Origin of the sequence: Paenibacillus sp. FSL R5-0378 (assembly GCF_038009285.1) — a bacterium.
GTDB lineage: Bacteria > Bacillota > Bacilli > Paenibacillales > Paenibacillaceae > Paenibacillus_AQ > Paenibacillus_AQ favisporus.
In genome coordinates this window covers 6871277-6928947 of the sequence record NZ_JBBPAY010000001.1, presented here as the reverse complement: position 1 = coordinate 6928947, position 57671 = coordinate 6871277, and the positions used below count along the sequence as shown (strand labels likewise).

Below are 57671 nucleotides of genomic sequence, written 5' to 3'. Positions count from 1 at the left end.
GTCACGGGGTCATAGAAGAAGTGTTAAAAGAAATTCACAGCAGCTATCATACCCGCATTACCGTTAACGAACTGGCAGCGCGTCATTTTCTGTCCGAAAGCAACCTTCGGAAGAAATTTACGGAATCGGTCGGCGTCTCGCCCAAGCAATATATCATCAGCCTTCGTTTGATGGAGGCTAAACGGCTGTTACAGCAAACGAGCAAGGCGATCGATTTGATTGCCTCTGAGGTTGGGTTTACTTCATCCAGCCGGTTTTATGAGTTCTTTATCCAATCGACTGGAGTCACTCCGCTGGAATGGCGCAAACAGAATCCATGAATGGAATGATGATGAGGACCGTTCGCCAGGACGGTTCTCTTTTTCGTCGGTCGAAAACGATTCGGTAATTCCTTTTTATGCGCAAAGAGTAAATCGCTTTCAACATTGTTTACGATAGGATCGCACGGGATAATTAGATTGATGACTGCTTTGTTCAGGAAAAAAGGAGTGAGAAGATGTCCACCAAAACGAAGACGTTTTGCAATCCCATCGTAGCCAACGCTGCCGATCCCTGGGTGCTTAAGCACACGGATGGCAGCTACTACTTTATGGCAACAAGGTCAGGCCGCTTGGAGCTTACCCAATCTTCCAGCTTGACCGGATTGGTCTGGGGGCGCAAGAAGACCATCTGGACGCCCGAACCGGGAGGTCCCTACAGCTGCAATTTGTGGGCGCCGGAAATACATTATTTGGATCACAAATGGTACATCTACTATACAGCGAACGATGGGGGAGGCGATGAATCACGCCGGATATGCGTACTGGAGAACGAAAATGCTGATCCGCTGGAAGGCGATTGGAGCTGGAAAGGGGCGCTGGAGACGCCTGTCCCGGGGTTGGACGGCACCGTGATGTCCTTGCGGAACGAGCTCTATTTTCTGTATGCCGGCTACGGAAACTTCCCCGATTATGGATCTGCGATATACATTGCCCCAATGGCCAATCCTTGGACATTAATAGGGGAACATCATTTGCTCACTGCCCCGACACTCTCGTGGGAAAAGCAAGGCGGAATGGCCATTAATGAAGGTCCCGTCACGCTGCATCGCAACGGCCGGATTTTTCTGGTGTATTCGGCAAGCACCACGTGGTCTGAGGATTATGCCTTAGGTATGCTCACGATGAATGAGGATGCCGATCCGCTGGATCCGTCTTCATGGCAAAAATCGATGCAGCCTGTATTTCGCAAAAGTGTAGAAAACGGAGTATATGCAACAGGCCATAACAGTTTTACGAAGTCTCCGGATGATCAGGAGGACTGGATCGTCTATCATGCCCTTCCTTCGCCCGGATCCGATACGAGCCTCCGCTCGACGCGCATACAGAAGTTCGGCTGGAATCCGGACGGTACGCCCGATTTCGGCGTTCCCTGGAGCGATACGCATTATCTCCCTGTGCCGTCTGGAGAGGAATGATCGAAGGAAGGCCAAGTATATGAAAAAGGTATCAAAAAAGGCTCAGACTAAGCGGCATGTTCTTGCAAACAGAACCGTTTGGCCTGAGCCTTTGGCTTAGTAGCGGATTCGGACTTGAATGTCCTGCCCGTAATTGCCGAAGTGCCTGCCGAACAAGCTGACGCCGCCGGCGTTCCGCGCATCCTCCGGCGACAGAATACGGAATCGGATTTCTTCTCTGGGCAGGACCGGAATATCCTGTATCGATACATCCGACATCCGCACGCCGTCCATATATGTGCCGGAAGATGTCACCAGCAGCGTTTTCAGCAGGCCGTGCTGGGAGCTGCCGGGATCCCACCACGAAGGGTTCAGCTTTCCGCGTACGCTGCCGAAGTCGCCCGGAGAGGTCCAGACGCACACGGGAACGTCATTGAGCAGAAATGTAATATCCGACGGCCAATCTTCGGCGTAGCCGGGTGCTTCCGAGCCGATCTCCAGGGAGATGCGAAGCTCGCTGATGCTGTTTTTGCCGGAGACGTAGTTCGGAATCCGGTATTCGACATAGCCGGCGGCGAACCAAATATGCTGGGCTTTGACATGCTCCGGTTCGGCGAAATACCGCGGGTCGTCGCGCATGCCGATCAGCTTGGTTTCGGAAGCCAGTCCGCAGGTGGGCTTGACTTGGCAGCTGGAGTACTGGCCGACGGGAATGTCGACGTCATAGCCGTCTTGATCCGGCTCGGACGGCAGGACGCCGTCCGTTTTGAACACCAGCGATGCCTTCTCCAGACGAAGAGAGCACTGCTTCTGCATACCGCGCTTGCCCGCAGTCATCTCCGTACGGAGAATGCCCGCTTCTTCCAGCTGTTGAACATGCTTGGTGACGATGGCGGAGGAGAGATTCAGCCTTTGCGCCATCTCCCTAATATTGAGGTTTTCTTTGCTGAGCATTTCGACCATACGAATGCGCGTATCCGACGCCAGCGCAACGAATAACGGCAGATTTTCCTGGCTTACCTTGATTTCCATAGATGCCTCCGAATCGGTCTGATAGGTGTTGTCTATCTATTGTATAACCAAAAGGTTAACTAAACAAGAAAATTATTGACTAAATATCACGGGTATTTTACTATCTATGTGAGTATTTCAGGATTAATTATTAACTAATTAGTTAACTAAAAATCAACCCGAAAAGGAGCTATTCTATGGAATCAAACCTCAGCATCCCCCGTCCCGAATACCCGCGTCCGCAATGGGTGCGGGACCGCTGGCTGAATTTGAACGGCCCTTGGCAGTTCGAAATCGATCACGGCAAGAGCGGGAAGGAGCGCGGCTACCACCAGCCGGAGCATGCGCTCGAAGGAACGATCAATGTTCCGTTTTGTCCGGAAAGCAAGCTGTCCGGCGTGGAATATAAAGACTTCATGGCCGCCGTGTGGTATAAGCGGGAATTCACCTTGCCGGAGGATTGGAACAGCGGCAGAATTCTGCTGCATTTCGGCGCGGTCGACTACGAAACCGAGGTGTGGGTGAACGGAACCTCCGTCGGCACGCATCGCGGCGGGTACTCTTCGTTCAGCTTCGATATTACCCCGCAGGTCAAGGAAGGCGCCAATGTGGTGACTGTCTATGCGGAGGATGACGTTCGCTCGGGAAGCCAGCCGCGCGGCAAGCAGAGTGGGCGCTTCCACTCGCATGGCTGCGACTACACGCGCACGACGGGCATTTGGCAGACCGTATGGCTGGAGCAGGTCCCTGAGACGTATCTCGCGGACATGAAAGTGGTGGCAGATCCGGCGAATGCATGCGTGCACCTGGAAGTGAAGGTCAGCGGAAATACCGCCGGAGCGCAGCTGAAGGCGTCCGCCTTCTATGAAGGAAAGGAGGTTGGTGAGACCACGGCTGTAGTTCAAGGGCCATGCGTCAAGGTGACCGTGCCTGTATCGGAAGTCCATTTGTGGGAGGCGGGCCACGGCCGGCTGTATGACCTGAAGCTGTCGCTCGAACGGCCGGACCTGCCGGAGGCCGATGCCGATGCGGTTGATTCGTATTTCGGCCTGCGGACGGTGCGGCTGGACGGCCTGGCGTTCCGGATCAACGAAAAGTCGGTGTTCCAGCGGCTCGTGCTGGATCAAGGCTTTTACCCGGACGGCATCTATACCGCACCTACGGACGAGGATCTGCGGAACGATATTGAGATTTCGCTGGGACTCGGATTCAACGGCGCCAGATTACATGAGAAAATGTTCGAACCGCGTTTCTTGTATTGGGCCGACCGGCTGGGGTACCTCGTCTGGGGAGAGCATGCCAACTGGGGGCTGGACATTACTACTCCCGCAAGCTTGTCGCGGTTTTTGCCCGAATGGCTGGAAGGTGTGGAGCGGGATTACAATCATCCGGCGATCATCGGCTGGTGCCCGTTCAATGAGACGTGGGACCGGGACGGCGCCAAGCAGGATAACGAAGTGCTGCGCATCGTGTACGAGACGACGAAACGGCTGGATCCGACCCGCCCGGTGATCGATACCAGCGGCAACTTCCACGTCGTGACGGATATTTTCGACCTGCACGATTACGATCAAAATCCGGAGACGTTCCGGGCCAGATACGAGCCGATGAAAACGGGCGGTGAGGTGTATAACACGTTTCCGAACCGGCAGACGTACGGCGGGCAGCCTTATTTTATCAGCGAATACGGCGGCATCTGGTGGAACCCCGACCAGAAGGACGACAAGGCTTGGGGCTACGGCGACCGGCCGACATCCGAGGAGGCGTTTCTCCAGCGGTACGAAGGGCTGACGAGCGCTCTGCTGGAGCACCCGATGATGTTCGGATTTTGTTATACCCAGCTGTATGACGTGGAACAGGAAGTAAACGGGCTGTACACCTACGACAGACGTCAGAAGTTTGATCCGGAAGTAATTCGCCGCATCAATTCCCGCAAAGCGGCCATTGAAGATTAAGGGTTAGGTGAAGGTGACGGTACGAGTTGATATTCCCGAAGAGGAGGATGCCTGTACATGAAGGCTATAGTGCGTAATCCGCTGCTGCTTGCGTTATGCATGCTGCTGCTCATCCCCATGGGGCAGGTCACGGACGCGGCTTCCAGCCGGAACAATTTTTATAACGTCGTCATGCAGGATGGAGCGGACCCCTGGGTTTACAAACATACGGACGGTTATTACTATTTCACGAAAACGACGGGCGGCAACGTAACGATCTGGAAATCGGCCGAGCTGACGACGATCGACGCGGCCCCGACCCGAGTCGTCGAAACCGGCTGCTGCAATATTTGGGCTCCCGAGCTTCATTATATTGACGGGGCCTGGTACATCTATTACGCCAAGGATGACGGCGACAACGCGAATCACCGCATGTACGTGATGGAAAATACGTCAGCGGACCCGACGCAGGGAACCTGGCAGGACAAGGGGCAGATCACCGACCCTACGAATAAATGGGCTATCGACGGTACCGTGCTGCAGACTGGCGGACAGCTCTATTTTATTTGGTCGGGCTGGGAGGGGGATGTCAACGTAAGTCAGAATCTGTACATCGCCCATATGAGCAATCCATGGACGATCGACTCAAGCCGCGTTGAAATTTCCAGGCCGACCTATCCGTGGGAGACCAACCACTCGCCTTATGTCAACGAGGGTCCGCAGGTTGTTGTGAGGGACGGCGTCATCAGCCTGGTGTACTCGGCGAGCGGAAGCTGGACGAATGATTACTGTCTTGGGCTCATCACAGCCAGCGTTTCCAGCGATTTGCTGAATCCGGCCTCTTGGACGAAACGCAGCCAGCCGATCTTCGCGTCCGGAAACGGGCTTTACGGTCCGGGACATCATTCGTTTACCCAATCGCCCGACGGAACCGAGGACTGGATTGTGTACCATACGGCCAAATTCGACGGTGCCGGTTGGAACCGGGAGATCCGCATGCAGAAATTTACGTGGAATGCCGACCATACGCCCAATCTGGGCGTACCGGCCGATCCCAATGTCCCGATTCCGCTGCCTTCCGGTGAAACGCCGCATATCCGCGTCGAAGCGGAACAAGGGACGTTCGGCGGAGCAGCGTACGCTTCGCAAAGTCCGAACGGGTCGGGCGGCATGAAGGCCGGACATATCGATACGCCGGACAGCTACGTGGAATATGCCGTGAAGGTGCCGAAAGCCGGCGAATATATATTGCTGGCGCGAACCGCGAACGGAACAGCCGGTGGGGACTGGTCCCACCTTCAGCTGGCCGTCAATTCGGGCATGCCGAGCCCCTTTTACATCACGAATAAAGGCTGGGAGAACTGGGGATTGTCCACGGCGCGTATTCAGCTCCATGCAGGCACCAACACGATCCGCTTCACCAAGGGCGCAGGCTACGGGGAGATCGACTTTTTTGACATCAAGCGTGCCAAATAGAATTTTGAATCTGGACGTAATTATAGGCTGAATTTAATCCGAACGTTAGCGTTGTAAATTTCGTTGGCCGGCTCATTCCTGAGCCGGCCTTTGGTTTTTGGGGCAGCGGCGCGCGGTCTGTCTTCTAGGAATGTACGTCGATGCACGTTTTTCTTGCTTTCGACCGTCGAATCCGGTTTATCTTATGTTTATTTGTCCGGCAGAAATATGCCGCTTTCCGGAACTTTACATGCCTTTCCTGGCCTATAATGGTTTTTGCGTGATCGCGATCAACAAAACAACGATACATACCGGAGGTGCCAGAACAATGTATGCTGTCAGAAGAATCGGTTTTAAATGCACATCGCTCATTCTTCTCTTTCTGCTGACATGGACTTCGCTGTGGGCTTACCCAACGTCAGCTGCGTCAACGATGAACTATTCAAACCCGATCAATACGGCGGGAGCAGATCCGTACGTGATGCTGCATTCGGATGGGTACTATTACTTTACACGCACGTTAGGCAACAGGCTGGATATTTGGAAATCCAGATCACTGACTGCGATCGATCTGGGAGAACGAAAGACGGTATGGACGCCCCCTTCCGGCTTGAAGGATATTTGGGCGCCTGAGATCCACAATATCGACGGCAAATGGTATATCTACTATACGGCGAATACCGGCTGCGGCGATGACTGCCGGGGCGTATACGTCCTGGAGAACGATTCTCCGGATCCTTTACAGGGCAGCTGGACGGACAAAGGCAAGCTGAATACACAGTATGCGGGACTAGACGGCACCGTATTCGACCATAATGGCCGACTGTACTTTTTGTATGCGGCATATGGGGATTGGTCGGGCAGCCACGGCAGCGCGATCGCCATCGCACCGATGTCGAATCCGTGGACGCTGGACGGAGACAGCAGTATCCTGACCAAGCCCGAATACGACTGGGAAATGAAAGGCATGCCTGTTAATGAAGGCGCTGTCATCTTGAAAAACCAGGGGAAAATATACCTTGTCTTTTCTGCAAGCGCTTGTTGGGAGGATGACTACTCGCTTGGTATCCTGAGCGCGGATGCTGCAAGCGACTTGCTGAATCCCGCGTCATGGACGAAGAGTGATCAGCCGGTTTTCGCCAAGTCTGCGGCCAATGGCGTCTACGCTCCGGGACATAACTCCTTTGTCCCATCCAAGGACGGGACGCAGGATTTGATCGTGTACCACGGCAACAGCGGACCCGGCCAAGGCTGCGGTGCCCGGCCGACCAGGGTGCAGCCTTTTACCTGGAATAACGACGGTTCCCCGAATTTCGGAGTTCCAACCAACGGTCCGCTTGCGGTTCCGTCCGGCGATTATCGGATTGAGGCGGAGCATGGAACACCAGCCAAGGCATTAATCAAGGAGGAGGAAGGCGCGTCCGGCGGCAAAGTCGTGCGGCTCAATAACACGAACAGTTCCTTATCGATCAAGGATGTCATTGTGCCCGAAGAAGGGAGCTATACCTTAAACATTAGGTATTCGAATACCGCAGGTCCCGATGCCACGGAACAGGTGTCGGTGAACGGTAGCCCAGCCGTGACGGTGGCATTGCCTCACACGGGAAGCAAGCAGTATGCAACGGCTTCGATCCAGGTCGAGTTGAAGAAAGGCTACGACAACGTCATCGAATTTGCGAAAAGCAAACATGCCATTGACATCGACTACATTGAACTTGCCGGCAGCAATACATTCTCGATTAAGCCTGGGGCCGAGTACAAACTGATTAACCCGAATGGCGGCAAAGCTCTCAGTGTGGCTGACTCAAATGCAGCGGGAGAGACGTGGACCCAAATGAAGGATGATTCCGACGGAGGGGCGGCGCAGCGCTGGAAGGTTACCCTAAACGAGGACGGAACCTATTCATTCGTGAATCCAGAGTCCGGCAAAGCCTTGACCGTGATCGATCCTGCGGCCGCTTGGGGGAGAGCGGGCTTAGCCGAGTATCAAGGCTTGGATACGCAAAAGTGGAAACTCGTGGATACCGGCAACGGTTACTGCAAATGGTTTAATGTACAGACGGGAAAAGCGCTTGACGTTAACGGAGCAAGCATTAACAGCGGTACGGATGTAGGAACGTGGCAGGACATTCCCGGCGGAACCGCACAGTTTTGGCTGCTGTATCGTTTGGATTGAAGATATAGGAGGTTCCAATATAAGACGGCTTCTGTTACAGGAAGCCGTCTTTTTTGTGCTGACGCCTCTTACGTTCCAGCCTCTTTTTTCAGGCGCTCCAAGATTGCAATAGCGGGATGCGGCTGTTTCCGTTACTATGAATATGGACGACTTCAAGTGAAGCGAGGCTCAGGAGAATTTGGTTAAGAAAATCATCATATTCATTACATATTTAGCCCTCATGCTGGGGGCAAGATGGTTCTGGTGGGATACGTTTGGTACGGATGAGCAGCCCAAGGTTGTGCAGGGCACTCTTGATCTGCGCGGGCACCCTATGGAAGACAAGCATTCCCTCTTGTTGGACGGGGATTGGGAGTTTTATCCGGATCGGTTGATCTCGGACAGCCGCCAGGCGGACGAAGCTGATCAGGACAGGCGTATGATCCATGTTCCCGGAGATTGGAACCCGGCTTGGCAGGACAAAGGCGGTTCGTCGTTCGGGTACGGGACCTACAGACTCCGGATTCTTGTCGATGAGCAGCCGGACGAGCGTTATAAATTATGGATAAAAGAAATTAAAGCTTCATCCGTTGTGATCGTCAACGGGAACATCGTCGGCGAAGCCGGCAAACCGGCGGCGAGTGCTAAAGAGTATATTCCGGTCATCCAGTCTTTCGCCAAAAACGCTGCTCCGAACGAGCAGAACGTGATTGATATTTTCGTGCAATCGGCGAATTATCATGATCCCACGAGCGGGGGCATCATCGAGTCCATGCGGTTCGGAACGCAGGCTGCGATTGATTTTGAGTGGTGGTATTCGATTGTATTTCAGGTGGTCGTGTTTACGATCCTGCTTCTTCATGCGCTGTACGCCGGTATTATGTTCCTGATCAACCCGCGGGAGAAGCTGCTGCTTGCCTTTGTGTTCCTGCTCATTTTCGCGGGATTGACGGTGGTTTCGGACCACGAGTATGTGCTGATGAGCTGGTTTCCCCTGAATTATACCTGGATGCTGAAGATACGGCTGTTGTCTTATTTAGGCGTTCCGTTCTGCATGCTGCTGATGGGCAGGGGTTTTACCAGTCAAGTCTGGCGTGGGCCGGTATTCCTTACGTATTTGAGCGCCTCTGCGCTGTACTGGATCTTTATACTTGCAGCCCCCGCCAATCTGGTTCATATCACAAGGACCCACCATGTCTTCGGTTGGTTATACCTGATTCCGAGCTTCTGGTTCTTTGGGCTCATCGGCAAGATGGTGTATCAAAAGCGGAAAGATGCCTTTATCATTCTGCTGGCGGCAACAAGCGTTATTTCCAATATCGTATGGGGATTTGTCAATTTCGACTGGAATTTCACCCCGATTTATTATCCGCTCGATATCGTGGCTGGGGTCGTCGGCTTCTCGGTGTACTGGTTTAAGCGGTATTTCCGGAATGCGGCGGAAAATGCCCGGCTGAACGCCGAGCTTCGCCGGGCGGACGAACGGAAGGATCAATTTTTGGCGAACACTTCGCATGAATTGCGGACACCTCTGCACGGGATCATCAACATTGCGCAATCGGTCCTTTCCCGCGAGGGACGCTCATTGTCGGAAGCAAGCCAGCAAAATATGGAGCTGCTCGTCACCATCAGCCGCCGGATGTCACAGCTGCTGAATGACCTCCTTGACGCCGTCATGCTGAAGGATCAGCGGATCATGCTGCGCCGGGAAGCCCTGCAGGTTGAATCGGTCGTGTCCGGCGTGGTCAGCATGCTGGCTCATATGACGGAGGGGAAACCCGTTCAAGTGGTCCTGTCGATACCGGAGCAGCTTCCTCCGGTTGATGCGGATGAACAAAGGCTGACCCAAATTGTGTTCAACCTGCTGCACAACGCGATCAAATTTACGGATGAAGGCGTCATCGAAATTTCGGCCGAGGCCAAGGAAGAGGCGGTTGTCATTCATGTGGCCGATTCGGGTCGAGGGCTGGAGCAGAGCGCATTGGAACGGATTTTTCTTCCCTATGAGCAGGCTGAGGATGAAGACGATCATGGGGGGATCGGGCTTGGCCTCAGCATCTGCAAGCAGCTGGTCGAGCTGCACGGGGGGAGGTTGACCGCCGAACCGGCCCCTGGACAAGGAGCGGTATTCAGCTTCACGCTTCCTAAGGCTGAGGGTTGGCTGCAGGCGGATCTAGAGAATGAGAATTCCGCAGGAGGCCGTACCGAGCCTGAGCTGGAGAATGCCCCATCGGATCCCCTGCACTTCACAGAGGCGGCAGTCTCCATGGAGACGGTTTATGCTGGCCATGGCGGTGGATCGCTGGACGAATCGATATCTGGTGGAATCAAAATTTTAGTCGTCGAGGACGATCCGGTAAACCTGAGGGTGCTTGCAGGCATTTTCGCGGAGGAGCCGTATGAGATTCAAACCGCTTTATCGGCGAAGGAAGCGCTGCAGCAGCTCTCATCCTCGACCTGGGATCTGATCATTTCCGATGTCATGATGCCGCATACGTCGGGTTATGAGCTGACGCGAATCGTCCGCGAACGGTACAACAGCTTCGAGCTGCCGATTCTGCTGCTGACCGCAAGAAGCCGGCCGGAGGATATTTATGCCGGATTTATGGCCGGCGCCAACGATTATGTAGCGAAACCGGTGGATGCGCTTGAGCTGAAATACCGGGTACGTTCCTTGGCGACGCTTAAAAAATCGGCAAAAGAGCGCCTCCGGCTTGAAGCGGCATATCTGCAGGCACAGATTCAGCCTCATTTTCTGTTTAATACGATCAATTCGATTATGGCTTTAAGCGATATCGACCTGGATCAAATGCGGGAGCTGGCTGATGCCTTTACTTCCTATCTGCGGATCAGCATCGATTTTATTAACTCGGAGGAAGCGGTGCCGCTCTCCCATGAACTCGAGCTTGTCCGGGCATATTTATACATCGAGAAGGCACGTTTCGGGCCGCGGCTGGCGGTCATTTGGGATATCGATCCGCAATTATCGCTGTTTATACCGCCGCTCACGGTGCAGCCACTTGTCGAGAATGCAGTTAAGCATGGGCTGCTGAGCCGGATTCAAGGAGGAACCGTGCAGATTATCATCCGCCGGGAAGAGGATGGCACTCGATTTGAAGTCAGGGATAACGGAAAGGGCATGACTCCAGAGGAAGTACAGAATCTGCTTCAACCGCATTCCACGAGCGAACCGTCATCCGGTGGCATTGGACTGAAGAATACGAACCGGAGGCTTCTGCAGCGGTATGGCCGAGGACTTCAGATCGAGAGCCAGTTGGGGCAGGGGACGGCGATGTCCTTCGTGATTCCGAGCCAGGGCTCCGGGGACCATCGGGAATTCGAGCCCCCTCAAAGCATAGAGTAAAGCACAAAGCAGCCTGTTCAGCAGGCTGCTTTGTGGTTTTGTTCATCGTATTCAGCGGTTCATTCCCTGGCGTATTTGGTTTGTCTTGCCAAAAAGCTTTGTTCCAGTGGTACGAGGATCGTTCCGGAACCCGCAGCCTTCAGGCTCAAGCACTGTGCGATTCGTTTCAGCGTGACAGCCAATCTCGCGGGTTGAACGGGCTTCAATAAATAATCGAGGGCATTCACCTGAAATGCATGAACTGCAAACTGTTGAAAGGCAGTCACAAAAACGATGTGCATCTGCGGATGAATCGCGAGCAGCTGCTCAGCCAGTTCCATGCCGGACATCTCCGGCAATTCGATATCCAGAAAGGCCACATCGGGTATCTCGATCCGGCATGCCGCCAGCGCATCGTGCGGATTCATATAGGATCCGATCACATTCCACGGAACATGAACAGCAGTCTGTGTCTGAAGCAGTTTTTCCATTTTTAATAATGCCAGATGCTCATCATCGACGATAATTACCTTCAAGCGGCTTTCTCTCCCCTAACAGACCCTTGTTTTCTCGGATGCGGTATACTTATGTATTCTGAAACTATTCTAACGCTCCATTTTTACCCGGTTGCTCATACGTTTCTTCTTGTACGACCGAACACGTATGCCAATCATCCATGGCCATGTACCCGCGGCGGACCAGCGCAAAAATCGTATTTGTCGTACAGCACCATTCGACATCAGGCAGCCTTGTCGAGCCACTTCTTGCCTTCGGCAGTACGCCTTCATACGTCCAAAAGCCTCCTTCATTCCAACGAACGAGCTTACCTCCATGCTTCCAGGCTTGTTTTAAAGCTTCTTGCTGTATTTTCGATAACATTCCTTCACCACCAAGCAAATCCATGAATTGATAACAATACTTATGCCTCCGTTTAAAGCGATACCCCCATTAGACCACACGGCTCTGAATACGTTCTGAATAATCTCCAGGCAACAGGATTGAGCATAACTTGACGTTTCCAGGGACAATCTAAGCAGAAAAGGTTGTACTTTCCTAGAAAGGAGCACTCCTGCGATGGCTGAAGAACAGCAGAAACAACCGTCGGGGAAAACGATCGCGGCCATTGCCTCGGTTCCCTTTATCATGACATTCGGCAATTCCATGCTGATTCCAATCCTGCCCCAAATGGAGTCGAAGCTTCATATTTCATCGTTTCAAACAAGCCTGACGATCACCGTGTTCTCTTTGGTTGCAGCCTTTTTTATTCCCATCCTCGGGTATTTGTCCGACCGTTTCTCCCGGAAAATTGTCATCGTGCCGGCGCTGATCCTGTACGGAATCGGGGGTCTGCTGGCAGGATTCGCGGCTGCTCTGTTCCCCGAACCGTTCCTTTGGATTATGGTGGGCCGGACGCTTCAAGGCATAGGCGCGGCAGGGACAGCCCCGATTGCCATGGCGCTCACGGGCGATTTGTTCAAGGGATCCGCGGAGAGCAGGGTGCTTGGATTGGTCGAGGCATCCAACGGCTTTGGTAAAGTCATCTCGCCGATTCTCGGATCGCTGGTGGCCTTGATCGTATGGTACAGCGTATTTTTCACTTTTCCGGCGGTCGTGATTATTTCGATTGCGCTCACCTGGCTCCTGATCAAGGAGAAGAAAAAAGAGAAGGAACCGATGCCTTTTAAGAAATACGTCAATGGTCTTGGCAGCGTGTTTAAGCATGAGGGCCGATGGCTGATCCCTGCGTATCTGGCCGGCGCCACCTGTTTGTTTGCGCTGTTCGGCATCCTTTTTTACCTGTCCGACATGCTGGAGAAGGAACACAATATCGTGGGAGCCGTCAAAGGGCTGGTTCTGGCCATTCCTTTGCTTGTGATGTGCACGACATCCTATGTGACCGGCAGCCAAATCGGGGAAAATAAGAAGCTGATGAAACGGCTCATCGTGATCGGATTCGTACTGATGACGATTGCCTACGTTCTGCTGGCCTTTATCGGGCATTTGACCTTGTTCATATCCATTCTGGCCGTCAGCAGTTTGGGAACGGGCCTGATCCTGCCCTGCGTCAACAGCTTTATTACGAGAGCGGTCGGGAAGGAAAGACGGGGCATTGTGACCTCCCTGTATGGGTCGGTACGGTTCTTCGGGGTGGCCGTCGGTCCACCGCTGTTCGGATGGATGACGGGATGGTCGCGGCCGGGCATGTTTCTGTCCATTGCCGGACTGACGTTTGTGATCGGGCTTCTGGCCCTTTTCCTGATCCGGGTCGATTCCGGGGAAGGCAAGCCATCCGGCGGCAAACACGCCAAAGCTTACCGCAACAAGCCGGCGGGTCTCATTCGGCCGTTCGGCGGACGCCAAAAAGCCGGATCTTGATCCGGCTTGTTCTGTTCTTGGATGGATCCTATGGTTTGCGCGCAGATGGGCAGAAGCAAGCTGCTATTTTTTACTGCGCCAGGCGAAATCGGCCGTCCATCTCCGCTGCGGCTTGCGGCCGAGGATGTAGTTGATGACGCGTGTGGAGATCATTTGGCATCCGATGGCAAATAGGATAATTCTCCAATTGACGACATAGGCCGCCAGAATAAAGATAACCCCGTTCATCCAGAAAAGGGATGTGCCGGGTTTTATTTTTTTATACTTATATATCACTAAAGCGGTATAGCCGATGCCTCCGTTGGATACCCGCTGCCTCATCAGCATGGCGACGCCTGTACCAAGAATAAGGGAACCGATCAGGAGATCGAGCCACACATTCAGCAGCGGCGGCCGGACATATACTTCAAAAAAATTGACCGATACGGACGTGGCCGTGATCACGTAAATGGTGCCAATGGCACTGAATATGCCCAAATGATGGGCGGTAAAAATGAGAAAGGCAAAATTGGCAACCCAGAAGCCGAGGCTCATGGGCAGGCCGAACCCGTGGTTCAGCAGCACGGCAATACCGGCACCTCCCCCGGAAGGAATGCTGTGCGGGAATAAAAAAACCGCCATCGCAAAGCCTTGAAGCACCGCTCCCGCTGTAATGAGGGAGACTTTCCTGCCGAGGCGGCGGAAAAACAGGTGCCGGTGGTGCCGGTAACGGCCGGGAATTAACTGTATTTTCAACCCGATCATCCTTTGGAGAATAGTTTGGTGGTCATAAGCTGGTCAAGCCTTACTAAAATGTATGCTTGTCTGCGGACAAGGATGCCAATTCATGCCGGGCGGGCAAGGGATGCAGAACTGTGGTATGTTTACTTTTAAAAGAAAGGGGAGGAAAGCATGGAACAGGACAAACATCAGGGGTGGGAACTGGCCACGTTTGCGGGCGGGTGCTTCTGGTGCATGGTGCAGCCCTTTGACGAGCTGCCGGGGATCCATTCGATCGTGTCCGGTTATACCGGGGGCCATACGGAGCATCCGACTTATGAAGAAGTTGGGACCGAAACGACGGGGCACTATGAAGCGGTTCAGATCGCTTTTGACCCCATTGTGTTTCCGTATGAGCGTCTGCTGGACATCTATTGGCAGCTGATCGATCCGACGGATGCGGGCGGGCAGTTTATGGACCGGGGGAACTCTTACCGGACGGCCATTTTTGTACATAGTAGGGAGCAGCGGGCCAAAGCGGAGGCTTCCAAACAGGAGCTTGCGGCAAGCGGGCGGTTTAAGGGGAACATCGTCACCGAAATTTTGCCCGCGGGGCCATTCTATCTGGCTGAGGATGAACACCAGGACTACTATAAAACGCACCGCTACGACTATAACCTCTACCATGAAGGGTCGGGGCGGGGAACGTTTGCCGAAAAGTATTGGCGCAGAAAGCAGGATGATGCCGCGCTGCGCAAAAGGCTGACCCGCCTTCAGTACGAGGTGACGCAGCACGGCGCGGATGAGCCGCCGTACGAGAATGCATACTGGAACAATGAGCGCGAAGGGATCTACGTGGATGTGGTGAACGGAGATCCGCTGTTCTGCTCGCGGGATCAGTTTGATGCGGGGACCGGCCTTCCGGCGTTCACGCGGCCAATCCACGAAGGCTTCCTCCGCCGAAAAGCCGACCTGCGCAGCGGCAAAACACGCACCGCTCTGTACGGCCGCTTGTCCGGTTCGTACCTGGGCCACCTGTTTCACGACGGCCCGCCGCCTGCCGGACAGCATTACCAGGTTAACTCGGCCGCGCTGCGCTTTGTGCCACGGGAGGAGCTGGAGCGAGAGGGGTACGGGAAGTATACGGAGCTGTTTGAGGGGGAGTGAGGTGAGAGAGTAGGGGGAGCAACCGTAGGCCATCCCTGAAGGATGGCCTACGGTATAGTTCGTTAAAGTGCAAACTTCAAGGACGGCCTAATAAGGGCATGGTTCGTTAAAGTGTAAAGCCTGTGGCTGGGTCAAGCCCGATGAAGTTCATGACGGAATCTTTTAAAGAAGTTGCGTATGTCCTCAACAAGCAGATCCGGAACCTCCATGGCCGCGAAATGCCCGCCGTGTTCAAACTCGGTCCAATGGACGAGGGGATGTTGGCGCTGCGCAAGAGAATATACCGGTAATGCCAAGTCGTAAGGCAGCACGGACACGCCCAATGGTACGGGACACCGAAGGGGCCCCTTCGATTTCGAACTTTCGTAATACAATCGGGCTGATGATCCGGCGGTTGCCGTAAGCCAATAGAGCATCACATTCGTTAGCAGCCGGTCGGCGTCCACCCTGCAGGCGGGGTCGGTCCATTCGTAAAACTTCTCGGCGATCCATGCCAGCTGTCCGACCGGCGAGTCCGTGAGCGCATAGGACAAAGTTTGGGGCCTGGTGGATTGGAGCCTCGCATACCCTGCCGGTGCGGACCGGTAACTCTGCGCGCGTTCGAGCCTTTCTCGGTCTTCTTTAGACAGTTCACTCGGATCGAAGTCCTCCGCTGGAACAGTATGCAAATAATTCACATGGACGCCGCACACATGCTCACTGTCATATTCGGCCAGCGACCGGGAAATGCCTGCGCCCCAATCGCCGCCTTGGGTGCCATAGCAGCCGTACCCGAGGCGACTCATCAGCTCCGCCCAAGCCCGGGCAACCCGGCGCATATTCCATCCCTTATCCAGGGTAGGGCCCGAGAACCCGAAGCCCGGGATCGAGGGAATGACCAGATGGAAAGCGTCAGCCGGATCGCCGCCGTGAGACCGCGGATCAGAGAGAGGTCCGATGAGATCGAGGAACTCGATGATCGAGCCCGGCCAACCGTGGGTAAGGATCAGCGGCACCGCATCTTTCTCCGGGGAACGGATATGCAGGAAATGAACGTTGGCCCCGTCGATGGTTGTAGTAAACTGTGGCAGCCCGTTTAACCGCTTTTCGTGCTTGCGCCAATCGTATGAATGGAGCCAGTACTCCGCCAGTTCCTTGAGGTAGCCGAGCGGCACGCCATAATCCCAGCCGGCATCCGGCAGCTCGTCAGGCCAACGGATACGGGCGAGACGGTCCCGCAGGTCGTCGAGCGCACTTTGCGCAATTTCGATGCGAAACGGCTGTATTTTGGTGCTGTCCATCCTATTCATAAAAATAGCTCCTTCCCTTCATATGGTTGATAAATCAACGTTGTATGAGGAATATAGCATCTATATCGTTGAGTTGTCAACAAAATTAGAGTGGGTTGGATCACAAAAATACTGAACAAAAATACTGGCACGGACATTGCGTAATTTCGAAGTGGTTACCTCTAGGGCTCCCGCACAAAATAGCTGCACGATTGCAGCTATTTCCACTTCGTTCTCTCGCCGAAATCACAAAGGGGCTACCCCCTCACGGATGATTCCGTGAAGGAGCAGCCCCTCGTTTACTTCCCCGCGCAACTGGCGCCCGCACTTAGCTCACGGCCAACCACCCTACGCGCAAATCACTTTTCCGTGCCCTGCCACTGCGCGATCACCGCGTTTACATCCGCGGTCAGCACAGCTTTGGCGTCATCCTTGATATTCCCGCTCTGGCCCTTGTTGTCCAGATGCTTCAGGAAGTCCTGCAGGTGCTTCACGGCCTGGTCCGGCTTGCCGCCGTCCCATTGGTGCTGCGCCTGCTTCAGCGCATTGGTCAGCTGCGGCACAAGCCCGCCGCCCAGGTCGCCGGCGGCGCTGTAGCGGTCGATCAGCTGCTGGATGGAGGCCGGGCCGGTCGTCACATGCAGCTGCAACGCCGTCCGGGCCGGCTCACCCGAGCCGCCGTACACGTCGACGGTGACCGTCTGGTCGCCCAGCTTGCCGGCCAGGGCCACGTCGACGCCAGCCTGCTGCGCGTCGACCTTATATTCCTTGCCGGCCAGCGTCAGCACGGCCGATCCGCCTGCGGCCAGGCCGCCGCCGGCCTGGAAGGACAGCACCGCGCTGTCGTCCAGCGTATCGCCGTCCTTCACGGCATTACCGTTCACCGTCAGGGCGAAGGCTGGCTCAACCTTGCTGTCTACAGTGACGCCCTTGGACACGTTGCCCGATTTGTCCACAGCCTGGAGCAGGATGCTGTAGTCCTTGCCGTCCTCGATGCCCGGGATGACGGCCTTTTGAATGCCGCGCTTCACTTCGAGAACGTCACCCACTTGCTGGCCGCCGCTCGTCACAGTGACCCGTATTTTGTCCGCGTCCAAATCGTACGGACCGTCCCAGGTCAGGGTCAGCTGGCCGTTACCGCGGCTGAGGAGCACGTTCTCCACGTCGCCCGGCGGCACGTGATCTTCCACCGGTTCCGTCGGCTGGTTCGGTTTCGTAAAGACGGACGGATCGCCAAAGGTGAATTTGTCGAGATTATACAGATAGTCCGAGCCTTTAAAGAGCAGGAACACGATATGTTTGCCGGTCACCGGTGTCGTCACATCGGTCGAGAACACTTTGAAGTTCTGCCAGCCGCCCGTTCCGGTGACCTTGTTGCTGGCGATAACCGGACCGTTGAGGCTGTCGATGCGCACCTCGACCGTGCCGCCGCTCGTATCGCTGGCCGCGTTGACGTGGAACTTCGTCGGGCTTGTGCTGCCGAAGTCAACGTAGTTGTACATGGCGTACCCGTTGTTCGGGCCGAAAATACCGGCCAGATAGGTCTGGCCGCCGCCGCTTTCCGTGCCGAAACCGACGCCGTTCGTCCGGTTTTCAGCTTCCAGCTTGGCGTAAGCATCTCTCGCCGTGCCTTTCATCGTCGTAAAGGTGAACCAATCCAGGTTGCATGGGAAGTCACTGCCGTCTTTTCCGTGGAAAATGAGGTACACATCATGCACACCAACCGCGAGTTTATCATCAAGGTTCGCCATGATGTCCACCCATTGATCCCAGCCGCCGAGGGCCGGAATCTCCACGACGCCTGCGGTAGGGCCGTTCAAGGAATCCAGCTTCACCTCGATCGATCCGCCCTGATTGCCGCTGGCGACATGGGCCGTCATGCCGGCGGCACCGGAGCCGAAGTCGATGCCCTTATAAGAGGCATAGGCGTTGTTGTGGATCGCGTCGAGGAAACCGCCCTGCGCTTTGCTCAGGCCCTCGCTGCTGTCATAGTTAACGCCTTTCAGCTTAGCGTAAGCGTCGGTGCGGGTCGGGTCGCCGGTAGTGAATTTAAACCAGTTCAGGTTGAACAGGTATTGGTCTTTAGTTTTGGTGAAAACGAGATAGACGTCATGCGTGCCGGTAATGGTAACCGGATTGCCTTGGTCATCCTTCAGCACGGTGACGGCATCGATGTAGTTGTTCCACCCGCCGGTGCCTTCGACGTTCAGCGTTCCGACTTTCGGCCCGTCGAGCGAATCCAGGTGGACTTCGATGTTGCCGCCGCCGGTTCCGCTGGCCGCTCTCGCGATCAATCCTTTGGCGCCGGATGTGCCGAAGTTCACGTTTTTATAGGCCGCAAAGTCACCCGCCTCGATGCCGCCCAGCTGCAGCGTTCCTTCCAGCGCACCCTCCAGGATGAAGCCTTGACCGATGTTGTAACGCTCGGCTTCGATTTTGCTGTACGGGTCCTTTTCCGGATAATGAATCTCGGCATCCTGAGGCTTCAGTGCATTCAGCGCTTCTACAGCTGCGGCGGACGACCAGGACTCGTACGTGCCGGAGAGCAGCTGTCCCGCCCAGTTGCCGTCGACGATATTGTCGGAGTTCCGGTGCGTCCAGGCGAGCTCGGCATTGAAGGAGACCCAGGCGTCAAACTGCGCGCCGAAGTCCTTGTATTTGCTTTCAGTCCGCTCGTCCAGCGCCTTCTGCAGGAAGGACAGGTTGCGGAGCAGGATCGTTTTGCCGCCCTTCAGGTCACCGTTCGGTCCTTCGAAGTTCAGCACGCCCCCGTTATCGACCAAATGGTCTTTGGTAAAAGCCGCCGCCTTGACCGCTTCGTCCAGATAGGAGGTGTCCCCGGTAATGCGGTACAAGCCTACTGCCGCCCCGATGTATGTACCCTGATTGTAGTGCGTGGCGTCCGGGATCGGCCCTTTTTCCGTTTCGATCCGGTCGAACACTTTGCCGTTGCCGTCGGTCAGCATCGTTTTGCCCCATTTGAAAATTTGCTTCGCGGCATCCAGATAATGCTGATCCTTGGTGACGTTGTACAGATAGACCGCCGCCTCAGCAGCCGGGAAGTTGATGCAGGCATTTTTGGTGTTATGCTCGCTGTTCAGCCACCAGATGCCGCCGCCGGCGAAATCTTCGTCCCACTGCGTATTGAATACCCAGTCAAAATGGTACTTTGCAGCGTCCAAATACTTCTGGTCACCCGTAATTTGGTACGCCCGCGCACTGCCCATCGCCCACCACATAATGTCGTCGTTGAAGGGGTTGTTCGTCCAGTTGCTGCCGTATTTGGCTACCGTGCCGGTATACACGTCGTCGATCTGCTTGCGCAACTGCGCCTTCAGCTCGGGATCCGACGTATGGAGATACGAGTCCATCACCAATTCCCACAGCTCGGCTTCCACCCAGAACCCCTGGTGATCCTTGTGATCGGTGCTGCTCCAGAACATATTGGCCGCCGGATCCCAGAACTTGGCGTTAAACGCTTCGATGGCCGTGTCGCCGTCCTCGGCGCTGAACGCATAGGTTGTGCCCGGCCCCCAGACGGTGACGGAGCCGAGGGTGAGGGCGGCCGCCAGCGGCACGCTCAACAGCCGGTTCATGCGGCGATTGCTCTTAGTCATTAAAGTCTCCTCCTTTATGGTGGTTGTGGAACGCTGTAACGATGGATTATATGAACGGTCCCCGCCTGCATCCGGCGTCCGGATTCATAAAAGGCAGGAGTTTTGCAGGAGTATACACGCCTGAAGGGCAGAGGGGACCGTTAATCCCGCGACTTGTTACTTGGCTTCCGAAATGACCTTGTTGATCTTATCCGCCATCGTGTTCAGCTCGCTGATCGGCGCTTTGCCCATCAGGACGTTCTTCCAGGAAGCTTCGATGAACGGATTCGCTTTGCCCGCCCAGGACGAGAGGAAGCGGACCGGCTGCGTATCAGGCGATTTCAAAATGTGGTCGATGCCTTCCCCGACATCGGCATGGCCAGCCGTCTTCAGCGCTTCAAAGTAAGCGGAAGAGGATGCCTGGTACGCTGCCGGAGCGACCGGCGTTTGCGGAAGCACTTCTTCGTACATTTTGGAGTCCAGGAATTTCAGCACTTTCCAGACGGCTTCCGGATTTTTGACTGTTGTCGGGCTGCACCAGCCCACCGCGTCGTAAATCTCGGATTGGGTGTTCACGACCGGCATCGGCACGAAGCCCCACTGCAGATCTTTCGGCGCCGTACGGATCAAATCGTCCGCAACCCACTGGCCTTGAAGCGTCATCGGCACCTTGCCCTGCTTAAAGGAGCTCATGACGTTGGTCAAATCAAAGGTCGGCGGATTCATGTAACCGTTTGCAATAGCGGTTTTGTATTTCTCCACGCCTTCCACGAACTTGTCGCTGATCTCCACTTTGGTCGGATTGAGGATGGAGTCGGTGAACGGAGCGGCACCCGAGGAGACCGAATAGAGCGACAGATAGAACGGATCCAGCGGAGCGTAATAGCCGAACTGCTGCACACCGCCCTGCTTGCTGGACAGCTTCTCCATAGCTGTGAACAGATCGTTATAAGTCCAGCCGATTTTCGGCTCGGTCAGACCGGCGTCCTGGAACGCTTTTTTATTATAGAAAATGCCATACGTATTCAGCAGGCCGGGCAGACCGACAAGCTTGCCGTCATAGTGCCAGCTGTCCACGACGCCTTTGTAGAAGCCGTCCATGAATTCCTTATCCTGCTCCGCCTGAGACGTCCAGTCATACAGCAGTCCCTTGGATGCGTTGTCCAGCAGCATGTCGTTGCCTGTCATAAAAATGTCCGGGGCCTTCTTAGCGGTCAGCATCCCGTTGACCTTGACGCCGTAATTGTCGAGTGGGGTAGGGATGAGTTTCACCGTAATGTCGGGGTTTTCCTGCTCAAACTGCTTCATGGCCGCCATGATTTTATCGTTCATTTCTTTCGATTCCCAGGTGATCATCGTCACTTCGACCTTCTTGCCAGACGATTTCGAACCGGACGTACCGCCCGAATCGGACGTGCCCGCCGAACCGGCGGAATCGGATGACCCGCTACCGCCGCACGCGGCGAGCAGGCTGGAGAACAGGAGTAACGTGAGCATGCCGCTAAACCACTTTTTTGCACCCTTTGTCATAGAAAGACCTCCCTGATATCTCATTTCGAATACATTTGACACCTGTACCTGATATATCATTTCCTGGATCCCACCGCCGGCAAGCACCACCTCCTAACCGCCCGGGGCGGCCGAGTTATTTTAATGAAGCGGAATTGACGGAGCCAAGCCCCTGCATGAAGAACTTCTGGCCGAAGAAAAAGATGAGCAGCATCGGCAGAATGTAGATGAGATCTGCGGCCATGAACAGGTTCCAGGCGGTCGCATAGGTGCCTTTGTAGGAAGCCATCGCCAGGGACAGCGTCCATTTGCTCGGATCGATAATATAAATCAGCGGCTCGAGGTACTGGTTCCATGCCCCCTGGAAGGAGAAGATGACCATCGTCATGATGACCGGCGTTGTCATGGGTACGAGCACTTTCATCAGAATGTAGAAGTCGGAAGCACCGTCGATTTTGGCCGCCTCGTCAAAGGAAACGGAGATTGTCTTCAAATACTGGACGTACAGGAATGAAAATGTCGCGTTCCCGAAAAAAGCAGGCACGATAATCGGCAGCCAGGAGTCGTACCAGCCCAGGCTCGTGTAGAGGTTAAAGAGCGGGATCATGCCGACAAAGCCCGGCAGCATCAGGCTGCCCACGAACAGCGAGAACCACAGCTTCCGGCCGGGAAAGCTTAATCGGGCAAGCCCGTAGCCGACCAGCACGGAGCTGGCGACCTGGCCGATCGTGCACAGCACCGCGATGAACATCGAGTTGCCGAATGTCTGCCAGAAGTTGATCTCCCGCGTTCCGGTTACGAAGTTGGACCAGTGCAGCTCCCGGGGAAACCACTCGGGCGGGATTTTAAACACGTCGTTGTTGCCCTTCAGGGCAATGGTCACCATCCACAGCAGCGGAAACAGCATGGCGATGGCACCGATGGTCAGGATAATAAACCGGATGGTGTCCAGGATGCTGAATTTCCGTCTGGGTTTGCGTGTTGTTGTCCGTACTTCCGTTTGCATCACCATCAGCAGGGAGCCTCCTTATTTCGAATTGTCGCTTTCGTAATACACGAACCGGTTCGAGTACCGGTAAGTCAGCGCGGTGAAGATCATGATGATGACGAACAGCACCCAGACCTCCGCGATCGAATAGCCGAACATGCGGCCGTTAAAGGCATCGTTATAAATTTTGAAGTTGAGCAGGGATGTGGAGAAGTTCGGGCCGCCGCCGGTCAGAACCTGTACCTGGTTGAAGGCCTGGAAGGCGCCGATGATGCCGAGTATAAGCTGAAGGAACAGGATAGGAGTAATCATGGGAATCGTAATGTGCAGGGCCATCCGCCAGCGGACGGCTCCGTCGACTTCGGCCGCCTCGTACAGCTCCTGGGGAACAGACTGCAGACCGCTCAGAAAAATAATGACGCCGGATCCGACCTGCCACAGGCCGATCAGCACGATGGAGGGAAGTGCGGTCGTTTCGCTCGTCAGCCAGGTGCCTTCGGGCAGTCCGAGCAGCCTGAGCAGCGAGTTGGCGAGCCCGTACTGGGGCTGATAGATAAACAGCCACAGCGTGAGTGTCGCGATGGACGGCACGACGGTCGGCAGGTAATAAATCGTGCGGAACCATTTGATGCCGGGCAGGCTTTTGTTCAGCAGCATGGCCAGCAACAGGCCCAGAATCAGCGATAAAGGAACGCTCATGATGACAAAATACAGCGTCGCCCGGACCGAAGGCCAGAAGGCCGGGTCCTCCGTGAACATGTATTTAAAGTTGTCGAAGCCGACAAAACGAGGCTTATCGTAGCCGCTCCATTCCGTTAAGGCGTAATAAATGGACGACAATAGCGGATAGGCGACAAACACGCTGAAGCCAATAATGGAAGGCAGAATAAACAGATAGCCTTTGGCCCAGCCGCGAAGCTTCTTTTTGCTTACCGTCATTTTTCATATACCTCCCTCATTCAGCATCCGGACAGGAACGGTGCGTGTACCCGCCGTTATGTCCCGGCCCCGTGCGTAAAAGTAAAGTACGGTGTAAACTGCATTCGGAATGCAGGCGGTCCGTGGATCGGTCCGTTCTGGCTGCACTCCGGCCCCCTGTTTTTTCTCCTTTCTTCAATTTCATCTGCTTCTTTAGGCAAAGTCATGTAAATAAACCGCTTACATTTCTCAATATAATGACATAACAGTATAGTGTCAATATACTAAATTAAGTTTTTTATAATTGTTGTTATATTATTTGTGGATTGAATGCGCATATCATATGAGGCGAATGGGGGAGAGGCTGCGTGGACACCGGATCTGTTTTTATAATCTAGTCCGGAGAGGAGGTGGCTGCGGTAGCAAAGACATGATATATCATGCTATGTAAAAGACAATGCTGCTCTTGCGCTTATGCGTAAGGGCTTTCGTTTTGTTCGCGGGGCGCCGCGCCTGCCGGATTCAAGTTCACTGTCGAAATTTGCTGCCAAAACAGGGCTTCAAACCTCTGGTTTTGTCCCGATCTTAGTTACAAAGCTCCTATCCAATCGTGAAATATAATTTTATATTGTTAGTGAATATTTAATTTTATTTTACATTAACTTGACAAAATTTTACGAAGAGAGGGGAGATGGCTTTACACGCTACCGCTATACTTTGCTGTCGAGGCGTTCTATGAAGGACCCGAATTCTGTCAGATCGAATGGGAGGCAAGGATGGAATGATAAGAAAACGGACGAGGAGCCTATGGGCTTCGGTGCTGGCCGGCACGCTGGTTCTGACCCTGGCTCTGCCCGGCGGGCGGCCCGTATTGGCGGCGGAAGCCGGCGCACAGGCCGCGGCAGCCGGAAGCATCGTCGACGAGAGGCAGGTCCAGATCGGACCGGGCGCGGTCTATACCTGGAAGGACATGAAGCTGGACCGCGGGCTGGAGAAGCTGCACATGGTGGAGTTCGATCCGTCCAATCCGGCGCTGGCGCTTGAGCCCGGCATGACGGACGGCAAAGTATACGGCATGCAGCCGGTCAGCAAAATGGCTGCGGATATCGACAGAGCGGGGAATCGGGTGATCGCCGGGATCAACGGGGACTTTTATGATATGTCCTCCGGCGTCCCGCTCGGTTACTTCATGGGCAGCGGAAAAATACTGACGAGTCCGCCCAATGACTGGTATGCGTTTGGCATCAAGGAGGACGGCACGACGATATATGGACCGAGTCCGAAGCTTACGCGGACGCTGGAGATCGATGGACAGAAAACTGAGCTGACGTCCATCAACCGGACGCGGGGCAATAACGATCTCGTATTGTACACACCCGACTTCTACGGCTCAACCATGACCAACGATTTGGGGGACGAAGTTGTCCTTGACGTCGTGAAGGGAGAGGTCAAGAGCGGGGAGACGCTGGAGCTGAAGGTAGCCGATGTCCATAAAGACAAAGGCAGCACGCAGACGACCCAGGGGCAGGTCATCCTGTCGGCCTCCGGCAGCCAGCGCGCGGTGCTCGCCGGCCTTAAGGCAGGCGATACGGCATCGGTCTCCTTCGGCCTCGAGCCGGCCTGGAGCGGCGTGACGATGGCCATCGGCGGCTCCGCGCTGCTCGTCAAGGACGGGGCGGCACAGCCGAACAGCGACCCGGCGGCCCATCCGCGCACGGCGATCGGTACGAAAGCGGACGGCTCCGTCGTTATGCTGGAAATCGACGGGCGCCAGCCGGGCTTCAGCGAAGGCGTGACACTGGCCGAACTGGGGCAGATCATGGAGGAAATGGGCGTCGTGAGCGCCATCAACCTGGACGGCGGCGGCTCGTCGACATTTATCGCCCGCATGCCGGGCGACACCAGCCGAACGCTGCTGAACTCTCCCTCGGACGGCGGGGAGCGCAAGACGGCCAACGGGCTGCTGCTTGTGAACAGGGCGACGGAAGGGCCGGTGGACAAGCTGGTCGTGAAGCCGCAGCTGGCGAGGGTGCTGGCTGGCTCGACGGCGGCCTTTAAGGCGGCGGGCGTCGATGCCAACCTGCATCCGGCCGCGATGGACGGCACGCCGGAGTGGAGCGTCAACCCGGCGATCGGAACGATCGACGGCAGCGGCGTCTTTACGGCGGGTTCCACGCCCGGACAGGCGGATATCGCCGTTACGTCCGGCGGCGCAAGCGGAGCCGGCAAAGTCGAGGTAGTCGATACGCTGACCGAGCTGAAATTTGGCGATCAGCTGCGCAGCTTCCCGCCGGGCCAGTCGGAGACGCTGAAGGTGACGGCGCTCCGCGATGGCCAGGTGGTGCAGGCCGACAACCGCCTGCTGACATGGCGCGTCGAGGGGCCGATCGGCTCGATCGACGCAGCCGGCGTCTTTACCGCCGCGAAAGGCAATGAGCTGAGCGGCAAAATTGTGGTGAGCTACAAGGGGGTGGAAGCTCAGATGGAAGTGACCATCGGCCAGCCTCCGGTGGTGCTGGAGGATTTCGAAAACGGCCTGGACAAGTACCTGCCGTCGGCCGGCGCGCAGTTTAAAACGTCCAAGGTGAGCATCGAGACGAATGAAGATTTGGTCCGTTTCGGCAGCGGTTCGCTGAAGCTGGAGTATGATTTTACCGGCACACCGGGAACTTCGGGCGCCTACCTGCAGAGCAAGACGCAGGCGGAGGCCATTCAAATCCCGGGTTATCCGGAGAAGATCAGCATGTGGGTATACGGGGACGGCAAAACCCACTGGCTGCGTGCACAGCTGCGCGACAGCAAGGGAACGATACCGCTCGATTTGACCGACCAGAATATCGGCATTGACTGGACCGGATGGAAGTACCTGGAGGCGGAAGTGCCCAAAGGCCGGACGCTCCCGCTGATCATGGATATGCCGGTGCGCTACATGGAAACTTCATCGGCCAAGAAGGATGCCGGGGCGATCTACGTCGATCAGATCCGGGCCCTGTACGGTCCGAATCAGGACGACATGGAGCCGCCGGTCCTGAAGGACTTCTCGCCGGCGGACGGGGAGACGATCCGCAGCAACCAGCCGGTGATCAAGGTGTACGGCGAAGACGCGGGATATGATCCGGCGCAGCATCCGGGCACGACGCTGATTGATCCGGACTCGATCCGGTTTGACCTGGACGGCCAGCGTGTGCAGCACACGCTGTATCCGCCGGAAGGCCGGATTTATTACACCCCGGCGACGCCGCTGGCAGACGGACTGCATCAGGCCAAGGTGTCGGTGACAGACCTGGCCGGCAACCGGACGACCAAGGCGTGGACCTTCAACGTGGACACGGGCGGCTCGAAGCTGACGTATGACACGCCGAAGGAATTGTACGGGGGCCGTACCTACACGGTGGATATCAAAGGGGTGAAGGCCTCCGGTTTGCAGGGAGGACAGCTTCGGCTTGCTTTTGACCTGAGCAAGGTGGAGAATCTCAAGTTTATTCCGGGCGGCAAGCTGGATGCGACCCAGGCAAGCGCAGTCATCGGCGAGGACGGCACGGCCGCGCTGACCTTCAGCCAATTGGACCAAGCGGGGCTGACCGACAGCGATTTGATCGGACAAATCAGCTTTGACTTGAAAAAGGACGCCGCCGGAACGAACGAAATCCGATTCGAATCCGGTAACGTTACCTTTGCCGGTACAGGCAGCGTGGTGTATCCCTTCTTTGGGCTGCCGCTGAAATCGGATATCAAGAGCGCCCTGTCGCTGTCCTGGAACGAGAACGGCAACATCCAGGGCTACGAAACGGTCTTTTCGGTCAAAGACGAGTCGGGGGAGCCGGTGGAAGGCGCGGAGATCACCGCGGACGGCAGTCCGGTCGGAACGACCGACGCACAGGGCGAGCTGAGCACCAAGCTGCTGACGGCTGAGGTCAAAACGTATCAGGTGCAGGCGATGAAGGGAGACCAGTACAGCCCGGTGGCGGTGTTTAAGGTGTCGCCGCTGTCCGGTACCGAGACACCGTATAACATCAACGTCGGCATGGGCGAGGATCCGGCTTCATCCCGCAGTTTCATCTGGCATACGAGCCCGGCTGTGGAGCAGACCGTGGTAGAAGTGGTGAAAAAGGCGGATTTTACCGGGTTTGACAAGCCGAATGCGGTGAAAACGGAAGGAACAAGCTATCTGTACCAGACGTTCGATCTGGGTGCGGTCCGGGTGCACAAGGCGACGGTGAACGGCCTGGAGCCGGGCACTGAATACGTGTACCGCGTCGGCGACGGAAGCGGCCATTACAGCCTGCAGGGCACGTTCAAGACCGCTGAGGCAGAGGGCGATCATACCAAGTTCCTGTATTTCGCCGACTCCCAGGCGGGAGATTTGGCAGGGTTCAAGCTGTGGGGCAGCACGGTGAAGAAGGCAGTGGAGGATTCGCCGGATGCCGAGTTTATGGTCCACGTCGGCGACATGGTCGACAAAGGCTTCAACGAGCAAGAATGGAAGTGGTGGTTCAGCGAAGCGCAGGAGGCGTTCCTGAACACGACGCTGGTCGGCGCGATCGGCAACCATGAGGTGATGGGAACGAAGGAAAACAACGATTTCCTGGCCCATTTCAACCAGCCGGGCAACGGTGTACCAAGCCTGGCGGGAAGCAATTTTTCCTTTGATTACAAGGACATTCATTTTGTCGTTTTGAACAGCGAATACCAGTACGAGGAGCAGAAGGAGTGGCTCGACCAGGACCTGTCCAGGACGGATAAAAAATGGAAGATCGCGATCTTCCACCGCGGCCCGTACGGCAGCATTTACGATACGGCCGACATCCGGCGGCTGTGGGCGCCGGTTCTCGAGCGGCATCGGGTCGATCTCGTCCTGAACGGGCATGATCATATTTACCTGCGGACCTTCCCGATGATGAACAACGAGATCGTCCCGGACGGGCAGGGGACGACTTATGTCGTGGCCGGCTCGACCGGACCGAAGTTTTACTCACTGACCAAGCGGGACTGGCAGCGAATTACCGATGATGAAGCGACGCAAATGTACGCTTCGGTCGAGGTGGACGGCGACAGCCTGCACTTTGTGACCAAGACGGTCGGCGGACGAACCGTCGACGAGTTTACGCTGTCGAAGCAGACAGAGGCTCCGGCTCCGGAGTCAGTCGAGATCGAGCAGCAGGACGTGAAGCTGGCCGTCGGCGAAACCCGGCAGCTGACCGCCAAGGTGAAGCCGGATGGAGCGGACCCCGGCGTCACGTGGTCCGTCTACAGCGCCGAGCCGACCGGGGAGGGCGGCGAAGTGGTGACGGTATCGCCGGAAGGCCGGTTGACGGCGGCCGGCACGGGAACGGCCGTCATCCGGGCGGCAAGCACGGTGAACCCGGATCTGTTCGCGGAGACGATCGTCACCGTGAATCCGGCGCCGGAAGGCGAGCCCGAATCGTTGTCGCTGACGGGCAAAGAGATGCTGAAGGAAGGGGAGACCGATCAGACGGTAACGGAAGCGGTCTACGCAGACGGCACGCGCATTCAGGTGCTGGAAGGTGTAACTTTCAGCAGCAGCCATGAGGACGTCGCTTCGGTGAGCGAACAGGGCGCAGTGACTGCGCTGGCCGAAGGGAAGACGGTGATATCAGCCGCTTACGGATCGTTGTCGGCCGAGTATGAACTTACCGTTCAAGCGCCGGAGCAGCCGGGAGGGGGAGATGGTGACAACCCTGGCGGAGGTGACCCGGGTAATGGCGGAGGAAATAATGGTGGGAATTCAGGCAATAGTGGAGGGAACTCCTCTACACCGGTGCAGCCGCCGGTGACTCCACCCGCCCAGCCGGATCCGAAGCCGGGCCAAGGCGGCAAATGGAAGCTGAACGCCGCGCAGCTGACGTCGATTCTGGCGAAAGGCGGAGCCGTATTGGACACAGATCAGCCGTTCAATGAGCTGATTCTGCCGGGCAGCGCCGCCTCGCTGCTCCAGGGACAGCCGCTGACGGTGAACGCGGCTGACCTGAAGCTGGCGCTGCCCGCAGGCATCCTGCAGGCGGCCAGCGGCCAGGTGCCCGCCGATCAGCTCGAAGGCAGCACGATTCGGCTGGCGGCATCCCGCGCCCCGGAGACAGAGGCGGCAGAGCGGGTGTCGAAGGCCGGGCAGGCGGAAGGCGCGGTGCTCCGCACAGGAAGCAGCCTCTTTACCCTCAACCTGAGCCTCATATCGAAGGATGGCCAGGTTCACCCGATCACGGCGCTGCAGCAGCGGATAACGCTGGAGCTTCCCGTCGCTTCGGGGCTGGATGCCAAGCTGTCCGGGCTGTACGGCCTGAACAGCCAAGGCGTGCTCACGTATATCGGCGGAACGGCCGCAGGCGGCAAGCTGAAAGCCGAAGTGAGCTCGCTGGATGCCGCTTACGCCGTTCTGGAGTACACCAAAAGCTTCGACGATACGAGCGGGCACTGGGCTTCCGGCGTGATCCGGGAGCTGGCGGCGAAGCATCTCATCGACGGCGTCGGCGGCGGCAGCTTCGCGCCGGATCAGCCGGTGACCCGCGCCGAAATGGCGGCGATGCTGGTCCGCCTGCTGCACCTGAAGGGCGACGGCAGCGCGCCCTTCACCGATGTGCCTTCCGCGGCATGGTACGCGGAAGCCGTATCCGCCGCCGCCAAGGCGGGCATCGTCCAAGGCGTCAGCGGCGCAAGCTTTGCGCCGGACGCCTTGATCAAGCGCCAGGAAGCGGCGGCCATGATCGTCCGCGCCTACCGGGCCGCGGGCGGAACCGCCGCAGCCGGCGGGGAAACGGCGCCGTTCACGGACGTCGCCGGTTCGCCGGCCTGGGCGCAGGAAGCCGTCCGGGCTGCGTACGCCGCCGGACTGATTCAAGGGCAGGGGCCTAGCCGGTTTCATCCCGACGGCCAGGCCACCCGGGCCGAAACGGCCCAGATCTTGTATAACGTCCTGACCAAGCTGGGGCAGGCGGGGAAATAAACGAAGATAACGATCCGGTTAATTTACGGTTCACCCAGTTAGAAGATCCAACAACAAGAAGACCGGCGGGGAACAGCTTGGTGAGCTGACCCTTCCGGTCTCTTTTGTCATCATCCGTATGATATGCTGGCGGAACACTTTCATTGCGCATTCATTCCCTTGATCCGTGCTCAGTTCCGTGAAGCTTATTGCCATTTTAGTCCATATACATCATTTTTTATGGAAGCGGAGAAAGATTCCGCTTCTTTTTTGGTGTCCAGATGTGGTATCGTTATGTATTACGACGTAAAAGAACGGCTTGTGGTGACTTGGATGAAAAGTACACAGGTTTCGTGATTAAAGAATACAGGTTTAAAGTAAAAGGAGCATATATGAACTTTAAAGATTTGAAGCTTGACCCGAATATTTTAAAAGCGCTGGCCAAACAGAACTATACCGAGCCGACGCCGATTCAGGCACAATCCATTCCTGCCGTGCTGGCCGGACGGGATCTCTTGGGCTGCGCCCAGACGGGAACCGGCAAGACCGCCGCATTTTCCCTGCCCATCATACAGCTGTTGAGCCGGGAGCCCCGCAAACCGGGGGCGGGCCGCAGGGTCCGCGCGCTTATTTTGACGCCGACGAGAGAGCTGGCCATTCAAATTATGGATAACGTGAAGGCGTACAGTCAGTATACCGATTTGCGTGCGGTGGTCATTGTCGGCGGCGTTCCGCAAAAGCCGCAGGAACGGGCGCTGCAGCAGGGCGCGGATATCGTGATCGCCACGCCAGGCCGGCTCATCGACCTGATCCATCAGAAGCACATCGATCTGCAGCATATTCAAATGCTCGTGCTGGATGAAGCCGACCGGATGCTGGACATGGGCTTTATCCATGATGTGAAGCGGATCATCGCCGTCATGCCGAAGCGGAAGCAAACGCTGTTCTTTTCGGCGACGATGCCTCCGGAAATTAGCGGCCTGATCCAAACGCTGCTCGTCAACCCGGTAAAAGTGGAAGTGACGCCGGTCTCCTCAACGGCCGAGCGGATCAAGCAGTCGGTTTATTTGCTGGCGGCAGGAAGCAAACTGCAGATGCTCAACCAGCTGCTGCAGGATCCTTCGATCGAGTCGGCCCTGGTGTTTACCCGCACCAAACGGGGAGCCGACCGGGTGGCGCGTGCGCTGAAGAAGGCGAACATTACGGCGGAGGCGATCCATGGCGACAAATCGCAAAACAGCCGGCAGAACGCCCTGAACCATTTCAAAAACGGGACGACGCGCATTTTGGTGGCGACCGACATTGCCGCCAGGGGGATCGATATTGACGAGCTTCCGTATGTCATTAACTTCAATCTGCCGAATATCCCGGAGACGTACGTTCACCGTATCGGCCGCACGGGCCGGGCGGGGATGAGCGGGTCTGCAATCTCTTTCTGCGAAGCGGACGAGCTGCCGTACCTGAAGGACATCGAAAAGCTGATCGGCAAGGCCATTCCCGAAGTGAAGGGGCATGACTATCCGATGGAGCCCCAAGCGGCAGCGGCAAACCGCCCATTGGGGAATTCCACGGCAAACCGGCCGGGTAAGACGCAAGCTGGCCATTCCCGCAAGCCGCAGGCTGGAGATGCCCGTAAAGGGCGGACGGACGATGGGCAGCAGCGGGGCAAACCGAAGCAGGATCGTGCCCCAAAGGCGGCGGCGAGCGGTGCCCGCAAACCTGATCGGAACGCGAACAGCAGCTTGAAGCGTGATGCGGGAGGCGATTCGAAGGGACATGCGAACGACAAGTCCAAGGGGCATGGAAATGGAAATTCCAACGGACGCACGAACCGCAGACCGAAACCAAGCGGGGCGGACCCTAGAAATAAGGTAAGTTCGTCTCATTAATATGGAGTTTAGACGTTTTACGCATTGACCACAGATGATCTGTGATCTGTGACCCACAGGAAGGACACTTTGCCCGTGACCCTCCTGTGGGTCATTTTGTATTTTCCATAAAAGAAGGAGTCTGAGGGAGGGGGGCAGCGGACGGGGCGCTACAGCTGCTCTTAATGGTGGATGATTGGAGGATAACAGCAGTGTGGCTTTAAGTTTGATCTATCATGGCTGCTCCTGTAAATGAGCGTAATACTGCTGCTCGGTGCCGACATAAAACGCATTGATCGTTTTTTCTTCTTTCGTACCGTCCGGACGCGGGATCGTATCCGTGCCCATGTGCTGGCCTTGAATCATTCCCATCCTCACTTCAGTCCGTTGACCTTGATCATCTGCATAAAAAAATGTCATCCTGCCGGCTGTCGGTGCGCTCGACGTCTTCAAAACTCCGTTTTTCGGAATGCGGTTTACAATGGCGTCTCCCTCTTTCGGGAGCTCGGGATAACCCTTTTGATTGTAAATGACCGCTACCCATCCTGTGTACCCGGCCGGCAGCACATAAGTATGATTTTCCTGTCCACTCAGCCCCCTTGTCCCAATTACAACGGCAGCAACCACAATGACGGCAAACACGGCGATGAATACCTTATATGCTCTAATCAGACCTTTCAAATCTTCACCGCCTTTGATTCGTTCATTAAGATACTTACATTATATTACAACAGCTTTCCATAATGATCGACGGAAAAATCGGATATTACTTTCATCAAAAAGAGAATGCCAAGGATCAACCTCCCACATTTTGTGCTGACCAAATCATGCAGTTTATCTATCGATTTCCTCTAAAAATTCCTCTAAAAACATTATAATGATGCTAAGAGAACATTTTGGAGGATACCCGGCTATCTTTTCCTGAGAGGACGAAGAACATGATGCTGCTGGAAGCGGCGAATTTGACAGCCGGAGGAAATAAGACCAGATTAGCGGATATCGAAAGGGTGAAGGGACGATGATGAACCAAGAGGATTTGCTTGCCCGCCAAAAGCAGCTGCAGGTTGAAGCGGGTTCGGTTGCTGAAGAAATGAACCTGATGCCATTGCTGGCAGCAGCCGGTAAGCCCGTAATCGTAGGGAGCGCTGCGCTAGGTTTAATGGCTTGGAGGGACCTGGATGTGACGGTGGTCTGCTCCAAACTGGATATGGCTGCGGTCTCTGGAATTGCTTTGCAGCTGATGTCCAATCCGGGAGTGCGGGAGATGAAATTTATTAACGATACGGGCCAATGGAACACCGATCCGGCTTACCCAGACGGTTATTTTCTTGGATTGACCTACGGGTCCGCAAACGGCCACCGGTGGGAGCTGGATATCTGGTTTGTAGACGAGCCTGACAAACAGCCCGATTTGCTGCATATTCAAACGATGCCCGCACGCCTTACTCCTGCCAAGACCGCTGCTATTTTAAGCATCAAAACCGAATGGGCAAAGCGGGCCGAATATGGAAATCAAGTGAAAAGCTTTGATATTTATTCGGCCGTATTGGATGATGATGTGAGTACACCCGCTGAATTCCAGCAATGGCTGCAGAGCCGCAGCGATGATCTTCATTAGAAAACTGAGAGCTCATGCACACATTGGATCCGTTGGGAATCGGCAGTTAGCGTGCATCAGCCCGGTGTGTTCCACAGGTCAGCCTGCAAGGACGGCTTTCAAGCGGTCGGCGTGGATCCGTCGTTTGGGCCGATTTAGCGGCAAAGTTGTAGGAGCGCTGTATATCGGACTAGGTTTAAAGGTCGCATTTCAAAGGCAGTAACGAACCTACGGCCCGCTAACTGCATACACTATAGATGGGGGATATGGCGGCAGGTGGCTTCTCATCCATGTAATCGGTCGTTTGCGAAATGGTCGTTGGCGGATTTGACATTCCCAACTGTGTTTAGTATCATTACAGTATATTCATTTTGTGATTTTTCTGGTTACAGTTTGTATATACTTAAAGATGGGCGGTGGAATGATGAGATTCGAAGTTAGCGATTGGGTCCAAGGGAAGACGGTAGACGGTGAGTTTATTCACGGATACATTGAGACGGTGGACGCTCAGAAAGGCATCGCGAGAGTACGCGTCGTTCAGTCCGACAACGAGGAAGCGGTTGGACGCGTGATCGGTGTACGTGAATCCTGGCTGAGATCGCTGCCGGTCAACCCGCTTGCCGATAAGAACAACGTCGAAAGCCTGATTGACATAGCACTGGCCACCTATGACGAAGCCTGGTTTAACGAATTGACAGACCGCCTGAACGGTACCAAGCGCAAGAACAGTAAGAATGGCGATGGGATCCGGTTGAACGGCCGTCCCAACAACCGTCTCGGTCTGTTCGAGAAAAAGTAAACGGCAGGCCTCGGCAGAGGCACCTCATACCATACAGCAGCATGATAAATGCGCCCCTCCGCTTTTCCGTCACAAGGAGTGTAAGCGCAAAAAACGGCAGGGATTCAGCTTACAGCTGACCTGCCGTTTTTCATATCATTTGCCATTACCCCATTTCTGCTTGGCCAAAAAATGGGAGATTCCCTCTGAGATATCGCCGGGTGCTTCTAAGGGAGAAAGGTGGCCGGTCTGGGGAATGACGCGCAGCTCTGCATGAGGTATGCGCGGCAGCAGCTCGCTTTTTAGTGTTTCCAACCGGTCTACCGGATCAGATTCCCCGGCGAGCACAAGGGTGGGAACATGGATGTTGTTCGCTTCTGCGGATATATCCTCTAGCATTGCGGCTTCAGGCCATGCCGCACGGGCTAAAGGTGCGCTCCGTTGCATATCCTCAAGCACTATTTCGCGGATATGCTCTTCAAGAGGAAGTAGGGCGATATTGCCCAAAGCGATTTCTGCTCCTTCACGCGAATCATAAAAATGAACCATGGCATTTCTCATGTCTTGCGGCATATCTTGAGGTGTCGGGGGAGATGGTGCAACTAAGACCAAAGCTTCTAAACCGGCCGGATGACGTGAAGCCAACAATTGCGCCGTTTTAGCGCCCATGGAATGACCAACGAGCACATAACGGTTCAAACCAAGCTCTTGAATAAGCGCATGTGCATCATCGGCAAGATCCTGAATGGTATAAGATACAGCTGACTTATCTGAGTCTCCCCAACCGCGGTGGTCATAGGTTATACAAAGGTAATCCTCCTTGAGAGCGTCAACCACTTTCGTCCACGTTCGTGCTGACCCGCCGTAAAAGTGCAAAAACACAAGAGCCGTGTCTCCTTGTCCCTGCTGTTCCACATGAAGTTCGACGCCGTTAACATGATAATGCATATGATCCACTCCCACAAATAGTATCAGTAACAGTTACTGTTACATATTATAAACTAGCGATCTAGAAGTCAAGATATTATTTTAAGTTTGATTTGCTTTTTAAAAATCAATACACTAAACATAAGCTTTAATCGGAAAGAAGGACTTCGCAAAAATGGGAAATCGAAGCCAACAGTTCTCTGTAGCGGTTCATATTTTATGCTTTCTTGAATTTAATAAAAATGGCCGGACGACGTCCGAATTGCTTGCGATGAGCGTGAACGCCAATCCGGCGGTGATTAGAAGAATCATGAGAAAGCTTACGAAAGCCGGTCTTATTACATCGACTCTTGGAACGAATGCCGCGATAAGTCTGGCCAAAAAGGCGGATCAAATCACGCTGCTGGATGTATACCGTGCTACGATGGAAGATAACCAGGAGATTTTTATGATTCATCGAGATACTAACCCGACTTGTCCGGTAGGAAGTAAAATGCCGTATTTATTAGACGGAGTTTACACGAAGGTCCAAACGACGATGGAGAACGAATTGTCGGGCATTACGATTGATTCGATGGTGAAGAGCGGAATCGTAGAAATTGAAAGTTAACATGAAAAAGGCCGGATTTCCTTACTTAAGGAATCCGGTCTTTGTTTTATATTGAGCACCGTGGACGGCATGAAGCTTATAGAAAACTTTATTGTTATCCTTTCAAACCGGTGGTGCTGATGCCCTCGACGATGTATTTTTGGAAGATGAAAAATACGATCACAACCGGCAGAAGCGACAGTGTGGCCATAGCGAACATGCCGCCCCAGTTGTTCAGCGATTCGCCGTCGAGGAACAGCTTCAGCGCAAGGGAGACCGGGAATTTATCCGGGCTGTTCAAATAGATGAGCGGGTTGATGAAGTCGTCCCATCTCCAGTAAAAAGAGAAGATCGCGCTGGTGATCAAGGCCGGTCCGATGAGCGGCAGCACCACCCGGTAGAAAACGCCGTATTTGCTGCAGCCGTCGATTTTCGCGGCTTCGTCCAGCTCGCCCGGAATGGTGCGGATAAACTGCATGATCAGAAAGATGAAAAACGGCGTGCCGAAGAAGTGCGGGACGATCAGCGGCTTGAAGGACGAGAGCCAGCCGAACTTGGCGAACATGACGTATTGCGGCACAAGGACGACGTCCTGCGGCAGCATCATCGTGGTCATCATGGCGGCGAACCAGAACTTCTGGCCGAAAAATTTCGTGCGCGCCAGGCCGAAGGCTACGAGGGCCGAAGAGGCGACGGCGCCGACCGTTGACAGGACGACGATGATAAACGAATTTTTGAAGAAGGTCGCAAACGTCGTCCCGCCGAATCCCTTGAAGCCCGAGACGTAGTTGGCGAATTCCAGCCGGCTTGGAATGAGGCTGTAGGCGGTCGAGAAAATTTCGTCGTTCGGCTTCAGGGAGCTGGCCGCCAGCCATAGAATCGGATAGATCATGAACAAGGCGAAGATGCCGACCAGCACATGGTACAAAACGCGCTTGGGTGTGGACATGGTCATGGCCGTTAGTCTCCCTTCGTCTCGTAGTGAACCCAGCGGGTCGAGGATTTGAAGATGAGCAGAGTCAGGAACCCGACGATGAGCAGCATCACCCAGGCGAGTGCCGAAGCGTAGCCCATCTCAAAGTGCGAGAACGCCTTGCGGTACAGGTACAGTGAATAGAGCAGCGTCTGGTCGAGCGGACCGCCTTCCCCGCGGGAAATAATGTAGGCCGGCGTAAACGTCATAAATGCCGAGATCGTCTGCAGCGTCAGGTTGAACAGGATGATCGGGCTCAGCATCGGCAGCGTGATGTTGAAGAACCGCCGGACCGCATTGGCCCCGTCCACGCCCGCTGCCTCGTAGTAGTCTTTCGGTATATTTTTCAGCCCCGCCAGGAAAATGATCATCGACGAGCCGAACTGCCACGTGGACAGGGCGATCAAGGTCCACAGCGCGGTGCTCGGATTGCCGATCCACGAGGTCGAGGTGTGGATGCCGATCAGGTTCAGGAAGGAATTCACCAGCCCCTGGTCCCCGAAGATCTGCTGCCACATGATCGACACCGCGACGCTGCCGCCGATCAGGGACGGCAGGTAGAAGGCGGAGCGGTACAGGCCCACCGCTTTCGTAGCCACGTTCAGGATCATTGCGACGAACAAGGCAAAGATCAGACGGAGCGGCACGCTGGCCAGCACATACGTAAAGGTGACCTGAAACGATTTGCCGATTTTATCGTCTTCCATAAACATCCGCTTGTAGTTGTCCAGGCCGAGCCAGTTCGGCGCCTCCATCAGGTTGTAGTCGGTGAAGGAATAATACAGCGAAGACAGCACCGGATACAGCGTAAAGATCAGAAAGCCCAGCACGAACGGAGACGTGAATACGTAACCGGTGAGGTGCTCGTTATCCCGCAGCCTTTTCATTATCGTCAACCCCTAAGCTTACAAAATTGGTTTGTGAGCGAAAGTAGCCAGCCGGTGAAGTGTAACCCGGCTGTCCCTCTGAAAATAGAGGGGCTATAGAGGCACCTTTTCTCACCTAAGCTAAAAGGAAGGAGCCGAACCCGACCGGGGCCCGGCTCCTTCAGGCAGTATGAGGATTCCCCTTCAGGTTATTTCTGGCTGCGGGCCAGGATAGCATTGGCCTCTTTGCGGAACTCCGCCGCTGCCTGGTCGATCGGAATTTTCTTGAACAGAATCTTTTCGCTCAAATCCCGCAGCAGCTTCTCGACTTCCACCGATCCGATCGGGTTCGGCGGGTCAGCGGGACTGCTGTTCGACTCGGCCCAGGTGACATAATCAAAGATTTTCGCTTCGTTCTCGGTCAGGATCGGCTTCAGCGCATCCTTCACTTTGGAGGATACCGGCACGCCGCGTTCACCCTTGATCAGCTTGTTCGCTTCGATGTCGTTGATGAAGAAGCTGATGAACTTGGCCGCTTCCTCCTTCTGCTTGGACGATTCCGCTATGGAGAAATACATGGAAGGCTTCAGGAACAGCCCTTCCTTCGTGCCGGGACCCGGCATCGGATTCAGCTCGAGCGGACGGTCCTTGACCAGATTCGCCACCGCCAGGAACTGGTTGGACCAGCCGATGCCGGAGATGGAGTGGCCGAGAACGATTTCGTCCTCTTCGGCGACGCCCTTCTTCTGCGCTTCTTTGTCGAGGGAGAGAATGTAGCCCTTGTCATACCATTGCTGATATCGCGTGAAATAATCGATAAAAGCCTGGTCGTCGGCATAGCCGATCGTTTTGCCGTCGTCGCTGTACATTTTCTGGCCGATCGTCCTCAGGTAATACGGGAAGAACACCTCGTGATGATAGGCGAATCCGCCGATCTGGAAGCCTTTGGCCTTGGCTTGCTCCCCAAGCTTGCCCATATCGTCCCAGGTCCAGTCTTTGGACGGGATGTCAATGCCGTTCTTCTTCATCGTCTCGACGTCGAAGGTCGTCTGCAGGGCGTTGACTCCGAGGTTCATGGCGATAAGCTTGCCGTCGACCTCGCCGCCCTTCAGGGCGTTCTCGCTGACGTCGGCGACATTCAGCGTACCGTTGTCGGTAAACGGCTTCAGGTCGGCCAGCTGGTTGCGGCTGGCGTACTGGCTCAAATACGAAATGTCCATCTGGATGATGTCCGGCAGCCCGCCGGCGACCGCCTGCGGCGCGAGCTTCTTCCAATAGTCGTCGAACGGGGCGTATTCGGGCTCGATCGTGACGTTTGGATGCTGCTTCTCGTACATTTCGATCACTTTCAGGGTGTAATCATGTCTGGATTGTCCGCCCCACCAGGCGATGCGAAGCTTGACCGGATCTTTGCTCTCGCCGGCCGATGTAGTCGTCGCAGGCGCGGCGTCGCCTCCGCTGGCCGATTTGTCGCTGCTGCCCCCGGCGGAACAGCCGATCAGGCCGGTGATTAAGGAAAAAAGAAGAACGGCGCTTAACGCTTTTCTCATGTCATTTCCTCCCCCATAGGATTAACGGTAGATTGATGTGCTTTATCTGATACTGCTTACATTTCCAATTATCAACGCTTGCGGCGATCCGGGTAAGGAAAAAAACCGACCTGTTTGTTTAAAAAGCAGAGATGCCGCCCGTCAGCTTCCGGATATACTCCGACGGCGTGCAGCCCATCTGTTTTTTGAACACCTGGCTGAAATACTGCGGGTTGTCGCCGAAGCCGAGCTGCTCGGCCATCTCGAATATTTTGGCATCGGGACTTTCGGTCATCAGCTCGGTCGCCCGCTGGATGCGGATGCGCATGACGTAGTTGGAGAACTTCTCGCCGGTCTCCTTTTTGAACAGTTTGCCTAGATAGTCGGCGTTCATGTACAGCATTTCGTGCGCGACGAGGTTCAGCGACAGGGAGGCGTTGCCGATCTGCTCTTCCACGATGTCGATCACCTTCCGCACGATGGCGTTGTATTTGAATGCATTCCGTTCGTAGTTGCGCCCGGCCATGTCCCGGACCGTCTCTTCGAGGAACGACTGAATCGCCTGCAGCGAGCCCATGTCGGCGATCTCGGATATCCGCTTGTAGGCCTCCGCCATCCGTTCCGGTCCGTCCAGGCGCACCAGCGCGGCATACATCGAAATGGCGTACGACTTCGTCATTTCGATGCCGAGCTGGGCCCGTTTGAGCTCGGCGATGAACTCGGAAAGGGCGAGCGAGGCCTCCTCGCGGTCACCCGAGCGAACGGGCAGCATCAGGCGCTCTTCGTCAAAAGCGAACTCGCTGACGCCGCCGTCGGGCACAAACGTGTCCTTCCGTGTAATGATCCCGCTTTCGTCCAGATAGAAGCGGTAGTTCAGACACTGCAGCGTTTCGCGGTACAGCTTCCGCGCGGACGTGATCGGACCGGGATCGCTGACGGCGACGGTCACGTTCATTTTGTAATACAGCCGGAAAGTGCGGCGGATATCCTGCAGCCGGCTGTGAAGCAGCTCCAGATCCTCCGGGTCGGAGATAAGGATCAGCGCGTGGTCGCCCAGCGTCGTGCTCATCAGCGCCGTTTGCAGCAGGTCCTCGGCGATATTTTTGACGGCAAATTGGTGCTCATAATCGGCTTCGCCCTCAATATGGCAGAGCAGCAGCCGGACGGGGCGCCCGAAGTCGCAGGGAAGCAGGCTGCGGTATTCCTCGAGATCCCGCCGCCCGTAGGTTTTATTGGTGACGAACTCGCGGAGGACCTGTTCTTTGACGTGGGGGATGACTTTCTCAAAGCGCCGTTTCATGTCCAGGGTAAAAGCCTCCCGCCGGCGTTCCTGATCCAGCTCGGCCGTCACTTCCTTCAGCGAATCAGCAATTTTGGTCTCGTCGGTAGGCTTAAGGAGGTAGTGCTTGACTCCGTACTGCATGGCCCGGTTGGCGTATTCGAACTCCCCGAATCCGGACAGCAGCACAAATTTGACGTTCGGATGGGTGGCATAGGTTTGGGCGACGAGCCCAAGCCCGTCGAGTCCGGGCATCCGGATATCGCTGATGACGATGTCCGGCGGATCAGCTGCGATCAGGTCGTAAGCCTGCAATCCGTTCTGGGCCGTTCCCGTCAGCACTGTCCCGAAGGCCTGCCAGTCGACCATTTGCGAAATGCCGTCCAATATGATGCGTTCATCATCCACCAATAGCACTTTATACATGCTCGGATCCCTCCATTTCTTTCGGTAACCTGATATGAATGCGGGTCCCCAGACCCGGGGCACTGTCGATGAAGAGCCCGTAACTCTCGCCGAACGCAAAGCGGATACGCTCGTCGATGTTAAGCAGCCCGATGCCGTTCCCCGCCGTGGTCAGCCTGCCTTCCCGCAGCAGCTCAAGCGTATTTGACGCCATGCCCGGGCCGTCGTCTTCGACGATGAGGACAAACGCGTCCGCTTCCTCCCGGCTGGTCAAGGAAATGGTGCACGTGCCGACGGAAGGCTCCAGCGCATAATGAATCGCGTTTTCGAGCAGGGGCTGGAGCGTCAGCTTCGGAATTTTCCGGAAGTGCTCCCGTTCGGGAACGTCCATGTGGAAGGACAGACGCTCTTCAAACCGGAATTTCTGGATCGTGATGTAATGCTGCACCATTTCCAGCTCCTCCTTCAGCGTCAGGATCGGCTCCTTCAGACTGACCGAATTGCGGAGCAGAAACGCCAGCGCCTGCACCATTTGCGAAATTTGCGTCTGTTTGTTGATTTTGGCCATCCAGTTGATGGACTCTAGCGTGTTGTACAGAAAATGCGGGTTGATCTGCGCCTGCAGCGCCTTGAACTCGGTCTCCTTGATCAGGAGGCGGCTGGCGTAATTTTCAGTGATCAGGTCGTTGATCCTCTCCACCATAAGGCGGAACGTCCGGTGCAGCAGGCCGAGTTCGTCCATCGCGGGCGGCTCCTGGTCGCCGGCAAGGATGTTGGCTTCGGCGAAGTTCCCCTTCTCCGCGAGCTTCATGCGGGCGATCAAATTCTCGATCGGGCGGGTCAGCCCCCGGGAGAAGCGGATGCCCCACAGAATGGCGAAGGCAAATATCAGAATGAAGACACCGATAACGATTTCCTTGATCAGGACGATCTGCCGGAAAATTTGGTTGAACGGGGTCACATTCAGGTAGGTCCACCCGGTGGCGGAAGAACGGTTATAGGCGACAAAGTACGTTTTTCCCTGAATTTCCTTGATAAAATATCCGGTCTCGGATGTGATGGAGCTCTGGATGAGGGCGGGATCGAAATGCGGCTGCGAGGGATAGATCACGTCGGGCCCGGAGGTCACGATGAGGTCGCCTTCCCCGGCGCCAAGCTCGTGCACGATCCGCTCCATGTTGATCCGCATGAAAATGGTGCCGATATCCTGCAAGTCGAACATGGTGCCTGAGTAGGAACGGACTTGACGGGTCAGAATCAGGGCCGGATCGGATGCGTCGGGGAAGGTCCAGCGCGCTTGGCCTTCGGCGTTGTCCGCCAGCCTGAGGATCACGTCCCGCTTTCCGGCCTGGATGGGAACCAGGCTGCCGACATCCTGTTGGGCTCCGGCCGCATCGACCATATGGATTGAGTAGAGGGAGGGCTCGGACCCGACATAGGTGAGGAGCCTGTCGACCATGTGCTTGCGCAGGGTCAAGCGATCGTAATCGGAGTCGCTTTGGGCGATGGATTTGAGCTGGGACTGGATCTGCGTGTCGGTGATAATGTTGAAGGACAGCTGCTCGAGGCGTTCGAGCTCCTTTTCAATCGCAGAAGACGACAGGTACAGCACGCGGGAGGACTTCACGTACAGCTGCTCGTCGTACACCGAGAAGGCGTACTGCTGCACAATCAGGGCAAAGGCAAAGGTCATGGCAACGATAAAAGCGATCAGGATGGACAGCTTGTTCTTGATTTTCATATGCCTGAAACGGCTCTTCCAAGTCTGCACGGCTACTCCCTCCGCCCGCCTAGGCGGGATTTTTGTACAACATTATGTCATCACTTTGGAAACGCTGTCAACAGGCAGGAGAGGCCTAGGACCGGGACCAAGGGACGATTCGGAGACCTTTGGGATATCGGTATTAGGATGGTCTGATGTCGTGATTTTGCATGTTTATTAGACCGAAGCCTAATATGGGATTCTCTGCTGAAAACGTCTTTTTCTATGTAAAAAAGGTGGGGAAATTTTCAAAATAGAGGCTTGCAAATATGTCGATCCGACATATAATATATATCGAAACGACATATTTAACGGAGGTGAGAGAGGTGTACGAATTGTTCGTTCTGGGCGAGCTGATGACAGGTGAGAAGCACGGATATATGCTCCAGGACGTCTTGAATAACGCGGTGGGGCTTGGCCGTAAGATTAGCTCCGGTACGCTGTACCCGCTTCTGTCGCGGATGACGGAGGCCGGGTGGATTCATTTGCGGATCGAAGAAGAGACGAAGGGCGGGCGAACCCGGAAAATATATGCGATTACCGATGCCGGCCGGCAGCGTTTTGAAGAGCTGATGAAGGAGACGCTTGAGCCGAACCCGGAAGCCGAGGCCGCGCTGATTTTCCGGTTTAAAATGGTGTATTTCGGCTACGTGACCAAGGAGGTCCGCCTGGCCTGTCTGGAGGATTACCTGCAGATCATCCGAAGAAGCCGGGAGTATGTGTCCCGGTTTGAGGCGTACCTGCAATCACAGCAGCCGGAACCCGCCAAGCAGCGGAACCAGCTGCTCCGGATGTTTGATTACCGCAAACGGCTGGGAGAGGCGGATGAAGCCTGGATCACGGCAGAGATCGAGCGAATCCAGGCCGAGGAAGATTGATGGAAATGTCGTGAAAGATGACGATCAAGAACATCGCCACAGGGATTGAACCAGCACGATGATTCCAGAAGATTTGGAGCACATGAAACCACTTTAATTTATGGTTAGGGAGGAATTCATCTATGGAAAGGCTCTGGACGAGGTCTTTTATTCAAATCACGGCCGGCATGCTGGTGCTGTTCACCGGGTTTTATCTGCTGCTGCCGACGATGCCGCTCTTTATCAAGGAGATGGGCGGGGATGAATCCCAAGTCGGGCTCGTAACCGGCGTATTCACGCTGAGCGCCGTTCTGTTCCGTCCCATTGTCGGCGGGCTGCTCGACCGTTACGGCCGAAGGCCCTTTATGATTTGGGGATTGCTCTTCTTCGTATTATCGATGTATCTGTATGACTGGGTTGGCGGGATCGCCGTTCTTCTCGGACTGCGGATTCTTCATGGAGCCAGCTGGGCGCTCTCCACCACGGCAGTTAGCACATCGGTCACCGACATCATTCCCGTCCAGCGGCGCGGTGAAGGCATGGGCTGGTTTGGCCTGGCGATGACGATCGCCATGGCGGTCGGACCGATGCTCGGGACCTGGGTGCACCAGAGCGGCTCATTTCACGATTTGTTTCTGCTGGCGACCGGCTTGTCCGCCGCGGCCTTCATTCTCGTCTTTCTGACCCGGATTCCGTTTCAGGTCAAGGCGGAGCGGCGGAAAATCGTCTTTTTCGAAAAATCGGTGCTTCCCGTCACCTCGTCGCTGTTTTTCCTGTCGGCGGCTTACGGCGGGATCACGACGTTTCTGCCGCTCTTTGCCGAATCGGTCCGGGTGAACGCCGGCACCTTCTTTCTCGTCTACGCCCTGGCGCTGACGCTGGCGCGGCCGGTAGCCGGCAAGCTGGCCGACCGGCTCGGCGAAGCTTACGTGATCGTGCCGGCGCTGGCCGTTACGGCGGTTGGGCTGCTCGTCCTTGCCTTCGCCGGCGGGCTTGCGGGCGTCATCACCGCCGCCGTGCTGTACGGCATCGGCTTCGGCTCGGCTCAGCCGGCCATGCAGGCGGTGAACCTGCGGCTTGCGGATCCGGAGCGGCGGGGCGCGGCCAGCGCTTCGTACATGACCGCCTTTGATCTCGGCATCGGCCTGGGCTCCATCCTGCTGGGCTGGGTGTCGCAGTATACGGGGTACAATACGCTGTTCGGCGTCTGTGCCGCATCCGTTGCCGTATCCGCGCTGATCTTTCTGGCATTCGTCCGCAAACCGCTGGCGAAGCGGCAGGTGGAGCAGGCTGCCGTAGAGTAATAAGAACGGCTTAGCAGGCCGCCCTGTTTTTTAACCAAAAAGTAAGGAATATTGGATGTAATCGCTTCCCTGAGAGGTTTATAATGGAAAAAAGCCGCGTCTCCGTCTTATGGGCCTAGCTAAGGAGGCACGGCAAAACTTTTTTCGAAAAGAGGGATTCGAATGTCCAAAGGTCAGTTACAGTGGATTATTCCCGACGGGTACATTCCACCGACGAGCAGCGGCCAGCTGGAAAGCCACGAATCGATTTGCGTGCTGAACTTAAGCGGAGAAGAAGTGACGGTGACGGTCAACGCTTTTTTCGAAGACCGGGAACCGATCCTGGGCATGACGGCGACTGTGGGGGGGCAGCGGACGCATCATATCCGCACGGCCCATCTGAACGTGGAAGGGAAGTACATACCGAAAGGGGTTCCTTATGCCATGGAGGTCACCGGCAGCGCACCGATTTTTGTGCAGTACAGCCGGCTGGATTCTACGCAGGCCGAGAACGCGCTGATGAGCGTCATGGCCTTTCCGGTGAAGGAATAGAGATTCAGGTTTTTTGACCCCTCAGGCCCTTTAGGGTACTTCAATCCCTTTAGGGCCGGGCTTTTCGGACAGCATTAAAGCCTGCCGCACAGACGAATTGCGGATCATCCGCAGCTTTCCGCGGTATGGCTCAACGATCTGCATGATTTCCGGCTTTTCCTTTTTCGCGTGCCGGTAGTTCCATTGGTACATTTTGCGGAGCATGCTGAACGTCTGCTTGTAGTTCCCCTGCGCAAGCCCCAGCTTTTGCACGGTAAAACGCTTCAGTATGCGGTAATTGCGGACCCAGATCGGCGTATCGACGTAAACGATCAGGTCCGCGTCCGCGAAGCTCCGCTGCACCCACTGATAATGGACACCCTCGATAATCCAGCGGTCCTGCTCGAGAATGCCGTTCAGGATACGGTCTCTTTCCTCGAAGCTGTTCTTTACGTCTCCATGGCCCGTGCGCCTCCACACCATATTATCCAATTCATAATAAGGGATGCCCAATTGGTCGGACAACGCTCTTGCCAAGGTCGATTTGCCGCTGCCGACCGAGCCGATAATGCGAATTTTGTCCGGTATCTTTGCACTGTCCGGTCTATAAACTGCCATGATCCTCGCCTCCCGTTAACGATAAATTCGATTCTCTGGAAGGGAGATCCTGCCTGATCAATCCAACATTTCGATCCACCGGGTAACTAGGCCAGTTTCTATTCTTCTTCAGGAATCTGAACAATAATATAGTTTGGTTTTGCGTTATTTTGATCCACTTCCGTTTCCTTGAACACAACATCGTTCCAATTGTCCTTATGAATCAAGCTATAGCCGGTCGATCCGATATGCGGCATCCAATGGAAGGCGGCGAATGTGGAGTCTTTAATTGATGGCCGTGTTCCAATTTCGTTGGTTATCGTTCCGTAAATAAAATACAGCTGCTTTTGAGTACTTGCTTTTTTGGTGATTAAGCCTTGCCATTTCAAATAAGCGATATCATCAGAAATTTCAAAATAACTGATGGCATTGTTGTTTTTTTCAAAAAATTGATCGTGCACATTTTTTGGAAAATAATACTGGATACTTGAAGTCTCGTAAGTGGGAGTATTTATTTTAGGCAGAAGTGACACTCTTGGAAGATTGATCGCCGCATTCCTTGCAACGCTTAACTCATCACTCAGGAGATCGCTGGTCAAATATGAGCTTGCCTTTGCGATGTATGCTGTCTGAGTGGATGGATTCCAGGTAACAGAGCCGCCCATGGTTTCCGTGACAAATCGCAGGGGGATCATCGTTTTTCCATCATAGATAAACGGAGCTGTGTTCAACTTCACAGCTTTTCCGTTTTTCAGGGCGGTTGTTTGGTTGATGGTAAGCAATAGACTGGTATCCTTGCCTTTTGCGGTCACTTGTTTTGCAGCGTGATTCCATTGGAAAGTTAGATTATCTAGCGCTTTAGCTTCAGTGAAGCTAATAAATATTTGGTTGTTTTTTATAAGGACATCTTCGGGTGCCAGATCTTGTTTATTGATGATGACATGAGTTCCGCTATTGGTTCTGGCTGCTGCTGTACCGATGCTGTGGTCCGGCAGCATGAGAGCTGCTGCACAGAGAAATGGAATCGAGGCCATGGTGATTTTCTTCATCATTCGTCCCTCCTGTTTAGATATTCCTATATATAAACGTCCTATAAACGAGAAAGTATGACTTCATTACATCTTAACCACCCCCCATAAGACCGAGGTCATGGCCTCAACCAGCCCCGTTTTCCAATGCACTTACCAGAAAAATTAACGGACAGCCCATCGAATCAGGGTGAATAATAAATCCGCCCGCAAAACATCGCTTGACCTTCACATGATGTGAGGGTTTACACTTGCTTTAACAGATGGCTGCAAGGCCGATGAAAGGAGTGACGATGATGCATATCAGCGAGCTGTCCCGCGCGACGGGCGTCAGCCTGCGCTCACTGCGGTATTACGAGGAGAAGGAGCTGCTTCATCCCGTCCGGCTGGATAACGGGTACCGGGAGTACAGCTTGTCCGATGTCGAGCGCGTTCGGATCATCCAGCTGTACTTCAGCCTTGGGCTAAGCGCCAAAGAAATCAGCGATGCCTATCCGTGCGCCGGATCGGAGGAGGTTCGGCGGGAATGCTTGCCCGGAGCGATCCGGGTGGGGGAAGCCAAGCTGGCGGAGATTGGGGAGCGGATCGACACGCTTCGAAAAGCGGAAGACCATTTGCGGGCATGCCTGACCGCTTGGAGACGTGAGCTAGAGAAAGGAGACGATTGGGAGTGAATAGCAAGCGGGTTGCACTGATCACCGGCGGGAATCGCGGGATCGGAAAGGAAATCGCCAGACAGTTGGCGCAAAAAGGGCTGCATGTCATCATTGGCTGCAGGAGCAAAGAGAAGGGGCGGCAAGCCGTATTCGAGCTGCGTTTGGAGGGGCTTGAGCTGGAGGTCCAGGTGGTGGATCTGCAGGACCCGGGAAGCATCGATGCGATAGTGGATCGAATCCGGCAGGAACATGGCAGGCTGGACGTTCTCATTAACAACGCGGGCATCATTCTGGATCGAGGCGTATCTGTCCTGGACGTGGAAGAGGATGTGATGAAAGAAACGCTGGAGACCAACTTCTTCGGCGCGCTGCGCATGATCCAGGCGGTGGTGCCGTTGATGAAGGAGCGAGGGTACGGGCGGATCGTCAACATGTCGTCCGGTCTCGGTTCTTTTGAGGTGATGCAGGGTCTCCTCGGGCTTAAGGGCTCATCCTCTGCTTACCGGATTTCCAAAACGATGCTGAATGCGCTGACGGTGTTGGTGGACCAGGAAGCCGCGGCATATGGCATTCAAACGAATGCGGTCTGCCCCGGCAGAGTGCGGACCGATATGGGCGGGTCGGATGCTCCGCACTCGGTGGCGGAGGGGGCCGATACGGCCGTGTGGCTGGCCACTGCGGGAGAGGACGGCCCCAGCGGTGGATATTTCCGGGAACGCCGGGCTATTGCCTGGTAGCCCTTTGTTGAAACGGAATGGTCATGATGGTTTTCCAATGGCTTATCAAATGCATCATATGAATGTCATATCATTTTTAATATGATTTTTATATAACAATTTTGATATGGTTGTGATGATTAATATGCATTTTACTTATGTTAGTGCGTGTTTTATGATCAGAAGGCGACCACCTGGTCATGCTATGGTTACGAAAGGCTAGTCGAGCAACGGAAATCATCCTGATTCGAAAAATATGCATTTTCATGGAGGGATATGAAGTGGTCAACGTCAACTTCGATTTGAACGGAAAGGTGGCTATCGTTACAGGTGCCAGCCGCGGGATCGGAAGAACGATTGCTGAGGGGCTTGCCCAGGCGGGGGCGGATGTCGCATTGACTGCCCGGACCGAGGCCGAGGTACTTGCAGCGGCTCATGAGATTAGCCTTGCTACCGGGCGGCGTGCGCTCGGCATCGCTTGCGATGTTACCGATAAGCGTTCCGTAGACTCGGCCGTTCAACAAGTGGTGGAAAGATTCGGGAAAATCGACATATTGGTCAACAATGCCGGGACAAACATTCGCCATTCCGCTTTTGAGCTCAGTGAGGAAGAATGGGACTTTGTGGTCGATACCAACTTAAAATCTGTTTTTTTGATGTCTCAGGCGGCAGGAAGCCATATGATCGAACGCCAAAGCGGCCGTATCGTAAATATCGCTTCCGTGGCATCGGAACTAACGCTGTCATTCTCAACGGCATATGGGCCCAGCAAAGCGGCCGTCGTGCAATTGACAAAACAGCTTGCCAGCGAGTGGGCCCGATATGGCGTTACCGTCAATGCGGTTAGTCCTTGGTTTATCCGGACTTCTCTTAACGCAGAAGCCCTCGACGATCCGGATAACCAAAAAATGATTGAACAGCGGACGCCAATGGGGAGGTATGGCCGTTTGGAGGAAGTGGTCGCTCCCGTTCTGTTTTTTTGTTCCGAAGGAGCGGGATACGTTACGGGGCAAAATTTATTTGTTGATGGAGGCGTTACGCATTACGGGGTGTAGGAGTACAAAGGGACTGGCCGGATAGCACAAATATCCTTCAATCCCAAATTCGCATCTAGTTTGGCATGTGATTTTAATAAATATAAATGGCGCCATAGGGACAGATCCCTGTGGCGCCATTTTGGATTGCGGTTCTTTCAAGCATCCAGCATCCCTATGCAAGTGTTATGTGCGCTCTGATCGAGGGCCACAGACCCGGCAAACGTTTGGCTTATCTTTCCGTGTCCTTTCGCCCCAACGGTTATTCCCTGGCCTGCTGCTTTGTAAGAAAGTACAAAAACCAAACGGCATGGTTCTGCTCATCGGCGGCAGCCCGGAGAAAGGCTTGCTTCACGGCCGGATCGGATGCCCGGTCGGCGGCTTCATGGTAGAAGTCCACTGTGTTCTGTTCGTCCTTGAAGGCAAAGTGGAGGCCATCGCGGTAGACGGAGGGGCAGGGCTCATTGATGACAGGGGCCGGCTGTCTTCCGGTCAGGGACGTGTACAGCCCGGCAAACGTTTGGTAGTGTCTGATTTCGTCTTTGCGGATCTCCATGATCTGCGTGCGTTCCTCTTCGTTCGGCGCCGCACCCGCCAGCCGTTCGTAACAGGCGACGGCGGAGTACTCGCCGTTGATGGCTTTCTCGAGATCGCCGATGGATGAGGCCGGAGCCCGATAGTCCCACGTATAGTAATACATCCTTGGGGTATCTCCCTTCGCAAATATAGGCTTTTCTTCACCCTATTCAGCTTCTTGGGCAAATGTCATTCATTTACGAAAAAATCGTGGGGAGGGACAAAGATAAGCCGCCACCCATAAAATGGTTATTTTTTATTTTTGAAATATCCGTTGACACCCCATTCTGGAAGCGCTATTATAGACCCATCTTAATCAAGTTGTTGCACCAAAACGGGAACGTTCCCAAAATCTTCATCGGTTTTGATCTGGCCATTCCACTTTCCTGCCCGGTTCCTTTCCCGTTCACAAGAACTCTGATGGAGCAAAGCTGGGAGAGGCATTTCCTTCATTTTGGGAACGTTCCCAAAATGAAGCTGGCGGCGGATGATTGGAGGATCGAGACGGAAACCTGTCAAGACGGGAACCTCATAGAGGCTGTATGGATAGCTCTACGACGGGGGACAGACAACCAACTGCTAGTGCCGTGAATCATTCCGGTAAAGAAATGGCAGCTCCTGCCAAACAAGTCCTTTTCTTGGACCTAGGCTGTCTGGTAAAATGGGAACGTTCCCAAAAATGGTATTCGTGCTGTATCTTGCCATCAATTCCGCATCAGCGGGATAGGCAAGTGAAAGGGCCGAAACATGGGAAACGATACATGGAGAGAGTGATAACAGTGGGTCCAACCATTCACGATGTCGCCAGATTGGCAGGAACAAGCAAAAGCACTGTGTCCCGTTACCTGAACGGGCAGCAGGTTAAAAAAGCAACGCAGGAAGCGCTGGATAAAGCCATCAAGGAGCTGAATTTCCACCGCAACGCCAATGCCCGCAGGCTGGTGCTTGACCGGACGAACAGCATCGCCGTCGTCGTCGACAACATTTCGAATATTTTCTATTCCGGCATCATCCGGGGCATTGAGGGAGTAGCCAATCTGAAGGGATACAATTGCACCTTCCTGAGCTGGACTTCCAACTATGCCGAAGAAATATCCTTCCTCAACCTTCTGTATGAAGGGCAGGTCGACGGAGTGATCCTAGTGAGCTTCCAAAAGCGCAAAGACGAAGACCTGGAGAGAATCAGGGACTCGCAGTATCCGATCGCGCTGATCGGGGATCACGGCGGCAAGGACGGCATCTTCGCGGTCGACGTGGACAATGCGGCGGGGGTCTACGATATCGTCGGATACTTACACAGCCTGGGCCACCGGGAAATCGCATACATTTCCGGACCGCAGCATGCCGCAGCGAACCAGCACCGTTTTAACGGATATTTGCAGGCGATGGAAACGCTTGGGTTAACCTACCGTCCGGAATGGGTGGTGGAGTCGGACTGGAGCAGCCAGGGCGGATATCAGGCGATGAAGCAGCTGCTGGAGCGCAAAGGCTTCTCGGCGGTCATCGGCTCCAACGACGAAGCGGCAACCGGGGCGCTGCGGGCCATCCAGGAGCACGGGCTCAACGTGCCCAAGCAGATGTCGGTCGTCGGGTATGACGACATTTCGATCTCGGAATGGGTGTACCCGTCGCTGACGACGGTGCGCCAGCCCTTTGAAGCCATCGGCCGAAAAGCGGCGGAAGGATTGTTTCAGCAAATTGAAGGCGTCCAGGACAAGAGTGAGGAAGCGATCCATCTGCTGAAGCCGAAGCTCATTGTCAGGGACTCATGCGGAACCAAGTAAAGTGTAAAAAGGGGTGAATACGATGGGCTCCAAGGTCAACAGGTCATTTTACGGTTACATCTTTGTGGCGCCTTTCTTCATCGGCTTTGCCGTATTCGGGCTGATGCCGATTCTGTACACGCTCTACCTCAGCTTCATGAAATGGGACGGATTTTCGGATCCGGTCTATGTGGGGCTGGCGAATTATTCACGCCTGCTGCACGACAGCTTCTTTTATCAGACGATAGGCAACACGCTTATTATCTGGATTCTATCCAACGTTCCCCAGCTCATCTTATCGGTGCTGCTCGCGCTGGTGCTGAACGAGCGCTTTATCCGGGGCAAGCATTTCTTCCGGGCGGTCTATTTCTTTCCTCACATCATTACGCCGGTCACGCTGGGGGTCATCTTCTCCCTCATGTTCGACTGGCAGACCGGGACGATCAACAAGCTGCTCATGAGTCTGGGGATCATTCACGATCCGGTCAACTGGTTTAACAGCCCATGGTGGTCCAGAATTATCGCATCGGGGGTCATCTGCTGGCAGTACTTCGGGTTTAACATGATCGTCTTTATCGCCGGACTTCAGGGCATTCCGAGAGAAGTGTATGAAGCCGCCGAAGTGGATGGGGCGACCAAAAAGCAGACCGCGATGCACATTACGCTGCCGCTGCTCCGCCCGGTATTCCTGTTTGTGTTCATTACGTCGGTCATCGGCGGCCTGCAGCTGTTTGATGCGCCGCTCATGCTCGGAGACGGGCCGGGCAACTCTTCCAGAACGATGGTCATGTACTTATATGAAACGGCTTTCAAAAACTTTGATTACAGCTACGGGGCGGCGGTCGCCTACGGAATATTCTTTGTGGTCATGTTCTTTACGGCCATTACGGCCAAAGCGTCGAAGCTGAAGGATTAAGGAGGTCCACCTTCATGGCTAAAATACTTACCCGAGGCATTCTGTACCTCTTTCTCATCGCCGTGGCGGCGACATGCCTGCTGCCCTTCTACAGCATGATCATTACATCCACCCATGCCAACTCGGATATTGCGCGGAAGCTGCTGCTCATTCCGGGAGACCAGTTTCTCGACAACTATGCGAGGCTGAAGGACACCGTCAACATTTGGCGGGGCTTCGGGAACACCGTCCTGATCACCGTCACGTCGACGATCATTAACGTGTACTTTGCGGCACTGGCCGGGTACGGCTTCTCGAAATACAACTTCAAGTACAAAAACGTACTGTTCATGTTTGTGCTCGGCACGATGATGATTCCGGGCCAGCTCGGCATCATCGGTTTCTTCAAGCTGATGGATTCGCTGAACATGCTGAACACGTACTGGCCGCTCATTTTGCCGTCGATCCACAACGCCTTCGGGATTTTCCTGATGCGGCAGTTCGCGGATTCCTCGGTACCGACGGAAATCATTGAATCGGGCCGGATGGACGGGTACGGCGAATGGCAGATCTTCAACCGGATCGTGCTGCCGATCATGAGTCCGGGGCTTGCGACGCTGGGAATCTTCGCTTTTATCGGCAAATGGAACGATTTTCTCACGCCGATGATCGTCCTCTTCGACAACAACCTGCAGACGCTGCCGGTCATGATCGCGAGCCTGAAATCCCAGTTTACATCAGACTTTGGCGCACAGTATGTGGGCATCGTGATTGCGGTCGTACCGATCCTCGTCTTCTTCTCGTTCATGTCCAAACGGATTATCGACGGGGTGGCGGCGGGAGCGGTCAAAGGCTGACCGATTGAAGCAGACATCAAGACGGCTTGACTTTCAGACTCCAGGGAAAGAGGTGATGACCGGGAAACGGCGCAGTGGACCGCCACGAAAACAAAGTCAATTGAAAGCGTTCTACAAATTGCGGACATCTGTTACGCATGCACTTCAATCACAATAAGAAAAACGTCTTCAAAAAGGGGAGATCGGTTTTGAAAACGAAGAAATGGCTGATGATGGTGCTGTCCGTCCTGCTGGTCGGCAGCATGCTGGCCGGATGCGGAAGCAAAGCTTCGGACAGCAGCAGTACGGCAAGCGGAGACGACTCCGGCAAGGCCGCCGAATCCGGCGAGCTCAAAGGTCATTTGGTCATCTGGACGTTCTTTGACCAGGTGAAGGACATGGCCGACCAGTTTCAGGCGAAAAATCCCGGCGTCACGGTAGACGTCAAAATGTTCCCGGGCGACCAATACCAGACGAAGCTGCTGACCGCGCTGCAGTCCGGCCGCGACGTTCCCGATATTTTCGACCTGGAGCGCGGGTATATCGGCAAATTCATCGATTCGAAGTTTTTGACGGACCTGTCGGCGATGGGCGCCGAGGATCTGGTGAAGGATTACGTCCCTTACGTTCAGGAGCTGGGACGATCCCAGGACGGCAAGCTGCGGGCGATTTCCGACCACTCTTCTCCGGGCGGCTTCTGGTATCTGCGCGATACGGCCAAGAAGTACCTCGGCACAGATGATCCCGACAAAGTCAGCGATATGGTCGGCTCGTGGGACAAAATCATTGAGCTCGGCAAAAAGGTGGCAGCGGACAGCGGCGGCAAAGTGCATCTGATCCAAAACGCCGGCGACCTGTTCGACATTGAAGCCTACAACACCCAGCCGTGGGTGAAGGACGGCAAGCTGAACATCGATCCGAAATGGCAGACGGTCTATCAAACCCAGCTGGATATCCGCAAAAACAACGTGGATGCCAAGCTTCCGTTCATGTCGGCGGGCTGGGGCAACGCACTGAACGACGGCAGCGTCGTGCTGACTTCCATGCCGGCATGGGCCGGGTTTATGGTCGACAACAAGGACGACAAAGCCAAAGGCAAGTACGGCGTAGCCAAAACGCCGGAAGGCTTCTACTCGGGTGGAACGTACCGCGGCATCTACGAAAAGTCCAAAAACAAAGACCTGGCGTATGAGTTCATCAAATATATCGCCGGCGAGGAATGGCAGCAGCACAACCTGGAGAAAACGGGCAACATGCCGGGCAACAGCAAAGTGTACGAGGCCAACCTGGATACGTACAAATCCCCGCTGTTCGGCGACGAAAACGTCTTGAAGCCTTATTACGAAACCGTCGTGAAAATTCCGGCAACGAAACCGGATAAATACGGCGAAGACATCATGAGCAAGTGGAGAAAGGTCGCAGGCGACGGTGTCACCAACAACCGCAGCTATGACGACGTCGTGTCAGACTTCAAAAAAGAAGTGAAGAACGCTTTCCCTGAGCTGAATGTGGACTGATCGCCCGGTCAAGAGCAGAAACGACAGATAAATAGACGCGGCTGCTGTTCGGATGAGAAGAGGAGCAGCCGCTCCATTTTTGGAAGGAGAAAGGCCCGATGAGCAGCATACATGATTATATCAGCGAACTACGGATCATCGACGGACACGAGCATTTGGCGACTCCGCAGATCAGACAAAGAGAGCAGCAGGATTTTTTCTCCCTGATGCATTACCTCGATTCCGACTTCATTACGGCGGGGATGCAGCGCGGAGCTTTAAGCGGCCGGCTGCGCAGTGACGAAGAGAAAGCGGCTACCTTCCTGCAGTACTGGCAGCGCGCGAACAACACCACGTACGCGAACATGTTCCGGACGGCCATGAAGGACCTGTACGGCTTTGAAGATTGGACGGTCCAAGGCATTCTGGAGGTGAATGATAAAGTTAAGGCGGCGACGAATAACCCGGACTGGTACCGGGAGGTGCTGTACGAACGATCAAAAATTGACCTGGCGTTCACGCTGATCCAAACCACGCAATTGGATTACGAATTGTTCCGGCCGATCATGTTTTTGGATTTTACCTTTAAACTTCGAACACTCAAGGATATTCACGACGTGGAGAACGCCGCAGGGGTGCATGTACATTCGCTCCCGGGCTATCTCGAAGCAGTGGATGCCTTATTGCATAGATACAAACAGGAAGGAATGGTCGCAACGAAGCTGGGCCATGCATATTGGCGGAGCCTCGCCAGCACCAACCCGACGTTCCACGAAGCGGAGATTGTCTTCAACCGGCTGCTGGGCTATACGCTGCAGGATGGGCTGTCGAAGGAAGAGACGCTGGCGCTGCAGGACTACCTCATTCATTTCATCATCCAGCGTTCCATCGCTTATGATCTGCCGATCCAGATTCACACCGGCCATCATGAATCGAGCGTGTCCGGCAACGGCAACATCCTGACCAACTCGAACGCAGAGCTGCTGCTGCCGCTGCTGGCGCAGTACCGGGACGCCAAATTCGTCCTGCTGCACTGCGGTTTTCCTTACCATCAATCGTATTTGAGCATCGCGAAAAATTATCCGAACGTATACACCGACTTTACCTGGGTGCATATCATCTCGCCGACGATCGGCAAGCAGATTCTGCATCAAATGATCGAGATGGTGCCGCAGTCGAAGATCCAGGGATTCGGTGGCGACTACAACCATATCGAGGGAACCTACGCGCATCTGAAGCTGGTACAGAACATCGTGGGCGACGTGTTAACCGAGAAAGTCCAGGAAGGCGGCATGACGGAAAAGGCGGCGATGGAATTCGCCAAGCGCATTTTCCGGGACAACCTGATCGAGATATACCAGCTGGATATGTAATGTAGGATAGTTTTCTTGAAAAGTATGCTTATTGGAAGAAAGGCGGGAGTCAATCGTGGGATGGAAGGCAGAGGCAGACGGTGGTGAGCGTTACGTACTGAACGTGTACCGGCCCGGTGAGGAACAGGGGGAGGCTGCGCTGCGGTTCAATCATTTGATCGAAGCGTGGAGCCCGCTGGACGGGTCCATCTTGGAAATTCCGATCGAAAGGGTGGATGCCTTGACGGATGGAGGGCTGACGATGTCCGGCTCTTCGGGCGAATTTACTGCTAAAGCGAAATGGGAAGCGGTGAAGGACAGCTGCGGCGGCTACGACGTCACCCTTCATTTAACGTATAACGGGAACGTTCCCAAAAATATGGGGCTGACTTTGCGGGCGGAGGTGCTCGGTCCAGGGAAACCGGACTGGATGATCCCCGGCGCTTTCTATAAGGAAAACCGCTTTGAGAAAAATTTACGGCGCTATCCCCGCTACGACTACCGGGGCGGAGACCCGGAGCAGATGGTATCGGATTATTGGTCCTTCCGCTCGGACCGGGCGGCGCTGCCGGTAGTGTTTGCCTGGAATGATGCGCTGTGCGGCGCGCTCTGCACGGAAGAAATGTCGGAGCTGGGCTTGACTGGCCTCGGTTTCCGGGGCAATGCGGACGGAACGGCCGTCTGGCT

The 57671-nt window shown here is 55.0% G+C and carries 44 protein-coding genes (2 of these 44 running past the window's edge); 25 read left to right on the top strand and 19 right to left on the bottom strand.

What is annotated here, in order from left to right:
- A protein-coding gene (locus MKY74_RS31940; RefSeq protein WP_279628497.1) for a helix-turn-helix transcriptional regulator crosses the window boundary here: on the top strand, positions 1 to 320 show its 3' portion. Its footprint begins 523 nt before the window's first position; only the last 320 of its 843 coding nucleotides appear in the window; the start codon falls outside the window, past its left edge; its stop codon occupies positions 318 to 320.
- Positions 321 to 496: 176 nt separating this feature from the next.
- On the top strand, positions 497 to 1456 hold the full coding sequence (locus MKY74_RS31935) for a glycoside hydrolase family 43 protein (protein ID WP_076173822.1): 960 nt from the start codon (positions 497 to 499) through the stop codon (positions 1454 to 1456).
- 96 nt (positions 1457 to 1552) lie between these two features.
- Here MKY74_RS31935 and MKY74_RS31930 read toward each other — a convergent pair whose 3' ends face one another.
- Entirely contained in the window at positions 1553 to 2467 is a 915-nt protein-coding gene (locus MKY74_RS31930) for an ArsR/SmtB family transcription factor (protein ID WP_076173821.1), read from the bottom strand.
- 176 nt (positions 2468 to 2643) lie between these two features.
- On the opposite strand from MKY74_RS31930, the gene MKY74_RS31925 reads away from it, so the two are divergent.
- From MKY74_RS31925 to MKY74_RS31910, 4 genes are all read left to right on the top strand, one after another.
- Positions 2644 to 4401: a glycoside hydrolase family 2 protein gene (locus MKY74_RS31925; protein WP_076173820.1), complete on the top strand. Its 1758-nt coding sequence runs from the start codon at positions 2644 to 2646 to the stop codon at positions 4399 to 4401.
- 57 nt (positions 4402 to 4458) lie between these two features.
- Entirely contained in the window at positions 4459 to 5856 is a 1398-nt protein-coding gene (locus tag MKY74_RS31920; protein ID WP_076173819.1) for a family 43 glycosylhydrolase, read from the top strand.
- A gap of 307 nt (positions 5857 to 6163) precedes the next feature.
- Complete coding sequence (locus MKY74_RS31915) at positions 6164 to 8011, top strand: family 43 glycosylhydrolase (protein WP_076173818.1); 1848 nt, start codon at positions 6164 to 6166, stop codon at positions 8009 to 8011.
- Positions 8012 to 8189: 178 nt separating this feature from the next.
- Positions 8190 to 11354, top strand: coding sequence for an ATP-binding protein (locus tag MKY74_RS31910; RefSeq protein ID WP_076173817.1), 3165 nt, complete (start codon positions 8190 to 8192; stop codon positions 11352 to 11354).
- A gap of 59 nt (positions 11355 to 11413) precedes the next feature.
- On the opposite strand, the gene MKY74_RS31905 is transcribed toward MKY74_RS31910, so the two are convergent.
- Together MKY74_RS31905 and MKY74_RS31900 are read right to left on the bottom strand one after the other, a co-directional pair.
- Positions 11414 to 11869: a LytR/AlgR family response regulator transcription factor gene (locus MKY74_RS31905; protein WP_076173816.1), complete on the bottom strand. Its 456-nt coding sequence runs from the start codon at positions 11867 to 11869 to the stop codon at positions 11414 to 11416.
- Between the two features lie 64 nt (positions 11870 to 11933).
- Positions 11934 to 12212 carry a hypothetical protein gene (locus tag MKY74_RS31900; protein ID WP_076173815.1) on the bottom strand — a complete coding sequence of 93 codons (279 nt, stop codon included), beginning with the start codon at positions 12210 to 12212 and terminating at the stop codon, positions 11934 to 11936.
- A 195-nt stretch (positions 12213 to 12407) separates the two neighbouring features.
- On the opposite strand from MKY74_RS31900, the gene MKY74_RS31895 reads away from it, so the two are divergent.
- Positions 12408 to 13709 carry an MFS transporter gene (locus tag MKY74_RS31895; RefSeq protein ID WP_076173814.1) on the top strand — a complete coding sequence of 434 codons (1302 nt, stop codon included), beginning with the start codon at positions 12408 to 12410 and terminating at the stop codon, positions 13707 to 13709.
- 63 nt (positions 13710 to 13772) lie between these two features.
- On the opposite strand, the gene MKY74_RS31890 is transcribed toward MKY74_RS31895, so the two are convergent.
- A complete protein-coding gene (locus tag MKY74_RS31890) occupies positions 13773 to 14444 on the bottom strand; it encodes a YitT family protein (protein ID WP_244169380.1) in 672 nt (223 codons plus the stop codon).
- 156 nt (positions 14445 to 14600) lie between these two features.
- Between MKY74_RS31890 and msrA the strand changes: the two genes are divergently transcribed.
- Complete coding sequence (gene msrA / locus MKY74_RS31885; protein WP_144025493.1) at positions 14601 to 15575, top strand: peptide-methionine (S)-S-oxide reductase MsrA; 975 nt, start codon at positions 14601 to 14603, stop codon at positions 15573 to 15575.
- A 131-nt stretch (positions 15576 to 15706) separates the two neighbouring features.
- Here the strand turns inward: msrA and MKY74_RS31880 are convergent, their stop codons facing one another.
- The 5 genes from MKY74_RS31880 to MKY74_RS31860 all read right to left on the bottom strand — a co-directional run bounded on the left by MKY74_RS31880 (position 15707) and on the right by MKY74_RS31860 (position 23875).
- Complete coding sequence (locus tag MKY74_RS31880; protein WP_144025492.1) at positions 15707 to 16864, bottom strand: epoxide hydrolase family protein; 1158 nt, start codon at positions 16862 to 16864, stop codon at positions 15707 to 15709.
- 338 nt (positions 16865 to 17202) lie between these two features.
- On the bottom strand, positions 17203 to 20460 hold the full coding sequence (locus tag MKY74_RS31875; protein WP_076173812.1) for a carbohydrate-binding protein: 3258 nt from the start codon (positions 20458 to 20460) through the stop codon (positions 17203 to 17205).
- Positions 20461 to 20616: 156 nt separating this feature from the next.
- A complete protein-coding gene (locus MKY74_RS31870; RefSeq protein WP_076173811.1) occupies positions 20617 to 21969 on the bottom strand; it encodes an ABC transporter substrate-binding protein in 1353 nt (450 codons plus the stop codon).
- A gap of 115 nt (positions 21970 to 22084) precedes the next feature.
- A complete protein-coding gene (locus MKY74_RS31865) occupies positions 22085 to 22960 on the bottom strand; it encodes a carbohydrate ABC transporter permease (RefSeq protein ID WP_076173810.1) in 876 nt (291 codons plus the stop codon).
- A gap of 15 nt (positions 22961 to 22975) precedes the next feature.
- Positions 22976 to 23875, bottom strand: coding sequence for a carbohydrate ABC transporter permease (locus MKY74_RS31860; RefSeq protein ID WP_076173809.1), 900 nt, complete (start codon positions 23873 to 23875; stop codon positions 22976 to 22978).
- Between the two features lie 760 nt (positions 23876 to 24635).
- On the opposite strand from MKY74_RS31860, the gene MKY74_RS31855 reads away from it, so the two are divergent.
- Positions 24636 to 30812: an S-layer homology domain-containing protein gene (locus MKY74_RS31855; RefSeq protein WP_076173808.1), complete on the top strand. Its 6177-nt coding sequence runs from the start codon at positions 24636 to 24638 to the stop codon at positions 30810 to 30812.
- Positions 30813 to 31183: 371 nt separating this feature from the next.
- The gene (locus MKY74_RS31850) at positions 31184 to 32680 is read left to right on the top strand and encodes a DEAD/DEAH box helicase (protein ID WP_076173807.1); all 1497 of its coding nucleotides are present in this window, start codon (positions 31184 to 31186) and stop codon (positions 32678 to 32680) included.
- Positions 32681 to 32893: 213 nt separating this feature from the next.
- On the opposite strand, the gene MKY74_RS31845 is transcribed toward MKY74_RS31850, so the two are convergent.
- Complete coding sequence (locus tag MKY74_RS31845; protein ID WP_076173806.1) at positions 32894 to 33340, bottom strand: DUF6843 domain-containing protein; 447 nt, start codon at positions 33338 to 33340, stop codon at positions 32894 to 32896.
- Between the two features lie 337 nt (positions 33341 to 33677).
- Here MKY74_RS31845 and MKY74_RS31840 point away from each other — a divergent pair, with 337 nt between their 5' ends.
- Both MKY74_RS31840 and MKY74_RS31835 read left to right on the top strand, forming a co-directional pair.
- A complete protein-coding gene (locus tag MKY74_RS31840) occupies positions 33678 to 34277 on the top strand; it encodes a hypothetical protein (RefSeq protein WP_084204088.1) in 600 nt (199 codons plus the stop codon).
- Between the two features lie 400 nt (positions 34278 to 34677).
- On the top strand, positions 34678 to 35055 hold the full coding sequence (locus tag MKY74_RS31835; protein WP_084204087.1) for a hypothetical protein: 378 nt from the start codon (positions 34678 to 34680) through the stop codon (positions 35053 to 35055).
- Between the two features lie 135 nt (positions 35056 to 35190).
- Here MKY74_RS31835 and MKY74_RS31830 read toward each other — a convergent pair whose 3' ends face one another.
- Complete coding sequence (locus MKY74_RS31830) at positions 35191 to 35982, bottom strand: alpha/beta fold hydrolase (protein WP_076173803.1); 792 nt, start codon at positions 35980 to 35982, stop codon at positions 35191 to 35193.
- Between the two features lie 154 nt (positions 35983 to 36136).
- Here MKY74_RS31830 and MKY74_RS31825 point away from each other — a divergent pair, with 154 nt between their 5' ends.
- A complete protein-coding gene (locus MKY74_RS31825; RefSeq protein WP_076173802.1) occupies positions 36137 to 36571 on the top strand; it encodes an Rrf2 family transcriptional regulator in 435 nt (144 codons plus the stop codon).
- A gap of 94 nt (positions 36572 to 36665) precedes the next feature.
- On the opposite strand, the gene MKY74_RS31820 is transcribed toward MKY74_RS31825, so the two are convergent.
- From MKY74_RS31820 to MKY74_RS31800, 5 genes are all read right to left on the bottom strand, one after another.
- Entirely contained in the window at positions 36666 to 37505 is an 840-nt protein-coding gene (locus tag MKY74_RS31820; RefSeq protein WP_373319053.1) for a carbohydrate ABC transporter permease, read from the bottom strand.
- A 5-nt stretch (positions 37506 to 37510) separates the two neighbouring features.
- Positions 37511 to 38410: a carbohydrate ABC transporter permease gene (locus MKY74_RS31815; protein WP_076173801.1), complete on the bottom strand. Its 900-nt coding sequence runs from the start codon at positions 38408 to 38410 to the stop codon at positions 37511 to 37513.
- A gap of 188 nt (positions 38411 to 38598) precedes the next feature.
- Positions 38599 to 39939: an ABC transporter substrate-binding protein gene (locus MKY74_RS31810; RefSeq protein WP_076173800.1), complete on the bottom strand. Its 1341-nt coding sequence runs from the start codon at positions 39937 to 39939 to the stop codon at positions 38599 to 38601.
- Positions 39940 to 40057: 118 nt separating this feature from the next.
- A complete protein-coding gene (locus tag MKY74_RS31805; protein ID WP_076173799.1) occupies positions 40058 to 41623 on the bottom strand; it encodes a response regulator in 1566 nt (521 codons plus the stop codon).
- Positions 41616 to 43373, bottom strand: a complete 1758-nt coding sequence (locus MKY74_RS31800) for a cache domain-containing sensor histidine kinase (protein ID WP_076173798.1) — start codon at positions 43371 to 43373, stop codon at positions 41616 to 41618. The genes MKY74_RS31805 and MKY74_RS31800 overlap by 8 nt, the downstream gene beginning before the upstream one ends.
- A gap of 317 nt (positions 43374 to 43690) precedes the next feature.
- Here MKY74_RS31800 and MKY74_RS31795 point away from each other — a divergent pair, with 317 nt between their 5' ends.
- The 3 genes from MKY74_RS31795 to MKY74_RS31785 all read left to right on the top strand — a co-directional run bounded on the left by MKY74_RS31795 (position 43691) and on the right by MKY74_RS31785 (position 46056).
- Positions 43691 to 44242: a PadR family transcriptional regulator gene (locus MKY74_RS31795; RefSeq protein WP_076173989.1), complete on the top strand. Its 552-nt coding sequence runs from the start codon at positions 43691 to 43693 to the stop codon at positions 44240 to 44242.
- Between the two features lie 122 nt (positions 44243 to 44364).
- A complete protein-coding gene (locus MKY74_RS31790; protein ID WP_076173797.1) occupies positions 44365 to 45525 on the top strand; it encodes an MFS transporter in 1161 nt (386 codons plus the stop codon).
- Positions 45526 to 45687: 162 nt separating this feature from the next.
- The gene (locus MKY74_RS31785; RefSeq protein WP_076173796.1) at positions 45688 to 46056 is read left to right on the top strand and encodes a sensory rhodopsin transducer; all 369 of its coding nucleotides are present in this window, start codon (positions 45688 to 45690) and stop codon (positions 46054 to 46056) included.
- A gap of 30 nt (positions 46057 to 46086) precedes the next feature.
- On the opposite strand, the gene MKY74_RS31780 is transcribed toward MKY74_RS31785, so the two are convergent.
- Positions 46087 to 46653 carry an AAA family ATPase gene (locus tag MKY74_RS31780; RefSeq protein ID WP_076173795.1) on the bottom strand — a complete coding sequence of 189 codons (567 nt, stop codon included), beginning with the start codon at positions 46651 to 46653 and terminating at the stop codon, positions 46087 to 46089.
- Between the two features lie 98 nt (positions 46654 to 46751).
- A complete protein-coding gene (locus MKY74_RS31775; protein ID WP_244169379.1) occupies positions 46752 to 47684 on the bottom strand; it encodes a copper amine oxidase N-terminal domain-containing protein in 933 nt (310 codons plus the stop codon).
- 269 nt (positions 47685 to 47953) lie between these two features.
- On the opposite strand from MKY74_RS31775, the gene MKY74_RS31770 reads away from it, so the two are divergent.
- The 3 genes from MKY74_RS31770 (at position 47954) to MKY74_RS31760 (ending at position 50087) form a co-directional block, all read left to right on the top strand.
- Positions 47954 to 48334: a MerR family transcriptional regulator gene (locus MKY74_RS31770; protein ID WP_341013715.1), complete on the top strand. Its 381-nt coding sequence runs from the start codon at positions 47954 to 47956 to the stop codon at positions 48332 to 48334.
- Positions 48331 to 49053 (top strand): SDR family NAD(P)-dependent oxidoreductase, encoded by a 723-nt coding sequence (locus tag MKY74_RS31765; protein WP_076173792.1) that lies wholly within the window; start codon positions 48331 to 48333, stop codon positions 49051 to 49053. The genes MKY74_RS31770 and MKY74_RS31765 overlap by 4 nt, the downstream gene beginning before the upstream one ends.
- 260 nt (positions 49054 to 49313) lie before the next feature.
- Complete coding sequence (locus MKY74_RS31760; protein ID WP_089548717.1) at positions 49314 to 50087, top strand: SDR family NAD(P)-dependent oxidoreductase; 774 nt, start codon at positions 49314 to 49316, stop codon at positions 50085 to 50087.
- 241 nt (positions 50088 to 50328) lie between these two features.
- On the opposite strand, the gene MKY74_RS31755 is transcribed toward MKY74_RS31760, so the two are convergent.
- Positions 50329 to 50766, bottom strand: coding sequence for a ferritin family protein (locus MKY74_RS31755; RefSeq protein WP_076173791.1), 438 nt, complete (start codon positions 50764 to 50766; stop codon positions 50329 to 50331).
- Positions 50767 to 51403: 637 nt separating this feature from the next.
- On the opposite strand from MKY74_RS31755, the gene MKY74_RS31750 reads away from it, so the two are divergent.
- The 6 genes from MKY74_RS31750 to MKY74_RS31725 all read left to right on the top strand — a co-directional run.
- On the top strand, positions 51404 to 52426 hold the full coding sequence (locus MKY74_RS31750; RefSeq protein WP_167372912.1) for a LacI family DNA-binding transcriptional regulator: 1023 nt from the start codon (positions 51404 to 51406) through the stop codon (positions 52424 to 52426).
- Positions 52427 to 52448: 22 nt separating this feature from the next.
- Positions 52449 to 53321 carry a carbohydrate ABC transporter permease gene (locus tag MKY74_RS31745; RefSeq protein WP_076173788.1) on the top strand — a complete coding sequence of 291 codons (873 nt, stop codon included), beginning with the start codon at positions 52449 to 52451 and terminating at the stop codon, positions 53319 to 53321.
- 14 nt (positions 53322 to 53335) lie between these two features.
- Complete coding sequence (locus MKY74_RS31740; RefSeq protein ID WP_076173787.1) at positions 53336 to 54157, top strand: carbohydrate ABC transporter permease; 822 nt, start codon at positions 53336 to 53338, stop codon at positions 54155 to 54157.
- 188 nt (positions 54158 to 54345) lie between these two features.
- Entirely contained in the window at positions 54346 to 55653 is a 1308-nt protein-coding gene (locus MKY74_RS31735; RefSeq protein ID WP_076173786.1) for an ABC transporter substrate-binding protein, read from the top strand.
- Positions 55654 to 55751: 98 nt separating this feature from the next.
- Positions 55752 to 57005, top strand: a complete 1254-nt coding sequence (locus MKY74_RS31730) for an amidohydrolase family protein (RefSeq protein WP_076173785.1) — start codon at positions 55752 to 55754, stop codon at positions 57003 to 57005.
- A gap of 55 nt (positions 57006 to 57060) precedes the next feature.
- Positions 57061 to 57671 carry the start of a hypothetical protein gene (locus MKY74_RS31725; RefSeq protein ID WP_084204082.1) on the top strand. 1441 nt of this gene lie beyond the right edge of the window, so the window shows 611 of its 2052 coding nt (coding positions 1-611); the start codon lies at positions 57061 to 57063; its stop codon lies off the right edge, out of view.

Coding starts and splice junctions, on each gene's coding strand:
- MKY74_RS31935 (WP_076173822.1), top strand. CDS start 497: ATGTCCACCAAAACGAAGACGTTTTGCAATCCCATCGTAGCCAACGCT.
- MKY74_RS31930 (WP_076173821.1), bottom strand. CDS start 2,467: ATGGAAATCAAGGTAAGCCAGGAAAATCTGCCGTTATTCGTTGCGCTG.
- MKY74_RS31925 (WP_076173820.1), top strand. CDS start 2,644: ATGGAATCAAACCTCAGCATCCCCCGTCCCGAATACCCGCGTCCGCAA.
- MKY74_RS31920 (WP_076173819.1), top strand. CDS start 4,459: ATGAAGGCTATAGTGCGTAATCCGCTGCTGCTTGCGTTATGCATGCTG.
- MKY74_RS31915 (WP_076173818.1), top strand. CDS start 6,164: ATGTATGCTGTCAGAAGAATCGGTTTTAAATGCACATCGCTCATTCTT.
- MKY74_RS31900 (WP_076173815.1), bottom strand. CDS start 12,212: ATGTTATCGAAAATACAGCAAGAAGCTTTAAAACAAGCCTGGAAGCAT.
- MKY74_RS31895 (WP_076173814.1), top strand. CDS start 12,408: ATGGCTGAAGAACAGCAGAAACAACCGTCGGGGAAAACGATCGCGGCC.
- msrA (WP_144025493.1), top strand. CDS start 14,601: ATGGAACAGGACAAACATCAGGGGTGGGAACTGGCCACGTTTGCGGGC.
- MKY74_RS31880 (WP_144025492.1), bottom strand. CDS start 16,864: ATGAATAGGATGGACAGCACCAAAATACAGCCGTTTCGCATCGAAATT.
- MKY74_RS31875 (WP_076173812.1), bottom strand. CDS start 20,460: ATGACTAAGAGCAATCGCCGCATGAACCGGCTGTTGAGCGTGCCGCTG.
- MKY74_RS31870 (WP_076173811.1), bottom strand. CDS start 21,969: ATGACAAAGGGTGCAAAAAAGTGGTTTAGCGGCATGCTCACGTTACTC.
- MKY74_RS31865 (WP_076173810.1), bottom strand. CDS start 22,960: ATGGTGATGCAAACGGAAGTACGGACAACAACACGCAAACCCAGACGG.
- MKY74_RS31860 (WP_076173809.1), bottom strand. CDS start 23,875: ATGACGGTAAGCAAAAAGAAGCTTCGCGGCTGGGCCAAAGGCTATCTG.
- MKY74_RS31855 (WP_076173808.1), top strand. CDS start 24,636: ATGATAAGAAAACGGACGAGGAGCCTATGGGCTTCGGTGCTGGCCGGC.
- MKY74_RS31850 (WP_076173807.1), top strand. CDS start 31,184: ATGAACTTTAAAGATTTGAAGCTTGACCCGAATATTTTAAAAGCGCTG.
- MKY74_RS31840 (WP_084204088.1), top strand. CDS start 33,678: ATGATGAACCAAGAGGATTTGCTTGCCCGCCAAAAGCAGCTGCAGGTT.
- MKY74_RS31835 (WP_084204087.1), top strand. CDS start 34,678: ATGATGAGATTCGAAGTTAGCGATTGGGTCCAAGGGAAGACGGTAGAC.
- MKY74_RS31830 (WP_076173803.1), bottom strand. CDS start 35,982: ATGCATTATCATGTTAACGGCGTCGAACTTCATGTGGAACAGCAGGGA.
- MKY74_RS31825 (WP_076173802.1), top strand. CDS start 36,137: ATGGGAAATCGAAGCCAACAGTTCTCTGTAGCGGTTCATATTTTATGC.
- MKY74_RS31820 (WP_373319053.1), bottom strand. CDS start 37,505: ATGACCATGTCCACACCCAAGCGCGTTTTGTACCATGTGCTGGTCGGC.
- MKY74_RS31815 (WP_076173801.1), bottom strand. CDS start 38,410: ATGAAAAGGCTGCGGGATAACGAGCACCTCACCGGTTACGTATTCACG.
- MKY74_RS31810 (WP_076173800.1), bottom strand. CDS start 39,939: ATGAGAAAAGCGTTAAGCGCCGTTCTTCTTTTTTCCTTAATCACCGGC.
- MKY74_RS31805 (WP_076173799.1), bottom strand. CDS start 41,623: ATGTATAAAGTGCTATTGGTGGATGATGAACGCATCATATTGGACGGC.
- MKY74_RS31790 (WP_076173797.1), top strand. CDS start 44,365: ATGGAAAGGCTCTGGACGAGGTCTTTTATTCAAATCACGGCCGGCATG.
- MKY74_RS31785 (WP_076173796.1), top strand. CDS start 45,688: ATGTCCAAAGGTCAGTTACAGTGGATTATTCCCGACGGGTACATTCCA.
- MKY74_RS31780 (WP_076173795.1), bottom strand. CDS start 46,653: ATGGCAGTTTATAGACCGGACAGTGCAAAGATACCGGACAAAATTCGC.
- MKY74_RS31775 (WP_244169379.1), bottom strand. CDS start 47,684: ATGATGAAGAAAATCACCATGGCCTCGATTCCATTTCTCTGTGCAGCA.
- MKY74_RS31770 (WP_341013715.1), top strand. CDS start 47,954: ATGATGCATATCAGCGAGCTGTCCCGCGCGACGGGCGTCAGCCTGCGC.
- MKY74_RS31755 (WP_076173791.1), bottom strand. CDS start 50,766: ATGTATTACTATACGTGGGACTATCGGGCTCCGGCCTCATCCATCGGC.
- MKY74_RS31750 (WP_167372912.1), top strand. CDS start 51,404: ATGGAGAGAGTGATAACAGTGGGTCCAACCATTCACGATGTCGCCAGA.
- MKY74_RS31745 (WP_076173788.1), top strand. CDS start 52,449: ATGGGCTCCAAGGTCAACAGGTCATTTTACGGTTACATCTTTGTGGCG.
- MKY74_RS31740 (WP_076173787.1), top strand. CDS start 53,336: ATGGCTAAAATACTTACCCGAGGCATTCTGTACCTCTTTCTCATCGCC.
- MKY74_RS31730 (WP_076173785.1), top strand. CDS start 55,752: ATGAGCAGCATACATGATTATATCAGCGAACTACGGATCATCGACGGA.